The 57,671-nt window shown below is 43.9% G+C and carries 30 protein-coding genes and 1 tRNA gene (2 of these 31 running past the window's edge); 3 read left to right on the forward strand and 28 right to left on the reverse strand.

All coding sequences use genetic code 11. The features are described 5' to 3' along the window. The 3 genes in view from ACK8HY_RS09025 to ACK8HY_RS09035 are tightly spaced (at most 34 nt apart) and all read right to left on the reverse strand, a layout consistent with a single transcriptional unit that may run on beyond the window. A protein-coding gene (locus ACK8HY_RS09025) for a hypothetical protein (protein ID WP_416133398.1) crosses the window boundary here: on the reverse strand, positions 1-1,571 show its 5' portion. 124 nt of this gene lie to the left of the window's left edge; 1,571 of the gene's 1,695 nt are visible here — the first part of the coding sequence; it begins with the start codon at positions 1,569-1,571; its stop codon lies off the left edge, out of view. 34 nt (positions 1,572-1,605) lie between these two features. Then, on the reverse strand, positions 1,606-2,733 hold the full coding sequence (locus ACK8HY_RS09030) for a FecR domain-containing protein (protein WP_416133399.1): 1,128 nt from the start codon (positions 2,731-2,733) through the stop codon (positions 1,606-1,608). Beyond that, positions 2,730-3,263 carry an RNA polymerase sigma-70 factor gene (locus ACK8HY_RS09035; RefSeq protein WP_077438403.1) on the reverse strand — a complete coding sequence of 178 codons (534 nt, stop codon included), beginning with the start codon at positions 3,261-3,263 and terminating at the stop codon, positions 2,730-2,732. The genes ACK8HY_RS09030 and ACK8HY_RS09035 overlap by 4 nt, the downstream gene beginning before the upstream one ends. 322 nt (positions 3,264-3,585) lie before the next feature. Here ACK8HY_RS09035 and ACK8HY_RS09040 point away from each other — a divergent pair, with 322 nt between their 5' ends. Next, a complete protein-coding gene (locus ACK8HY_RS09040; protein WP_077438404.1) occupies positions 3,586-4,149 on the forward strand; it encodes a porin family protein in 564 nt (187 codons plus the stop codon). A gap of 262 nt (positions 4,150-4,411) precedes the next feature. Beyond that, a tRNA-Pro gene (locus tag ACK8HY_RS09045) sits at positions 4,412-4,485 on the forward strand. Positions 4,486-4,570: 85 nt separating this feature from the next. Here ACK8HY_RS09045 and ACK8HY_RS09050 read toward each other — a convergent pair. From ACK8HY_RS09050 to ACK8HY_RS09095, 10 genes are all read right to left on the reverse strand, one after another. After that, positions 4,571-6,442, reverse strand: coding sequence for a hypothetical protein (locus ACK8HY_RS09050; RefSeq protein ID WP_416133400.1), 1,872 nt, complete (start codon positions 6,440-6,442; stop codon positions 4,571-4,573). Positions 6,443-6,544: 102 nt separating this feature from the next. Then, positions 6,545-9,607 carry a DUF5107 domain-containing protein gene (locus ACK8HY_RS09055; protein ID WP_416133401.1) on the reverse strand — a complete coding sequence of 1,021 codons (3,063 nt, stop codon included), beginning with the start codon at positions 9,605-9,607 and terminating at the stop codon, positions 6,545-6,547. Positions 9,608-9,745: 138 nt separating this feature from the next. After that, the gene (locus ACK8HY_RS09060; protein ID WP_416133402.1) at positions 9,746-12,754 is read right to left on the reverse strand and encodes a glycoside hydrolase domain-containing protein; all 3,009 of its coding nucleotides are present in this window, start codon (positions 12,752-12,754) and stop codon (positions 9,746-9,748) included. 133 nt (positions 12,755-12,887) lie between these two features. Further along, positions 12,888-14,369, reverse strand: coding sequence for an aryl-sulfate sulfotransferase (locus ACK8HY_RS09065; protein ID WP_416133403.1), 1,482 nt, complete (start codon positions 14,367-14,369; stop codon positions 12,888-12,890). A 27-nt stretch (positions 14,370-14,396) separates the two neighbouring features. Beyond that, positions 14,397-15,959, reverse strand: coding sequence for a RagB/SusD family nutrient uptake outer membrane protein (locus ACK8HY_RS09070; protein ID WP_416133404.1), 1,563 nt, complete (start codon positions 15,957-15,959; stop codon positions 14,397-14,399). Between the two features lie 26 nt (positions 15,960-15,985). After that, the gene (locus tag ACK8HY_RS09075) at positions 15,986-19,084 is read right to left on the reverse strand and encodes a SusC/RagA family TonB-linked outer membrane protein (RefSeq protein WP_077438409.1); all 3,099 of its coding nucleotides are present in this window, start codon (positions 19,082-19,084) and stop codon (positions 15,986-15,988) included. Positions 19,085-19,088: 4 nt separating this feature from the next. Then, a complete protein-coding gene (locus ACK8HY_RS09080; RefSeq protein ID WP_416133406.1) occupies positions 19,089-20,120 on the reverse strand; it encodes a FecR family protein in 1,032 nt (343 codons plus the stop codon). Positions 20,121-20,184: 64 nt separating this feature from the next. Next, complete coding sequence (locus tag ACK8HY_RS09085) at positions 20,185-20,712, reverse strand: RNA polymerase sigma factor (RefSeq protein WP_077438411.1); 528 nt, start codon at positions 20,710-20,712, stop codon at positions 20,185-20,187. Between the two features lie 792 nt (positions 20,713-21,504). Next, positions 21,505-23,070 carry a RagB/SusD family nutrient uptake outer membrane protein gene (locus ACK8HY_RS09090; protein ID WP_416133407.1) on the reverse strand — a complete coding sequence of 522 codons (1,566 nt, stop codon included), beginning with the start codon at positions 23,068-23,070 and terminating at the stop codon, positions 21,505-21,507. Between the two features lie 42 nt (positions 23,071-23,112). After that, on the reverse strand, positions 23,113-26,097 hold the full coding sequence (locus tag ACK8HY_RS09095) for a SusC/RagA family TonB-linked outer membrane protein (RefSeq protein ID WP_416133408.1): 2,985 nt from the start codon (positions 26,095-26,097) through the stop codon (positions 23,113-23,115). Between the two features lie 422 nt (positions 26,098-26,519). Here ACK8HY_RS09095 and ACK8HY_RS09100 point away from each other — a divergent pair, with 422 nt between their 5' ends. Then, entirely contained in the window at positions 26,520-30,479 is a 3,960-nt protein-coding gene (locus ACK8HY_RS09100) for a two-component regulator propeller domain-containing protein (protein WP_416133409.1), read from the forward strand. A 210-nt stretch (positions 30,480-30,689) separates the two neighbouring features. Here ACK8HY_RS09100 and ACK8HY_RS09105 read toward each other — a convergent pair whose 3' ends face one another. The 15 genes from ACK8HY_RS09105 to ACK8HY_RS09175 all read right to left on the reverse strand — a co-directional run. Then, the gene (locus ACK8HY_RS09105) at positions 30,690-32,015 is read right to left on the reverse strand and encodes an MFS transporter (RefSeq protein ID WP_416133410.1); all 1,326 of its coding nucleotides are present in this window, start codon (positions 32,013-32,015) and stop codon (positions 30,690-30,692) included. 92 nt (positions 32,016-32,107) lie between these two features. Continuing rightward, the gene (locus tag ACK8HY_RS09110; RefSeq protein ID WP_416133411.1) at positions 32,108-34,417 is read right to left on the reverse strand and encodes a family 65 glycosyl hydrolase domain-containing protein; all 2,310 of its coding nucleotides are present in this window, start codon (positions 34,415-34,417) and stop codon (positions 32,108-32,110) included. A 20-nt stretch (positions 34,418-34,437) separates the two neighbouring features. Beyond that, a complete protein-coding gene (gene pgmB / locus ACK8HY_RS09115) occupies positions 34,438-35,085 on the reverse strand; it encodes a beta-phosphoglucomutase (RefSeq protein WP_416133412.1) in 648 nt (215 codons plus the stop codon). 32 nt (positions 35,086-35,117) lie between these two features. Beyond that, complete coding sequence (locus ACK8HY_RS09120; RefSeq protein ID WP_416133413.1) at positions 35,118-36,986, reverse strand: glycoside hydrolase family 13 protein; 1,869 nt, start codon at positions 36,984-36,986, stop codon at positions 35,118-35,120. Continuing rightward, the gene (locus ACK8HY_RS09125; RefSeq protein WP_416133414.1) at positions 36,986-38,005 is read right to left on the reverse strand and encodes a SusE domain-containing protein; all 1,020 of its coding nucleotides are present in this window, start codon (positions 38,003-38,005) and stop codon (positions 36,986-36,988) included. Before ACK8HY_RS09125 ends, ACK8HY_RS09120 begins: the two co-directional genes overlap by 1 nt. A 105-nt stretch (positions 38,006-38,110) precedes the next feature. Further along, the gene (locus ACK8HY_RS09130) at positions 38,111-39,706 is read right to left on the reverse strand and encodes a RagB/SusD family nutrient uptake outer membrane protein (protein ID WP_416133415.1); all 1,596 of its coding nucleotides are present in this window, start codon (positions 39,704-39,706) and stop codon (positions 38,111-38,113) included. 10 nt (positions 39,707-39,716) lie between these two features. Next, complete coding sequence (locus ACK8HY_RS09135) at positions 39,717-42,692, reverse strand: SusC/RagA family TonB-linked outer membrane protein (protein ID WP_416133416.1); 2,976 nt, start codon at positions 42,690-42,692, stop codon at positions 39,717-39,719. A gap of 11 nt (positions 42,693-42,703) precedes the next feature. Next, entirely contained in the window at positions 42,704-45,286 is a 2,583-nt protein-coding gene (locus tag ACK8HY_RS09140; protein WP_416133417.1) for an alpha-amylase family glycosyl hydrolase, read from the reverse strand. Positions 45,287-45,479: 193 nt separating this feature from the next. After that, on the reverse strand, positions 45,480-46,490 hold the full coding sequence (locus ACK8HY_RS09145; protein WP_077438421.1) for a LacI family DNA-binding transcriptional regulator: 1,011 nt from the start codon (positions 46,488-46,490) through the stop codon (positions 45,480-45,482). Positions 46,491-46,763: 273 nt separating this feature from the next. After that, positions 46,764-48,047, reverse strand: a complete 1,284-nt coding sequence (locus ACK8HY_RS09150; protein WP_416133418.1) for a Gfo/Idh/MocA family protein — start codon at positions 48,045-48,047, stop codon at positions 46,764-46,766. Between the two features lie 127 nt (positions 48,048-48,174). Beyond that, positions 48,175-50,013 carry an alpha-L-fucosidase gene (locus ACK8HY_RS09155; protein ID WP_416133419.1) on the reverse strand — a complete coding sequence of 613 codons (1,839 nt, stop codon included), beginning with the start codon at positions 50,011-50,013 and terminating at the stop codon, positions 48,175-48,177. A gap of 25 nt (positions 50,014-50,038) precedes the next feature. Beyond that, positions 50,039-51,001, reverse strand: coding sequence for an SGNH/GDSL hydrolase family protein (locus ACK8HY_RS09160; RefSeq protein WP_416133420.1), 963 nt, complete (start codon positions 50,999-51,001; stop codon positions 50,039-50,041). Between the two features lie 15 nt (positions 51,002-51,016). Next, positions 51,017-53,668, reverse strand: coding sequence for an alpha-L-fucosidase (locus ACK8HY_RS09165; protein WP_416133421.1), 2,652 nt, complete (start codon positions 53,666-53,668; stop codon positions 51,017-51,019). A gap of 80 nt (positions 53,669-53,748) precedes the next feature. Continuing rightward, positions 53,749-55,506 carry a RagB/SusD family nutrient uptake outer membrane protein gene (locus ACK8HY_RS09170; protein ID WP_077438426.1) on the reverse strand — a complete coding sequence of 586 codons (1,758 nt, stop codon included), beginning with the start codon at positions 55,504-55,506 and terminating at the stop codon, positions 53,749-53,751. 11 nt (positions 55,507-55,517) lie between these two features. Then, on the reverse strand, positions 55,518-57,671 hold the 3' portion of the coding sequence (locus ACK8HY_RS09175; RefSeq protein ID WP_416133422.1) for a SusC/RagA family TonB-linked outer membrane protein. The gene runs 1,377 nt beyond the window's last position; the window shows 2,154 of its 3,531 coding nt (coding positions 1,378-3,531); its start codon lies off the right edge, out of view; the stop codon is at positions 55,518-55,520.

Here is a 57,671-nt window from a genome sequence, read left to right on the forward strand (position 1 = left end):
TTGAAACTGGGCGCCACAAATATAGACAAGGCATCCGTCAACTTATACGAAGGAATGACACGAAAAGAAGATCGGTGATTGTCCAACAATTTAAAATTGTCCGTTAAATGATTACGTGACGCAATTTCCGTACGGAGTGCAAATTTGGACCTATTCAATAGCACAGCCCCCAGACCTGCTTCAAAGAAATATTTCGAAGGTCCATCATCCGATAGAGCCGCACCTACCGATAGGACACTATAGAGCACACGGCCTCCGGAACGAAACTGTAGCGAAAGATAACGATCCGCGTCTATGGCCAATGCAAGGCTTTTTTCTCCGTTTTTGATTAAATTTAATAGCCCGATCGGGTAATCACTACTATCGGCAATGTTAACTATTCCTGCAAGCTGAAATCCCTTTACTTTTTTTGCCTTATTAGCAATACCTGCTATTTGGATGCCCACATTGCCACTGCTGTTGTTTATTACCCCCGCTATTTGGGTTGTTCCTCCGGCTTCCCGCACTGTATTGGCAACTCCGGCAAGCTGAACGCCCCGTACCGTATCGGCCTTATTCAATACGCCACCAATCTGGACTCCCTTAACGGTTCCAAAAACCCGATTGCCTACCCCAGCTAACTGTACACCACCTACATGGCCACCTACGGTATTAAACACGCCTGCCACCTGAAAGCCCTGCATATTATATTGGTTGATATTGAATACCCCGCCAAGTTCAACGCCTTTCACTCCCGCGGTTGCACCGCCGATGATATTTAATGAAAACTTATTGACAATCTGTGACCGTATAAATCCATGTGAGCTTAGCCCCGGTGTCATGGATATCTGATAAGGACTATACAAGAACATTCCGCCGAGATTCATGTTCTGTATCTGTTGGGCAGGTGACAGGAATATCCGACCAAAAAAAGATTTATAAAGGCCATGATCTTCTTCATAGCCTTCGAAATAACCATATTCACGTTTCTTTTTGTCACCCGTCTGTGCTTCAATAGGAAAAATAACCATCACACTGGTATCCCGAAACATCTCTTTACTCACATTCACCGCAATCAGATTACTTCTTTTCTTGACATCCAGTTCAAAATAACCATTTTTGTCCGTCAATGTAGATAATAAAGCGCTACGGTCGAAAATACTGGCATTGGAAATTGGGTTATTCGTTCGGACATTTTTGATATATCCGGTAATGACAACCTTATCTTTCCTCGGTGTCTGTACCTCAAAATCAACCGACATTCTTTGCGGTGTATATTGAACGATAATATGTTTGCCTAATTCCTTAAAGCTATACTCCTTGCCCAAAATCCCATCGAGATAATCATATAAATTCCCCTTATAAGCCCGGGGATAAATAACGCTATCCATCTGTAAAATATTTCCATTGAAAGAAAACAATACATCCTGCCGTTCCTTTAATAGCTGAAAGACTTCACCGACCGTTATTTTTGAGAAAGCGGGCATCTGAACTTCCGCCGCGAGCTTTTGCTGTGCTAGCCCCCAATGAAAGGAGCATAGCAGGGAGAATAGGAGATAAAACCTGATTCGCTTTATAAAAAATAGTATCATGATGCTATCTGTACAATTTTGCTTCGAAAACATGTTATCGCTTTTGATTATTTGTTAAGTGAATTTCTTTGCCCTGAACCTCGACCTTTAAGTCCAGGCTCTTTGCCATCACCTTGAGTATTTCGGTCAGGCTATTTCTTTCAAATTCGGCTGTATACGGTATTTGTTGAAGGCTGGGATCATCTATAATAACTTTATAGTCATACGCACGGGTAAGCAGCTCAGCGACATCCTTCAAGGGTGTATTCACAAAATTAAACTTACTGTCTACATAGTATTTATAGAATTTATCCTGGACAGGCTTTTTTTGTACAGTTGCAGTATCGGCATCCCTTATCGTAAGCATCTGATCCGGCCGTAGAAAAATCTCCTTGTCGGCATAGGCTACTTTGACCAGTCCGGTGGCGACGATGACCTCTGTTGCTTTGGGAATGCGACGCACATTAAAACTCGTCCCCAGTACCGTAATTTTCGAATTCCCTGTCTCGATCACAAAAGGATGCTTTTTATCCTTTTTCACCTGAAAAAACACCTCTCCCTTTTTCAATTTGACATTTCTGTTTTTATTACTCCAGGTACTCGCATAAGCCAGCTCCGTATTTCTATTGAGTGTTACCGTAGACCCATCTGGCAATGAATCCCTAAGCACAGCTTCTTGGCTCACAAGATGCATTTCCTCGCGCTGCGAACGGTCGAATACGTAGAATCCTACCATACAGACCAGCAGAATGCTCGCCGCAGCCCACCAGTTCCATTGAATCACTTTTGTTTTCATTGTGGGGATTCCGGTAAGCTCCGATGCTCTCCTGTCCCTAACAATTTTAAAATTCATCCAAGCCTTATCCACATCCACTTCTGGAACTTCCAGAGGCTTAGGCAAGCTATCCCATAACTTTTTCATTTGCAAATATGCCTCCCTATTATTAGCGTCTTTTTCCAACCATTCCTCTACGATCGTACGTTCGGCTTCATTCGTTTCCCCGACCATATATCTTTCTAGTAGTTCCTTGTTCATCGCATATAGATAAGATAGAAATACGTTCTTCACTTTTAAGTATTCCGCTCTGTTGGCAGGATCCTGTTCCAACCAGCTTTGCACCAAATTATTCTCCGATTCATTGGTTTCCCCAACGATATATCTTTCCAGTAATTCCTTATTCATAACATATAGATAAGATAGAAAATAATCAATGTTAAATAATCCATAAGCTCAATACGTAGGTGACGCAATGCTTTGCTCATATGCCCCTCGACTGTTTTTATCGAAAGATCCAACGTAGTTGCAATATCCTTGTATTTCATCTCCTGAAAGCGGCTCAGTTCAAACACCGTCCTACTTTTTTCGGGCAATTCGGCCAGAGCCACCCTGAGTTTCTTATCCAGGTCCTTGCTGCTTTCGTCTACAGCTGGTTCCCATTCCTGTCTGTGCTGTTCATAAGACTGATATTTGAGCTTACGTTGCTCCTTCTTAAGAACATTCATGCTTTCATTATAGATCGCACGATAGAGGTAAGCTTTCAGCGAAGTGTGGATCTGCTCCTCCCAATCTTTCTCCCATAACCGCAGAAATACTTGCTGTACGACCTCCTCGGCCCCATCGCTATCCCCCAGATACCTAAAAGCATAACGATGCAATTCCTTGTAATGCGCCCGAAAAAGCTGCTCGAAATTCTTTTCTTTATTTTCCGACATTGGTTAAATCTACCATTTGATTAAACAATCTACTTTATACTAAGACAACGCAAGTAATCATTACCCTTATTTATTTTTTACTTTTTTTTCCTGCCGATAATAATATCCCATCAACTTACTAATAAACTGCCAGCCCAAGTTCATCAAGTATATACAGCCCGCTGGAATTAAAGTACGACAATGATCGATCAGCTATCCAAGATTGGCACTAAAGGTAATTATCTAAAAATAGAAAAATGTTTTTTTTCTAAGGGTATACTGATTTTCCGTTGTCATAGTATAAAGCGACACGAAAAACTAGATAATAAAAAATAGTATTAAAATGAAAACAACAATTAAAGCGGCCTTAGTGGCATTCACATTACTAGGAATAACAGGAACGGGACAAGCTCAGGAGGTCACCTATGGTGTACACGTAGGAAGCAACTATCACATGACCTCATTTGGAAACAAGTCCGTTAAAGACAATAACGGTAAAGTAGGAGTTTCTGTTGCCGCATTCGCGCGGATCGGAGATCGTATCTTCTTTCAACCGGGCATCGGAGCTAGTCTTTTGCGAAAAGAGTATACTTTTGAAGGTAGCCAAAAGACCCCTAAGTTCTATCAGGTCAATCTTCCACTTCAAGTTGGGTATACATTTTTACAAAATGGTGATTTCAGTTTCCGTGGCCTATTGGGGCCGCAATTGAATTATGATCTGAAGACTGTCAAATCCGGTCCTACTACAGAGTATAAGAAATTCTCCTTTGACGGTAGAGCTGGAATCGGCATTGATGTCAGTAGCTTTACAGTAGATGCCTATTATAGCCATGGGTTCACCAGCGTGGATAAAACACTGGATGCCAAGAATAAAACCGTCGGTATTATGGTTGGCTATAAATTCTAATAGCGGTTTATTAAAAAAAAACAGCTATTAGAAAAACCACAAAAAACACAAATGCCCCTTGACGATTGAAAATAGCGTGCAAAGCTAGAAAGGGGTAGAAGTCATAAGAGAATGTCCGAAATTTAGTACCTTAAAATTTCAGGCATTCTCTTTTTTTCAATTAGATTTTATTTTTTGTCAATAATTACTATTTTAGCGCTACCAAAAATTTTTCCTAAAAAAAGAGCTTAGGATCATCCTATCTCAGGTTATTGGAATAATTCGGGATGTAGCGTAGCCCGGTATCGCGCCAGCATGGGGTGCTGGAGGTCGTCGGTTCAAATCCGGCCATCCCGACAGAAAAAGAAAGACCACTTCATTTTAAGAATGAAGTGGTCTTTCTTTTTTATAACTTGAGATTCAAGCAAACCCTTTGGATAAATCAAATTTCGGCCACCACCAGCTTCTGTTCCAACATAAAAGTTACTATCCATTTACTCCCGATTTTAAAAGCGTTTAAATTATTGGGTGTATTATCACTGGATTCCGTTTCCAATGGTACATAAGAATAAACAAGCTCAGCTTCTCCCTCTTGTTTAAATGTAGAGCCATTGATTAAAACCGTCTTTATGCCATGCGTGAATGTGTCTCCATATTCATAAAAGAAACGAAAATTATCCCCATCTGGAAGCATGATATACCGATCAAAAAGATGATCCTTTAGTTTGATCGATGGTATGGACTTTTTTTGAGTGATCGGATAAAACCAAAGTTCATTATCGGCTTTATCAAAATAAAACGCCTGTTTATCAGCAGACAGATAACGGGGATGCCATGGTAAATTAGGAGGCAGCTTCACTGTTTCAACAGGTTCCAATTTAGCATTGAGCGATAGGTGATAGATGACCTCGTTTAATTTAAACAGCAATGGAAAGTCCGGCGAAATGGTATTCATTGCTGCTGAGGGTAGATACTCGATTTTTCCTTTGGCAATATGTGCTTCTGTTAACAACCTGTCTACATTTTTTTGCGCTATTATCGCCCCTGTCTTACTGTTGATACATAACATTTCATAATTTACGGTCCGATCCTTATGATAAAGGATATAACTATGCTCCGGAGTCATATAAGTATGATCGATGATCATATCCCGTACCAACGACAACAACTTTTTGGAAGCCCGTTGTTTATAAAATGTAGTCTTTTCATTGCTTGGTTCCGCACTGTATTGCCCCCATTGGAATAGCTTATTGATGGTGAATAGCGTTCCATTTTCAACCCTAAAATCAACGAATTCCGCTGCATTTGGTTGTTGTGGAGAAGCAATTTTACCGACCTGTATACTACTGTCAGCAGGATTTATACACAATAGTTGCTGATCCTTAAAATTCAGGTAATTTGGCTGTGGGTGTAAGCGGATGATTTTGTCCTTTGCTTCATCTAAAGCAAATAGTCCGTTCGTGTTTTCTTGAAATGTCTTCGTCCATACTTTCGCTCCCCTTTTTTTGAACTGATCTTTGGGATTAAGACTGATTACCTTATCTAACCAGGTTTTCCATTCATGCTGTGAAGCCTCGGCCGCCGGTACGCCCAAAGATTCCATCTGGTTACTGACATCATTCAACCTTTTTCTCGCAAGATCAGCCACCGTAGTAGGTCTGTAATCATGTATGGCATATCCTCCATCAGTTGTTTCAGCACAGCCCACATAGTGAACCATAACCTGTTGATTATTGTCTAAATGATCTATCCACTGTGGCACATGGCGCAGGTCGCGATAATCAGAGAAAATAGACCATTCGATGGTATCTTTTAATGTAGGTTGGTTAAAAATAGTGACTGGATAACGGTCATTTTCTGAAGCAATCTTGTCTTTATTATGTGCATTGAAAAACGTAACATTCTTTGTATAATAACAGTTTTCCATACCCGGAACAGCAACTATCTCAAACGTAAAATCCCGGTCATAGGTAAAAAATAAGTTTTCCCTATCCGGAAAAAGAGGGATCAATAAAATATATGCTGTCCCCAGCCTTTTGGCATCCGCTTGACTTAAATGTAGGAAAAAACCATTTTCAGGAAGATAGATATCACCTTTATTAAGTACAAAAAGTAACTTTTCCATTGCAGCACTTAATTGAATAACCTGGTTATTCGACTTGAACTGCCCCCTAACTGACTGCACTTTTTCCGACGTATCCACTCTTGACTGAAGTTTTCCCTGATTTTCCACCGATTTGCTATTACCGTGGCATTGGCAAAATGCTATGATCAATAATACCAAATAGAGCTGCCTAAAGATCATTCTTACCATTTATTTCATCTCTTGTATAATTAATTCAATTTACATCTTTTTTATTGAATACAAAATACCATAAAACTATTGTGGTTTTACAGCTATCAACGACAAAGAGAATTAAAACATACGTTGGTCTTGCTCAAAATAAATGTGCCTGATCAACTCCGGCCAATAGGCTGTTAAGTTTCCTTTTTGAAGCTGATCAAAAAAAACAGCATCTGACTGATTGATCCCTCGGACAGCTTGACCTCCACGAACAATAATACCTTTATTCGTCAATTGCTGTACGGCGGCCTGTTGAAGTAGGAGTTCGAATTTATTATTAGGCTGCTTACGCTGGCTTATCTGCTGTAGAAAGTCGGTTTCACCATGACTGTTACCCATTTTCTTTTGTAGATAAGCTGCGAGCCAGTCCGCCAGAATTTCATTTTTACCTTCCGGATAGGGTTCTCCTACCCCCAGTTGCACCGGCCAGGCTCTTGATTCTTCCACCTTCAGATTTGCTTCTTTATATTTTTTTTGTTGTAGGTAGTTATAAGCCAGCATTAATTTGGTCTGTACATAGTAGTTATGTCCTTCTGTCGCTCCTTCAAAAGGAAGGATTTCGACCTTTTGCAATTCACGTTCAGCGAGCAGATATTCTTTATTTAACAACAAAGTCCGTACATGGGCTAAGGTCAGGATATAGTTTTTGGGAAATGCCAGATGATACTTCCCACTAACCTCGAGTGCCTGATCGTAATATTTCCCTTTATTTAACAATTCGACCAAACGCAGGCCATAGCGCCATTCATGTGGTTCCGCTGTTGTCGCTTGTCTCATCGCTGTAATGGACTGATCGATCTGCTGATCTTCTTCAAGGCTAGATTTCACGGCAAAGTAAGCTCCAAAATCCGATGGTTCAGTACTTACCGCATCCAATAGCCGCTTCGCTTTCCCCCCCTGATTTCGGAAACGATAAAGTAATGCCTGCAAATAAGCAACTTTCCAATTTTTCAACTGCTCGCCTGCCCATTCAAACACCGGTCCACTTTCTTCACGAAATGGAAACACAAAGGTTGGATTGGAAGCTGCCGCTCTTGCCAAATATTCCTGACTCACTGTAGGATTAGTTTTGGTCAGCCAGGCCAGCCACAATAACATCTCTGTATTTGGCTTATTTTTATTGAGTACAGTAGCCGCACGTTTATATTCATGTAGATCGGCATACCAAATGGCCAGTTCAAAACATTTTTCCGAAGCAAATTCCTGCCTGGATAGCACTTCATTTTTCTCTTCAAATTGAATAAAGGCATTGAATGGATCGTTGCGAACAATCCGCTCATAGGATGCCGTATCCAATGCTGTTCCTTGCCGCTTTTGAATGAGCAGCCGCAATTGCAATGCGTCTATATTTAGTCCGTTCGCCACTAATGCTTTCTCCACATAGGCCAAAGCCGGTTCATCCTGTTTGATCCGGTAATGGCACTTGGCAAGCTGTAAATAAGCCGCACTGCGCCAATTTGGATCCAGCGAAGCTACTTCAAAGCCATCCAGAGCATCATGCGTTCTTTCGAGCTTGACTGCGGCCAAACCATAATAGTAATTGGCTGCAGCATCGTACGTATCAATCGCCAATGCTTGACGCGCATAATCGTAACATTGCCTATAATCCATCCTGAACCAGGCAAGTTTGGCCTTCTCCAACAACAAATCCAATTGGGGTACTTGCTTTTCGGTCAACCTGTTTAGCAAAGTTTCTGCTACCCCATATTGTCGAAACCGGAGCAAATCTCGTACTTCGAGTAGCTTGGTTTGATTGCTATCGATCATCGTTTCACGGCTTGGTTCAGTAGGTCGATCCAATGTGCTAGCAATATCATGCTGTCGTAAATCAAAATAATCCCCTCCTAGTTTGAGATAATAGGGGCTGTCATCGCTTTTTAATTCCACAACAAGCTGTTTCACTTCCCCCACTCGAGCGGTTAGATAATTAGCTCCGAGCGGCAAGCCATTCTTGTCGAGTGCAAAAATGCTATCTTGTAATGGTCGTTTGGGATCAACGGTCAACAGGAGCTTTTTGGCTTCTTGTTTTACCTGTAGCGCAGCCGATAACTGAAAATCTTTCGGTTGACCTATTCCGGCAAAAGGCATCCAATACTCCGTCCATGAATCGCTCTGATAAGGTGCGAATCCAATTTGCTTGAATGGCGTTAAACTACTTGACGGCACGTTCTGATTGAATAATCGACCGCTTTGGATCTCCACATATTGACCACTCCGGTCGGTCAGCAACTTCTCCCAGATCTGCCCATCTCCGGCCTGTGACCACAGAAATATTTTCTTACCCAATTTATCTTCACGCAGTGCATATCGGGCCATCCCATGATCGTGTTCCTTATAATATACCCCAAAGGCCTTGCTATGTGCTCCCAGCACATGATACGATTTCGAACTCCCAAATGCATTCTCCCGATAGTTGGACAGATCACGGCCTTCGCCATCAATGGGCCATGAATGCGCTTCCCCGTCGTGGCCGATATACCGGTTGCCCGGATATAGGAACTTCAAGTCCTCGCCGGCCGCGACCCCCAGATTCATCCAGGTATAATAAGGTTGCTCAATGGCATTGCCATTCGACCAGAAAGAACGTGTCGAAAAATAACCCTTGTCTTTTTCCAAGCGAATTTCCAACGTCCAGTTGCTGCGGCTCAAAAGATCGAAAGCATGTATAAAACAACTTGCACTTCCATCCGCATGCTCCTGCAGTAAATAATCCACCGCTGTAGACGTGTTGGGGGTATGACCTATAATTCCATAATTCGCTTCAATACCACCACTGGTCCAAGGCCCTCGCATCGCGATATCTCTGAATTTTACGACTCCATTGTTATAGATATAATCCCGCTTTCCTATTTTATCATAAGCAGACCAGATCTTTCCCCCTATTTCCGGCATAATCTGAACCCGGATATAATCGTTTTCTAAGATCACAGTCTTCCACTCCTTTTCAATGGCGGTATTTGTAAAACCATCAAATCGAAAATAAGGATACAATTTCTGTGCTGAAGCGATTGGGTCCGGATCCGAAAAAGGATAGGTTGTATACCGTTTTTTTACCTCAGCGATCTTTGTAGGGTTCTGCGCCAATACAGTTAATATCGCATGCCCCAATAGCGCTAACACGAGCCATTTTTTCATTGAAATATGTATTTATTCATTAATCAACTAGTTGCCCGGAAGCTTTCAGATAAATGTGCCAACTCCAGCAATACGAGCATTCCACATCTTCTCCAAAGAACCCGGATTAACTCCCTAGGATATATAGGCTACTAGCTATTATTCTATTAGCAAAATGATCCCTTTATTCTTGGCAATAGAAATCTTATCGTTCATCTTATAAGCTGTACCAGATTGGAAATCGGCTATTGCAGGAATCGATAGTTTGGCCTTGTGGGAATCAATACCCAGTTTTTCCCAATCAATAACTAGCTGTACATCGACATCTGTATCAGCCCAGCTGGCTATCGCAACCATCGCTTTTCCGGGTTTGGTATAAACCGTTGCCAGTACTTTCTCGTTATCCGTTTTTACTGGAACGTTTGGTGACCAATAACCGATCATATTGCTCCCCTTGATACCGAAGTTATCCCAGGTCTTCCACAAGTCCTTCGGTGTCAGTTTTTGGTAGGGCATCCGATTGGTCATCCCATAGATCATTCCGCGCCATGGATTACCACCATCCTGAAGCATTTCGCCCATCAATCCAAACGGGATGCCACTCACTTCTGTTAAAAAGAAATCAGGTTGGTTATTTTCATAGTCAAAATATTCTCCAAACCATAATCTATTGAGATAAGGAAAATGTTCGAGGTAGAGATTCGCACTGTTGTTAAAGCCGTCGTTTTTATTATATTGATTCGCTGAGTGCAAATCAATCAGGCCCGATTTTCCATTTTTGGTCAACACGCGTTTGATACGCTTCATTGTCACCCGGTCAAAAGCAACATCATCCAAATAAATCCCATCAATACCAATATGGTCAACCAGCCAGTTCATACCCTCCACATAATAGTTGTGCCATCTGTTCATACCACTGTTGATTATCGCGGCATCTTTAAATTCTGGCACATACCAAGCCGCAATGTAATTTTTCCCCACATGTTCCTGCAACCAGGAATAACCACCGCCTTTGCCCGGTGAAAATACCTCGGTACCTAAACTTCGTAGTGGATAAAGTTCATAAACTCTATTGGAGACTTCCCGCACCGTATTGTAAATCTTCACTTTTAGTCCAGCTTGATGCGCCTGATCAATATATTGCTTCATCTCTTTGGTCGCGATAAATGGATAATTGATATAAGGATTGATCACATTGGCATGGTGGATATTAATGACGTTTGATCCACTTGCCACGACCGAATCGACTGGTTTATAAGCGTGATAATAGCGCTCGTTCCATTGCGCTTCGGTATTTATCGGATGGAATGGGGTAATTAGTAGGTTAAAATTATAATAGAGTACTGTTCCTTTTTTAAGCTGACGTTCACCACTATAGCTATTGACCAATACCGATTTACCTTTGAGGCCGATATCTATTCCACCTTTATTCTCATTGCCCCAGGAGCTTGGTAGCACCAGTGGTTTTTGAAGATAGAAGTTTGTGTTAAGTGGTCGTGAATAATGTTCATCGCGTAGTGAAAACTGAAGTCCTGCATTTACAGCACCAATCCAGCCACCATCCTGATTCTTATTCGCCACATCCCATTTCCAGGCAAGCTGTTCGGGACGCTTTCCTCCCTTGTATCCCAGTCCCATAAAATAGTTTGCTTTGTCAGGCATAACCGGGATATGCATATTGACATCTTTTAAACTGATATCATTTAATGCGGTTAGCTTAACCACATAATGTAAATAACCATCAAATTCCAGTTTACCTTCCACTTCCATAGTAAGGTCGGCCGATTCATTTTTGGCTATCCAACTGTACTCACCCTCATTTTTTTCTTTAAATTGTACACCCGCGGCTTTCAAGAGTATTTCCTTACCATCGGAGGTGCGATAAAAATGAAAATGCACCGGTTCATACAACAATTCATTTGGTTTTGTCGAGATCGATGTCATTTCAGGCGTAAAAAATGTACTGATCTGTTTGGGCAGACCACTTGCGCTCAGCTTAACTTCACGCCCCAGTAGCTGTAAGGTCGAGTCAGCCGTCAACACAATTGGCGTATAGGGTGCAATGACTGTATTTTTTTGTGCCAAAGTTGAGTTAAGCCAAGGCAGCCGCGTCATTTTCCAGGGCTGGTCAACACTAGCAAGTCCACTGCCATTGTCCGAAACATGAAATATAAGCTGCACCTTCTTCGCTATCGCATTCTTTGGTTTGACGGTCACGGTGCCGGTATAAGTGCCCACCGGAATATTTTCCGGTACCTGCATACCGCACCATAGCGCTTGTACCCTATTCGAAGGTACATTTACGGTCAGGTGCATGGGCTCTCCGGTATAAGCTGTACCCTCAGTATTCAAACAGTTCAAACTATTAGCGGCAATTATTGTCCCATCGCTGGACTTAAAATCCGAAAATGATACCTGAATCGCTTGAAGATCTTGCTTCGGCGACCAAAGGCCCAATTGAAACGCGTAATACTCGCCTTTTTCGGCATTCCCTTCAAGCTGAGACGGGGTTTTAGTTTTTGTCATCCACAATTGCGGGAGGTTATTTTCCATTTTTATGGGCGACTCCCTTCGTTCAGGGAAAACAAAATAATCTTCTTTTGCATTGCGGTTTAAGAAACTTTTGATTTCCGCCCCAGTAGCCAACACTTCCATAGGATCATTGCTATTGTACTGATCCACGGCATCAAAGCGTTCAACACGAACACCTTTGGTGCTTATGCTTCTACTTTTTGCTGCTTGCGCCGGTGCCGATGTTGAATTTTTCAGATAGATTGCGTCCGGATAATTGCGGCTCCGCCCGCCCATTTTATACGGTAAATAATAGACATAATATATTCCCTTGCCTGAAGTCGGATGAAAACGCAAGCCCCCCGATTCGGCATTCATCCAGAGATAATTAATCGACCCGATCTGTTTATTGCTCGCACTGTCCACGATAATCACCTGTTGGTTGGCCTCCACCCATCGGTTACGCCAGGGAATAGCTACCTGCACTTCTTTTTGGTCTGAATTTACTTTCAATACCGCACGGTGGTTACCAAGCTGATCTGCATCCCATTTTTGCTTTTCAGGCGGATAAGCCAGCTGCGCATGGACAGCGTTTACTAAAAATGATACGGCAAGGATTGTTGCCAACTTAGGGTAGGCTGTTCTTTTCTTCATCATACAAGGTGTTAGGTGTACACAAATGCCTGTACACGTCGATATGTCACTATATTTATTAATCGTCCTAAAAATCATCTTGAGCTAATATGGTATACGCACTTTCACTCAAGATGACCTGATCTATTTTTATGCCTTAGTTTTTTCGATATTTACTCCAAATTTCTTCTGGAACATACACGGCCCGATAAGGTATAAAATAGGCGTTTAACTCCCAGAGCACCTTACCTTTTTTATCCGTTATCAGTACCGATCCCGTCTTTGAACTTGTTTGCAGCAGATTACCATTCGCTAGTTCATAAGCACTTCCCATCCGCGCCGTGAATTGTTTTTTGGGGATAGGGGCCGCATAAGCCAATGTTGCCGTTTTGTTTTTTTGGTCTAGGTTGAAAGCAATGGCGCGGGATTGTTTGTTAGCCGTTGTACTATCGCGGGGGGAGAAATCACCATTGTCAAACAGCAGGAGTTCACCGGTTTTCGTGATATGTGGTGCATGCTGAAAATAGAACAGGTCGCTTTCCTTCAATTTAAAGTCACCGTCCTTTCCTAATTTCCAGAGAATATCGCCCGTTTTCGCATCAATTTTCCAAACCTGATTTTCAATTGGCGACGAAGTGAGGTAATTGCTGTCCCGATCAAAAGAAATCGTATTAAAGTGGAATCTATCGTGCTTCAAGCTATCCAGTTTTTTGTCCTTGAGAATATCCCATTTTTCCCAGGGGGACCATTTTTTTAAGACATTTCCTTTGGTATCCATGGTTAAGATAGCATCTCCCCAAAGCGTATCTTTGGGATGACCAGGTCGGTCATCTATTCTAAAATCCCTGACAATACCGACAATATTATTCCGCTTGTCCATCTGTACATCGTGGTGCATCACGATCCCTTTTTTGTCCAGGTCAATTCGGTTAATTTCCTTCCCTGTCAGATCAATCTCCACCAAGACGGTCCCCCCTACAAACCCGGTCCTTCCGCTGCGGAGATAATAACTGGCATTGGTGGACTTTTTACTCGGTTGATTGGGCTTATTGAACTCATCTTTGCTGGCAGGAGCCAGTAAGGCTAAAACTGTTCCCCTTGGGGTTAATGAAGCTAGGCGAACACCCAATTTCTCGTCCTGCCAGTACCAACGGATCGTTCCCTTACCATCGACCATGGCCATATAGCCGGGATAGCCACGATAGCACAATAATACAAGACCATTCCCAAGTGCTTTTTCATCGTGTGGATGGTCGGATTTGATCCAATCATGTACCATCCATGGGGATTGCGGTCTTGTCTTAAACGACTGTTCACTGGATTTGATTGGGATGGCCCGGTCAATGACCACCCGAAATTTGTAACTGCTATTCGGTTCCAGCGTCAACAAGTGAAAGGTATGATGCTGCACCGATTTTGATGTCACCGTCCGCTGCACATCCCCATTCCCCTCTTTCCAGTATTCGATATACACATCCGCGGGTTTATTGAGACGCACATGAATGTCTTCATCCAGCGGTAGGTTATTGGGCGACGTCAGTTCAATTGTGTCAATTTCGACCTGATTCGTATAATAATAGTAACCAGCAGAAGCAGCCGCAATAACAGCTAGTACAATAATTGCTTTGAATAGTTTCATCTGCATATTTTTTATTCGCTTTCCTGATTATTTCGGTAATCGTGATGGATTTGCTGCTGTCATTTCCTGATGCAGGCGGGCTTCTTCCAATGGATAAGGGAAATAACGCATCGCTCCGGTCACATTTTCTTTCAGTCCACGGCCTTTCAGATAGGCATTGCTTACTTTTTCATATCTGCCCAATCGAATCAGATCCTGACGCCTTTTATATTCAAACACCAGCTCGAAACCACGTTCATCGACCAATGCATCGATCATACTTTCTTTGCTCGTCGGAACTGGAAAATTAGGATGCTCTCCATACGCTGGCGCACCGGCCCGTTTACGTATTTCGTTGAGGTAAGGCAATGCTGCCGCAGGTCCATTCAAGGCATTTTCGATTTCTGCTTTGCACAGAATAACATCCGCTAAACGAAACACCTGAATGGTCCGTCCATCGAGATAAGAGTTATTGATCATGCCATAGGAGTATTTTTTTGTAGCGACATTTTGCAAAAATTTGACCGTATCGATAGGTGGCGTTGTTTGTCCTTTGGCAGGTAACATATAAAAGAACCCATGCTTTGTATTCTTATCCCTTGCTGCCTTGCCCTCATAATTGTAGTAAAAAAACTGCTTACGTGGATCTAGGTCACTATATTTTCGCCAGAAATCAAGTGAAACGCCGTAGTATTGCCAACGGTCAGGTACCTCAGGATTATCGGTGGGTCCAAAGTGATTTGTAATCTCCCCGCCATTGAGTGTTGGTTCATGTAGAACACCAAAGATCAGGCCCATATCCATTTTATTATCATCAGACCACTCGTTCTTGAAGTCAGGATTTAATTTATATATACCCTTTTTTCGCAGCTCCAATACCTGATCAATATAGGTCTTTGCCTTATCATAGCTATGCGAACGCATATACATCTTACCCATCAGCGTAAGCGCAGCTCCTTTCGTAGCACGTCCTATATCAGCGGACCACCGTTCAGGAAGGTTATCAATGGCATATTGACAATCTGCCGCAATCTGCGCGTCGATTTTTTCCACCGCAGCCAAAGGCTCATTATAGCTTTCCGTCGGATTTTTCACAGTCGTAATAAGCGGCACAGGCCCCCAGGCGTCCGTTAGATCCATATACGATAATGCTCTCAGAAATCTTGCCTGCGCAATAATTTCTTTTTTTCGATCCTCCGGGATCGTTACATTGTCAATGCGGTCAATCAGCATATTGGCATTGCTGATGACCTGGTACATATTTTGGTAGTTAAATTTAAAATAGCGGTTATTGTCATCATAGGTAAAATTGCTCATCCGGGTAGGATCTCCGGCAGCAGTCGAAAATCCCATATCGGTGGCATAATCCGTAATCATCACCAGATATCCCGCATAATATAAATAAGCATCACCGGGATAAGGCGACAAACTGGTATAGATACCGGTCAAAGCCGCATTGATGTCACTTTCTGTCGAATAGGCATTTTTGGTAGTCAGATCGCTGTACAATTTCGGTTCAAGCTTGGTACAGCTCTGCAAACTTCCGGTAAGAATGGACGCTAATCCGGCTAGCCCTAGGATATATTTAAAATTACTTTTAATCGTCTTCATGTCATTTAAAATTAAGGTATTACCTGTTAAAATGTGGCACTTACGCCAAAAGTGAAAGAACGCATGGACGGATAGGAATTAAAATCCAGTCCCACACCGGCATTGGCACTTTGGTTGTTTCCAGCTCTATTTTTGACCAAGGCATCATTTTCATAACCCTTTGTGTCAACTTCTGGATCCCAGCCCGAATAATTGCTAATGGTAAACAGGTTTTCCGCCATGCCATAAACACGTATCGATTGAATTGCTTTCGTTTTCAATGGAAATGTATAACCCAAGGTCAAATTCCGCAAACGTAGGAATGAAGCATTTTCAATAAAGTGATCGTTAATATAGCCGCCATAGTTCATATAATAGAACCCATTTCGTGGAATATCCGTATTGGTATTGTTCGGCGTCCAGCGATTTAATGCCTCAATTCCGCGCTTCCATTCGATGTTCATACGCGTCATGTTGAGCAGGTCATTGCCGATATTTCCGTAGACAAAGGCCGTCAGATCAAAATGTTTATAGGTAAATGAATTGGTCATACCAAAATTCAGTTTCGGATAGCCGCGTCCGATAATTGTGCGGTCGGCTGAGTTGATCGTACCGTCCCCATTGACATCGGCAAATTTCGGATCTCCAGGTTTCGAATTGGGCTGAGGCGCATATTTTTCTCCCTGCTGAATGACACCAAGGTATTTATAACCAAACAAAGAACCCAACGATTCGCCGACACGAATTACAGAGTAGGCTTCTTCGGAGACATTACCCATCGGTTTTGAAGATGTGAGTAGCTGCTCAGGTTCACCACCAAGACTGGACACCTTATTACGGTTCATGGCAAGATTTAATTTTGTCTCCCAGGTGAATTCCCCGGTCATATTCTTGCTCGTTACGGAAAACTCGAGCCCTTTATTGTTCATAGAACCCAAATTACGCTGTCCGGAAGTATATCCCGTATAGTAAGGTAGAATACTTCTGATCAGCAAATCATTTGTCTTCTTGTAATAGGCATCCAAGGTAAACGCCAATCTATTTTTAAAGAACGAAAAATCAATCCCGGCATTATACTGGGTAGTCGACTCCCATTTCAGTTTGTCATTTTCAGGATAGGTCGGATTTTGCTTTACCCCACCCGCATTATTGATACCGTCAAAAGTATAATGTCCATTGTCCATTAATCCATAAGAAGCATAATCGGCCACCCTATCATTTCCGGTCTGTCCATACCCCAATCTAAACTTGAGGTCCGAAAACAACTGCTGTCCCTGCATGAAATCCTCGTTGTTTATTTTCCATGCAAAAGCTGCTGAAGGAAAAGTTCCCCAACGATGATTCGGGCTAAAACGGGAAGAGCCGTCCCGACGTAAAGTTGCTGTCAACAGGTATTTATCGTCGTAACTGTAATTCACACGACCAAAAAAAGAGATCACCAGGTTTTCCGATTTGGCAGAATTCACTCCGGTAATACTTGAGGCCATTCCCAGATTATTATATTCCAATAAGTCGGTCGAGAAACCTTTGACATTGATGCCCTTGTTGTTACGCACATATTTCTCATAGGAATATCCCCCCATCACATTCAGATTATGCTTTTCATTAAAGACCTTGGCATAGGTAGCATAAAAATCAATCAGATTATGTGTTTCATTATAATCTGCCTGGCTGGCGACCCCGCCATCAATCCCCCCCTGATAAGAATCCCGGGTCAGATAACTACCCAATTGGTCATGGGTAATTTCCGTTCCGGCATTCATACGTAAAGTCAATTCTTTGATCGGGTTGACTTCAACAAAGATATTCCCGTTTAACTTATCCCTTTGCACATCGTTGATTCGCGAAATCAGGTTGGCCAAAGGATTGTCTCCCTGTCCACCCGGAGGTCTTCCAAAACTACCATCCGCATTATAAACCGGAATAGTGGGATCATAAGTCAATATACTATACAATACGTTCGAATTCAGAATATTGCCATCATAAAGCTGCATATTGGATTTCTCCCGTTGAGCAGATATGGTTGCACCTGTCCGGATATAATCATTGACCTTTTGATCCACATTGATACGACCGGATATCCGATTAAAATCGGTGGTCTTCAAAATACCTTTTTGATCAAAATAGCCTAAGCTTGTCAATACTTTCGTTTTCTCACCACCGCCCGAAAACTGTAGATTGTGATTTTGCAAAACACTGTTACGCATGGTCTCCTTTACCCAATCGGTATTGACATCCGATTCGAGCTGCGATTTGGTGTACACCGCGTACTCCTGATTTTCCTGTCCTTCGATCTCCTTATATAGCGCGTTTGCCAGGTTCATATATTGCTTACCATCCAAAAAAGTGAAGGGATTGATCGGGTTTTGTGTCCCTACGTAACCACTGTAGGTGATGTTATTCTGATCAGTCTTACCACGTTTCGTTGTAATAATGATCACCCCATTTGCTCCTCTTGACCCATAGATCGCCGTGGCAGAGGCATCTTTGAGAATATCCATAGAAGCGATATCTTCTGGATTAATGTTTATCCCGTTATTTGTAGGGAATCCATCGATCACATAGAGGGGATCATTACTGCCACTAATGGAGTTCGTCCCCCGGATCCGAATGGATGTGCTGCCTCCTGGTGCTTTGGAATTCTGTGTGACCACTACCCCGGATGCTTTACCCTGCAATGCCTGTCCGACATTACTCACTGCGCCGCCTTTTGTCAGCTCATTGCTGGAAAGCGAGGCAATGGCCCCCGTCAGGTCGCTTTTTTTCTGTTTACCATATCCAATGACGACTACATCTTCCAATTGATTGACCTGATCTTCCAAAATAATGGATAAAGTCGTTGTTCCCGCGGCGGATACCTGCACATTTTTTTCTACATAAGTTTGATAACCAATATAGGAGAACGTCAATTCGTAGCCCTTGGCATTAGGGACATCCGCAAAACGGAAACTTCCGTCGGCCGCACTGGAACCGCTTGTCGAAAAATTGCTTCCTGCATTTTTCAACATAATGCTGACTCCAGCTAGCCGCTGCCCGGCGGCATTCTTGATGACACCATTGATCGTTCCAGCCAGACCATGAATAGATATCAGTGTCAGGAGCAGCAAAACAAAAAATGGTTTCTTGGTTAAGTTGAATTTTACCATAATTCTATTTTTTAGGTTTGAGTATGTATGTGTTCTGTTGTTTTTCCAGTTTAAAGGGGTTCACTTCAACGATCAATTGCAGGATAGATTCAGCCAACTGGGTTTTGTCCTTTAAATCCATCAACCTATTCTTCCGGAAACGTCCTTTTAAACGATAGTTCCTCACCAGCAGCGAGTCATATGACACCGGCATATCTAATTCATGATTGATATATTGAATGATTTCCGAGACGGATGTTTCGTCTAATTGCAACCAGTCATCCGATTGATGCATTGTTGTCGGATAGGTATATGCATTCGCATTCCTCACAACGCCGCCGCTACGCTCAATCGTATGAGGAGCACTTGCATGAGCATACTGGCTAAAATCTGAAAGAATAAGTTGTGAAAATGCAGCATAAACCTGCTGTCCAGGTTTTAAAATTTTGGCAATTGTTTCATCAATAGAAGCCACACGTACCTTCCCTTCATATAATTGAACGGTGACCTGGGCGGAGCGACTGTTATAGTCTACTGTAAACTGCGTCCCAAGTGCGGTCGTCATCACCTGGTTGCTTTGTACAACAAATGGTTTCGATGGATCTTTGGCGACGTGAAAGCGGACCTTTCCTTCCAATACCCGGACCTGTCGGAGATCCAAGTTTGGTTTGATGTAAACCGCAATGAAAGCCCCGGGCTCAAGAAAAATATGGGACTCATCCGCTGTAATGATTTCTTTGGTCCGTAGCGATGGGTTATAATAAATTTCTTTGATTCGATTTGCTGATGTTATCGTCCGTTCGTTAGCGGTATCCTGAAGCAGGTTTGAACAAACAAATAATAGTCCAAATACAAAAAATACGAGCAGGCTCTTTAACAGGAAATCGCCGCCACGTTTGTTGCTTTTTTCCCGCGCGATATAAGCTGACCAATCATCTTCCGAAATCAGGTCATCCAACAATTTCGGATCCTCGTTAAGCCAGGAGAATACAAGCTTAGCCTCCTCCGCTGAACATTGGTTTGCCAGGAATTTATTTAATAATTGCTTACGATTCATAACAGTTGCTACCCGATTGCGAACGGGTATTTAACTGTAATACGAACAAAGGCCACTGTATCCCCTAAAGCAATTTGAAAAATTTTTTAATGAATTTTAGACCGATGCTGATGTGGTTCTCTACGGTCTTAGGCGAAATGGATAACTTGACGGCTATTTCTTTGTAGCTCAGCTCTTCAAACTTATGCAGATAAAAGACCTGCTGCCGCATAAAGGGCATTTGAGCGATTAGTCCCTTAACATATTCCAGTTCGTTTTTGTAGGCTATCCTGCGTTCCATATCCTCGTACTGGCTCAGCACAAAAGGCTTTTCAAAATCAATATACTTTCTGTTCAAGGCCCGGCGCCGAAGCTCATCAATCAATTTGGTACGTGCAATCTGAAAGAGCTGTGTACTAAATAACAATTGTTGATTCGATTCATTTTTCCGTTCCCAAACGATCAGAAATGTCTGTTGGACAACATCTTCAGCAAGATCCGAACACTGTGTTTTCTGATATAAAAAATAATATAATTTTCTATACCAATAACGATAAGCTAAAAAAAACTCTTTTTCGTTTGTCGGTGCCCGTTGTAGGATTTCGTTAATCATAATCTACATTTAGATAGTCTTGCTTCCCTGCAATCATTGTTTACAACCATTACATCGGAACTTGGCCTTTGAGAGACGTCTAAGTTTCGCCCATCAAACCACCAATCTTTTTTGGCTAGTTATCCACAACTAAAGTGACTATTTTTTATCAAAAAAACAAGATAATATTTTCATCTTCAAGAAGTCACATCAAAAAACTTTAAAAACGATATTCCATTTCTCTATTTGGGCAATCATTTTGAAAGTCAGCCTATCGTTTTCTATCCAAGAGTAAAAATCATTATCGATATTCTTTACATATTTATTGATAAAACCAAATAATTAGCTTTTATCATATCTATTTTCTACCCAAATAGACACAATAACAAAACATTTAAATCATTTTAAAATACAAATAAATAGCTTATATAAACAGAGTCCGTGTCAAACGCATTATTACAATTCATTCGAGTCCGCTTCGTACCTGCTATGGCCCTTTTTCGAGGCATAGAGGGGGTGCGAGTAGGGTAAGACCAGTTTCGTTACGTGGTGAATCCGTGTCTAACTCGGACTCACCACGGACTCAGCATGGATTCATGACGCAGACATAGCGAAGCAGATAGGTAGCTGATCCGAAGGAGACCTAGCCCTGCCCCGATGAATTAGTGAGCAATACGATGATCATCCATGTACCCGCTTAGCCAAAGAAAAGGTCTTTAGCATAGGGGGAAATCCCCCCATGCTAAAGACCTTTTATACGTACCAAACCAGCTAGGAGACATTTTTTCGCTGTCACCGCTGGTCGGTTCTTTATCAATAACCTGGATTTTGTTTCAGGTTAGGGTTAACCGCAATCTGTTGGCTAGGCAATGGATAGACCAGTGTTTTTGGATCCGGATCCGCTGCTTTTTCCTGCCAAGCTTGCAAGAACTTGCCGAATCGGATCAAATCTTGTCTCCGCCAGCCTTCCCAATACAATTCACGTGCGCGTTCATCCAATAGATTGTCCAATGTCAAGGCCGTAAAGTTGGTAGCACCCCGATTTGCCCGAATACTATTGACCAAAGCCAGCGCCTCACCTGCCCCGCCAGTACCGCCTCTCAAAATTGCTTCTGCCTGCATCAGTAGCACATCCGAATAACGGAACACCACCCAATCATTGTTCCGCTGTCCAGAAACCGCATAGTCAAATGCATACTTCATTGGGCGAATTCCTGCCGTTTCTAAGGTGGCTCCTGATGTGCGGATGGTCACCTCCCGGGTAAATGACAAGGGGGCACTTGATGGATTTCTGGCCATCAACGGTTTATTTGTGCTCCAATTATATTGTTGCCCAGCAAAAAAGCCCACATTTTGGCGTTTATATCCTTTTTTTCTATTGGAAGTCGTATCTGCAGCATACTCATAATAGATTCCTCTACGTTCATCGGTAGGACTAAATTTATCGTAATAATCCGACAATGTACACCAGCCATTCCAGCCACCCGGATTCATATTATAATGCGCAATAGTATTCCAGGTCCGGTCCACATTTCCGCCCCGTTCTCCATTTTTGTTAAACAATGTAAAAATATTTTCGGTAGACTTCACATCATTGTCCGGCGCAAAATTGTCAAAATATTTACCTTTGGCCGATATTGCATATTTACCCGTCATCGTAATTTCCTTTGCCAAAGCGATGACCTTATTCATGTCCTCGGCGGCAAAAGTAGGTGCTTGTCTATTCAAAAATGCTCCTTTATTTAGGTAAATTTTCATAAGCAGGGTCTTCGCGGCATTCCTATTTGCTACATAAGCGGCCCCGTCTGCTGGAAGACTGCTTAGAATATCATTCAGGTCTTTGACGATATAATCAATGGCTGCCTGTGGTTGCAAAACTTCTGGAGCGATCCTAAAGTCCTCCATTGCTTCACCTTCGCGAATAGGTACTACCCCATAAAGATCTAAAATATCAAACATGGCTAATGCCCGGATAAATTTAGCCTCGGCAGTTTGTTGCGGATTGGGCTTATAGCGCAGGACATTGCTGGCATTATAGATGGCTGTGCCCAGACTGACAAAGGTATTGTTCATATAAGCATTGTCAGCATTCCAGGTATGCAAGTGAATGGCCCGGTGCATTCCGTTGTCGTCCCAGTCTCCACCGCGCGTAGGTGCCATTGCTGCATCGGTAGAAATCTCCTGCATCACCCAGCGCTGTTCCTGCTGATAGGGCGTGTTTAGCGAAGAGTAAGCTGTAGTTAACAAGCCCCCGGGTTCGACATTAGAGGTTCCCTCCTCTAATTCACCCTTAAACTCCTCTTTCAGTTTGGTGCAAGATGATGTACTTGCCACAACCGAAGCCATTAATCCGATATATAATAAAGTTCTTAATTTCATCTGTCTCATATTTTTGTTTATCCAATGACAATATCTCTTAGTCTAAAGTGAAAAATTAACACCCAATAAGATATTTCTCGCAGGCGGGTAAGGTAAATATTCAATACCCAAAGAAGGGATTCCATTCGTAGAACCGTCTGTATTCACTTCGGGATCAAATCCAGTATATTTTGTTATAATAAAAAGATTCTGTCCTGTTAGTGACACATTTAAATTCTTCAATGTTTTACCTACGTTTCCAACGCGATAGCTTAATGTCAAATTGGCCAATTTTAAATAATCTCCTTTTTCCAAGAAACGTGAAGATGGTGCTGCCGAATTCGAGGTTGACTCTTTGACCGAGGTGTCAAAAAATTTGGATCCAATGTTTCGTGAAGACAAATTGGTCAATCCCAAGCCTGTCGCGGCAGTATTGTTAAACAAGTAATGGCCCAAAGCACCGTTCATATTGGCGGCCAAAGAAAAGCTCTTATAATTTACATTTGTAGAAATACCTAGTAAAGTGGTGGGATTTGGGCTATGCATATAGTATTTATTGACAGCAGGGTCATTTTTGGTACTGATGCTACCGTCCAAGCCCAGGTACATGCTCGTACCTGTCTGCGGATCAATCCCTTGATAATCGGCCAAATACCAGACATTCAATGGTTGACCATTCACCATGCGTTGTCCCAATACGCCTGAAAAGCCCTGTCCTCTTAACGCTCCCGTCTCATAGTAGCCTACCAGGCCACTCACACTATTTTTAAGGAAGGTTGCGTTACCGGTCAGATCCCAGGTCCAATTGTCGTTTTTCACAATAGTACCTGTCAAGGCAATTTCGACACCTTTATTGACGATTTCACCGTCCAAATTCACCCAGATACGGCCGGCTGGTGCTGGTTGAGCGAGTGTTTGCTCAAATAAAGCGTCCGTTGTCTTTTTATTGAAATAGTCTATCGAACCATATAAGCGGTTGCCGAGTATCCCAAAATCTATCCCCGCATTTAGGGTAGTAGAGGTCTCCCATTTTAGGTCCGGATTACCATAGTTCGCCTGACTGATGCTTTGGTTACCAAAAACAAGCCGGTTCAATGAAGCGCCGGAAGGAAACTCCTGGTTTCCTGTTTTACCCCAGCCCAAACGTACTTTCAGCTGATCGAAAATGCCACTTGATTTTAGGAAATCTTCCTCCGCGGCATTCCATGCGACTGCCAGTGAGGGAAACATGGCGTATTTGTTGTTTGAACCAAATTTTGTTGATCCGTCCCGTCTTACCGTTGCAGTTAATAAGTAACGATTTAAATAATTAAATCCACCACGCAAAAAAAGCGACTGCAATTGGTTCTTCGGACTCCGATAGGATGCGATCTCCCGAGTTGCAACCGGAGAATATTGAATATAATCAAAGTAATCCAGGCCCATATAACTAAACCCTTTACCAAAAGAGATATTGTTATTAAAATTATAATCCAAATATTCATAGCCAGCGACAGCATTCACACTCCAATCCTCATTGATCTGTTTGTTATAGGAAAGCATATGCGTCATCTGCAGATTAGTCTCGCCATTATTGGAAATAAAAGCTTCCTCATCATTGGATTTTGATGGATCAATCAGGCCGGCACGGTACATTCCCTGACGATTACCGGTCTGACGCATCGCACTATAGATAAACCGGTATTCTAAATCATCGGTAATTTTATAATAAGGTGCCAAATTGACGACCAGGGTATTGGTAGTCGCCAGATCCCTGAATGCCTCGATGCTGGTTAGCGGATTTCGGGTCGTTGTACTGACGAAAGTCAGGTTACCCTGTGCATCGCGCAATGGTCTGGTTGGATTCCATTGCAGGGCTTGAGAAATGACATTCCCCTCTGAACCCACCGTTGCATTGATCGGCGCATATTTATTGTCCATTTGCGTCAAAAACAAACCGAAATCAAGTCCCAACCGCTTGTTCTCCAAAAAGCGGAAATTACCACTAAGATTGGCAGTATATTTTTTCAGCTGCGAACCGCGGATAATACCGTTCTGATTTAAATAGCCTCCTGATAAGCGATATTTCCCATATTCTGTCCCGCCGGCTACATCGGCATAATAGTTCTGCGTAATAGCTTTTCGTGTGATCGCTTTAAACGCGTCTTCATTCCCGCCAAAATCAGCGTCGTCGACTTCGTCTGGCGTATAGTATTTCAATGCTTCTCTAAACCGCGAAGCATTCAGTACATCCGGATATTCACGCATTGTCGACACCCCAGTTGATGCACCGATTGAGACTTCCGGCGAACCTTCTTTCCCTTTTTTGGTGGTAATAATCACAACACCGTTTGCACCTCGCGAACCGTAGATAGCCGTTGCTGAAGCATCTTTCAAAATGTCCATGCTCGCAATATCACCCGGGTTCAAATAGGTCAGTGGATTCCCTCTGTCTGAAGAAAATCCGCCTCTTCCCTCCGGCAATGGCGAGTTACCGGACATCGGCACCCCATCCAATACAAACAGGGGATTATTGCTCGCACGGATGGAGGAGTTACCACGAATACGTACCGTGGTCGATCCCCCAGGCTGTCCCGTGTTATTAATAACCATGACACCCGGAGTTTTTCCCTGGATCAATTGATCGGGACTTGTCATAATACCCTTGTTGAAGTTTTTGGCTCCGATGGTGACCATAGATCCCGTCAGGTCTTTTTTTCGAGCAGTACCATATCCAATGACAACCACTTCCTCCAGCCCCTGATTGGAGCTCGGTTCAAGTGCAATGGTCATATCATTGCCTGCAATTGGCACTTCCTTCAATGCATAGCCAATATAGGATACCTCAATCGATTTGGCATCATTGGTTATATTCAGTGAAAATGCACCATCAGCATCGGTGGTGGTTGCTGTGGTACTGCCTTTTACTTTAATTGTAGCGCCAGTCAAAGGGCTTTGATGTTCATCCACAACCTTTCCTTTCAGCACCCTGGTCTGGGCTACCGCAATAAAGGTGGTGAACAGTAATGCTGGCATCATTACACATTGCGCAAGTAGTTTGTTTTTCATACGCTTTTAAATTGGTGGTTTAATTGATTCTGTATTTCTGAGCAATTTATCGCTCAAACAAAAATGTTAAGTGATTCGATGTTTTCAGTCCGATAAAGCCTGTGATCTCCGCAGCTCTTTACGCAACTATCGATCAGGCTAACTATAGGTCCATTTACAGAGCCTGAAAACCCTCGCCGCATACGCTTGTATCGCACTATAGACTGATAAGTAACTCGCTTTAAAAAAAATAAGAATGCAGCTATCTGCTGTCATAATTTTAGGGCAAGACATAAGTTTACTTTTTGGTTATTTCGTATTATAAAAATCGCTAAATCCATGTTGCAACCCCAATCATAGCGTCTCAATTTTATATCAAAACGTATCAAGAGATCTCTTTTTTTTCTTTTTTATTGCCTATTTTTAGCAATACATTATCAATTTTGCGCGGAATAACCTTTATACCTATCCTCTATCTCCTACTTGTATGGCCCCACCTACAGGCGCAATCGTTCTATTTTAAAAATTATCAACCCCATGATGGTCTATCCAATAGTTCTGTCAAGTGTATTACGCAAGATACCCAGGGCTTTCTTTGGCTAGGGACAAGGAATGGTCTTAATCGTTTTGATGGCAATCAATTTAAAATATTTAGGCATAATGCCTCAGATTCTACAAGCATCGGAAGCTCGTCAATTTTAAGTATCCTTACCGATAGCAAAGGTGTGCTATGGGTAGGAACAACACGGGGTACCTATTGTTACAATCCGGTTAAAGAAAACTTCAAACCATTTAATAGCATACCGATTGGCGAAGTAAACGCCATCCATGAATATGCCGGTTTTATCTGGCTGCTTTCCAATGGAAAACTTTATCGTTATAATCCTCTTACAACGGAAATCGTTTCTTTTGATCAAAACAAAAATACGCTCGTAGCCATTACCAGCAGCAAAAAAGGGGGACTGTGGACCACAGATATTAACAGTACAATCGAAAGATACCAGGTTAACTCCGGCAAATTTGTTCAAATTGCACTCAAAAAATCAGATCGGAAAGCACTGGCCAACACAAAGACCGTCTACGCTATCAACGACTCCCTGCTCATGGTCGGTACCATCAATTCAGCCTACCTGTTTGATTTTAAAAACGGAACCTTAAAAAACCTATTTGCGAACCATTACCCCAACAAAGTCATCCAGGCAAATTGCATTATCCAACAGACAGAGTCGGTATACTGGATCGGAACAGAGACTGGAATATATACCTATGACATTCATACGGGTCAGAGCCAACACATCAAAAAAGATCTGCTCAATCCATTTGCCATATCGGACAATGCCGTTTTGAATTTCTATCGGGACCGTGAAGATAACATCTGGTTTGGAACATTTTTTGGCGGTTTTAACCAATACAGCAACCAATTCGACAATTTCAAAAAGTACCTATATGGATTTGGAAAATCTGCATTATCCGGGAATATCGTACACGATATAAAAAAAGATAACTATGGAAATTTCTGGATAGGCACAGAAGATGGTGGTCTCAACAAAATAGATGCTCAAACACAACAGATCCAGCATTTCGTTGCCAATGGAAAAAAAGGAAGTATTGCACATAATAATGTCCATGGATTGGCAACCATCGGCGATGAACTTTGGGTAGGCTCCACAACACATGGACTGGATATACTCGACGTAAAGACCGGAAAATTAAAAAAGCACTATGACCGCATCGGCAGAGGCCCCTTACAAAGCAGCTTCGCCGTTTGCCTCTTTAAGTCCAGAGACAACAGCATGTTTGTGGGGACAGACCGCGCACTATATGGCTACAATAAACATAGCGACAGTTTTGACCTCCTCCCCATTAAGGCCTGGATACAAGGGATTTACGAAGATAACGATGGTATACTTTGGGTCAATACCTATGGCAGCGGAGTTTACCAATACAATCGGGGTACGGGCGAGATAAAACATCTACGCTCCGAGCAAGGCAAACAAAATACGCTCGTCAATAATTACGTCAATGGCTTATTCGAAGACAGCAAAAAAAATCTGTGGTTTTGTACCGAAAGTGGCCTTTCAAAGTACCGCCGTGATGGGCATTTCACCAACTATCTAACCGAATCGGGTTTACCTTCCAATCAAGTATTTAAAGTATTGGAAGACGACAACAACAGCATATGGATATCAACAGGTGGTGGCCTGGTCAGACTGGATGGCCATCTTCCCCATAGGGTCATCTATACATCCCGAGACGGGCTACCGGCCGATCAGTTTAATTACAATTCAGCATTTAAAGATGCGGACGGTACATTATATTTTGGTACCATAAAAGGGATGGTAAGTTTTAACCCGACAAAATCCATTAAGAATAACTTTATTCCGCCCATATTCATTAGCGACATTCAGATCAACAACGAAAGCATTCCAGTTCGTGAAGATGGTATACTGAAACAATCCATCTCGCTATCAAAAGAGATTCAGCTCTCCTATAATAGTTCCAATATCAGCTTTAATATCGCAGCCTTGAGCTTTGTTTCGCCAAAAAGCAATCCCTATCGCTATATCATGGAAGGTTATGACAAAGGCTGGACAGATATCACCGGCAGCCAAAAAATTTATTACAATAAGCTTCCTCCCGGAACCTATACCTTTAGATTTAAAGGAGCTAACAACAATGGGATCTGGAACCCGGCGGAAAAACAACTACGTATTGTCGTATCTCCCCCCTGGTGGTCATCCAGCTGGGCGTATACCATTTATTTCGTTACCTTTAGTACAGTTGTTTTATTGATTTTGAGGTATTATTTTTTGCTGATCAAAGCAAATAACGCGCAAAAAATGGATGGCTATGAACGTAAAAAAGAACAAGAAGTCTATAATCTTAAACTTGAGTTTTTCACCAATCTCGCCCACGAAATCCGTACACCGCTGACCTTAATCAAAATGCCCCTGGAGAAACTCATCCGGACACATCAATTTGACGCTAATGACACGGTAAATGACCTTGCCTTGATCGAAAAAAACACAACAAGACTGATTAGGCTAACTAATCAACTTTTGGACTTTAGAAAAGCAGAAACAAATAATATGAGCCTTATCTTTACAAAAACGGACATTAACAACTTATTACTTGACGTATTCAATGATCTGAACAGCCTAGCAAAGGAAAAGATGTTGCAATATGATCTTTCCTTGCCCCGGATTACACTCACTGCCCAAGTCGATGAAGAAGCTTTGCGGAAAATATTCACCAACTTGATTCATAATGCCATAAAATATGCCGCTCATCAGGTACATGTCAAATTGCTTCCGTTCAACAGTGATGATATTATGTTCAATATCGAATTTCGAAATGATGGTGATATCATTCCCTTCGAAAAAAGGGAAAAAATCTTTGAACCCTTTTATCGGCTAAACGAATCGAATAAAGATACCGGAACGGGTATTGGCCTTCCTCTCTCCCGCTCCCTAGTCGAACTCCATCAGGGTTCATTATCGCTGGCTTATACGGAAGAAAACCGAAACATCTTCCTGCTCTCGCTCCCCATCCTGCAGGAACAGACCTTGGACATCAAACCGATCCTCGAAGAGACAGTCGTTCCTCATGAAGACCATCTAAACGCAAAAACAGATCAAAACGCCGAAAGACCTGTCATCCTTATTGTCGAGGACAACAAAGAAATACTGGCCTATCTCAATAAGGAACTGAAAATTGATTATACAATTCTGCGTGCCAGTAACGGAGCTGAAGCGCTTGAAATATTGGATCAGGACAATGTGCAGCTCGTCTTGACAGATATCATGATGCCTATTATGGACGGCATCGCACTTTGCAAACGTATTAAGAGTGACATCCTGTACAGCCATATTCCGGTCATCTTCCTCACGGCCAAAAATGCACTTGATTCTAAAATTAATGGGCTGAAAATTGGTGCCGATGCCTATATCGAAAAACCCTTTTCACTGGAATTCCTTACTGTACAGATCAGAAATATCCTGAACAACCGTAAGATCATCAAAAATTATTTTACAAATTCTTCCGTTTCTAATCTGACGGATATCAATGTATCTGCCCCTGACAAGGATTTTATCAGTCAGCTCAACACCGTGATCTATGATAATATTTCGGATATTGACCTCAATGTGGACGAGCTGGCGCGCCTAATGAATATGAGCCGCCCGACATTATACCGTAAAATCAAAGGTTTATCCGACCTGACACCCAATGAACTGATCAATATCTCCCGCTTAAAGAAAGCAGCCGAATTGCTCGTTCAAAGAAAATATAACATTACCCAGATTTCCACGATGGTAGGTTATACCGTACAATCCAATTTTTCAAGAGATTTCCATAAACACTATGGTATGCCGCCAAGTATTTACATGACCGAAAACAGCTGATTGTCCCAGGGGTAAGCAACGATTAAGGAAAAATATCAGAAGTGATCGTTATCGAGACCGTACAAAGAATGGGGTGAATGAAGAGCTTAAATCAGCCGATCAAATCCTAGAATAGTCTGATCATATCATCCGGCAGGTAAGGATAACTACTGAGAAAGTCAAAAAAAGAACTGCATGTGCTCCAAAGATGGCTCATGCAGTTCCTCAAATTTAATGCTTGCTTTTGGGAACAAAGAATGCGGCCAAGAACATAAATACACCGGCAAGCAATAAGCCATAGATGGATTGGCTCTGGAAGATAAATTTAATGATCATTCCTCCAAAAAATCCACAGACGATCTGCGGCAGCGTGATAAAAAAGTTAAAAAGCCCCATATACACCCCCATTTTTGTGGCGGGTAAATGATCGCTCAAAATAGCGTAGGGCATCGCTAATATGCTGCCCCAGGCGATGCCGATCCCAAGCATGGGTAAAACAAGCATGTTAGCGTCCTTTATGAAGAACAACGATATTAACGAAAGCCCGCCGACGATCAAGCCAAAAGCATGGGTTTTACTGCGCCCATATCGTTTAGCGATCCTAGGAATAAATAACGCATAAATAGCCGAAACACCATTGTAGATCCCAAATAGCACACCGACCCAATTTGCGGCTTCCATATAGAGATCCTGACGGTTTCCAACTTTCGAATAAAACACCGATTCCGCAATAGCCGGTGTTGTATATACCCACATCATGAATAAGGCAAACCAGGAGAAAAACTGTACCCAGCCCAATTTCTTCATCACTGCCGGCATGACTTTGATATCCCGTATAATCGTGCTTAATCCAAAAGCAGCAGCATTATCCACAGGCTCAACGGAATCTTCAGCAAATGATTTTAGTTCCGCCGGACTATATTCTTTTGTTTTGAACACTGACCATAACACCGTTCCCAATAATACAAGCCCCCCAGCATAAAACGAATAAATAACGTTTTGTGGGACATGGCCTTCCGCCGCCGTACCCGCAAAGCCCAGGTAATTGGTAAAAATATAAGGTAACAGGGAGCCAACTACAGCGCCAATGCCAATCAGGAAGGTTTGTACCGAAAAGCCCAGGCTACGCTGGCTGCTGGATAGGTTATCCCCTATTAAAGCACGGAATGGCTCCATCGTCACGTTGATTGAGGCATCCATAAACATCAGTAGTCCCGCGCCGATCCAAAGCGGTGGTAGCAGAGCTGTAAACAAGGCCGCATTGGGCATGAGAAACAAGGTCAATGTGGTCAGTAGTGCACCGATGAGGATATAAGGGCGACGACGTCCCAGACGGGTCCATGTCCGATCGCTATAATGCCCAATAATGGGTTGAACAATCATGCCAGTGATCGGTGCCGCTAGCCAGAATAACGACAGATGCTCCACATCGGCACCAAAAGTTTGAAGGATACGTGAAGCATTACCATTCTGTAAAGCAAAGCCCATTTGAATTCCCAAAAATCCAAAACTCATGTTAACAACCTGGCTTATACTCAATTGAGGTTTATTCCCCATAATTAGCTATCAAAATTTAAGACAAAATACAATTTAATTACCAATTCAGCGATGTGCAAGTGCAGAAGCCCTCCACACTTGCGCATGCGAATTTATCTGGCTTGGGAAACCTCTTTTCGGCTTCCTCCGGCCAACACAAATATGTCGGTCGTAGTCGCTATATCAACACTTGTATCGCTGATGTTGTCGACTGTATACCCATTGCCATTTACTTCAATCAATAGAATAGCACCGCGAAAGCGAACGCGGAACTTATACCCTTTCCATTCCTTAGGTAACATGGGATTTAAATATAGTTTTCCCTCTTTTACACGCATTCCGGCAAATCCTTCTACAATCGTCATCCAGGTACCGGCCATGGAGGTGATATGCAGACCATCTTCGGTGTCGTTATTATAATCATCCAGATCCAGGCGCGATGTCCGTAAATAGAACTCATAAGCCTTGTCAGTTTTACCAAGCTTAGCTGCTAATATGGCGTGTACGCAAGGAGAAAGCGAACTTTCATGTACCGTAAGCGGTTCATAAAATTCGAAATGGCGCCGCAGGGTATCATCATCAAAGCATTCCTCAAGAAAATAAAAGCCCTGGAGCACATCCGCCTGTTTAATATAACAGGAACGTAAGATGCGATCCCAGCTCCATTTCTGATTGATAGGACGCTGTGAAGGATCCAAATCCCCTACTACAATCAGCTCTTTATCCAAGAAACCGTCCTGTTGCAAAAAGATCTGCCGCTTTTCATCATAGGGATAGTAAAGGTTATCGATGATGTGTTGCCAGCTATTGCGTTCCTCACCGCTTACCCCTAGTCGGTCAAACATTGCGTTAAACGATCCCGGTTGAGCACGTTCAGCATCGCTCAAGCAGTTCAGGGTATATTCCAAACACCAGGATGCAATCCGGTTGGTGTACCAGTTGTTATTTACGTTATTCTCATATTCGTTAGGTCCGGTTACGCCCAACATGACATATTGCTGTTTATCCGTGCTCCAATTAACGCGTTGGGCCCAGAACCTGCTGATGGCCACCAAAACATCCAATCCATGCGACCAGATATAATCCGTGTCCCCAGTATAACGGACGTAGTTGTAAATGGCAAAAGCAATGGCACCATTGCGGTGTATTTCCTCAAAAGTTATTTCCCATTCATTGTGGCATTCTTCACCATTGATCGTCACCATCGGGAAGAGGGCCGCGCCATTGCTGAAGCCCAATTTCTCCGCATTTTCAATTGCTTTGCCCAATTGTTGATGGCGATACAATAAGAGATTTCGTGCAATCTCTGGCGATTGTGTTGCCAGATAAAAAGGGATGCAATACGCCTCGGTATCCCAGTAGGTTACCCCCCCGTATTTCTCGCCCGTGAAACCTTTTGGCCCGATATTCAGTCGGGCATCCTCACCGGTATACGTTTGGTTAAGCTGAAAGATATTGTAGCGGATAGCCTGCTGAGCAGCCACATCACCAAAGATCTCGATATCACTTTCAGCCCAGATTGCCTGCCAGGCTTTGGCCTGTTTTTCCTTCAATTGGTCAAACTGCAATGGGGCCAACTCCGCCAGGCGCGCTGTTGCAACTGCCTGCAAGTCTGCGGCCGCATGGTTTTCGGATGTTACGATTGCGACTCTTTTTTCAATGCAGAGTGTTTGTGATCTGGCCAAGCTCGAGCGATAACGCTGGCCTATATAACCATTTTCCGAAATACTGTCTCCTGCGCTAATCATGCCGTCCGCTCCTGTAATCCGCGTTTGGAGCTCCGCGCAGGCTTCAAAGCCCGTTTTCTTTGTCCGTGAGCAGACAAACAGATTGTCTCCCTTTACCCCCTGGGACAAAGGCTCCCAAAACTTCTCATCGTAGTTGCTGTCCCGATTGACGACCTCTGCATCCAAAAACGAAATTAGCTCGATCACAACATCAGCTGTCAGTGCCTGGATAGTATATTGTAAGGAAGCCGTTTCAGAAGCAAAAAGATGATACATACGGCTGGCCTCTACTTTTACTTCTGCTCCATCGGGCATCACCGCAACAAAACTGCGCTGCAAAATCCCCCTTTGCATATCCAAGCGGCGTTCAAATGATTTTACCTTAACCTTTGCCAGATCCAGTGGCTGACCATCGATCATGATTGTCAGTCCGATCCAGTTGAAAGAGTTGATTACCTTGGCAAAATATTCGGGGTAACCGTTTTTCCACCATCCGACACGGGTTTTATCTGGATAGTAAATGCCTGCCAGATAAGAGCCCTGTAACGTTCTTCCACTAAACTGTTCTTCAAAATTGGCCCGTTGTCCCATGCGTCCATTACCAATGGAAAAAATACTTTCCGAAAATTCGTTATGATCAGGTCTAAACTCATTTTCAATAATTTGCCAAGGGTCATGCTTGATATATGTTTTCATTTGTTAATTGCTACTATAATTTAAAATTTATCGACTAATGCAGCTAAATTGGCCACGATGTCATCCGCTCCTTTTAGGTTATCGGCCTCTCCAACACCAATAACCTGCATATTGGCAGCCTTAGCGGCATCAATGCCCGCTTGGGCATCTTCAAGTACCAGACAATACGAAGGTGCCACCCCCAAAGCCGCTGCTCCTTTAAGGAATACTTCAGGATCCGGCTTAGATGCGCTGACGACATTCCCGTCGATCAATGCATCAAAATAATCCACGATCCCAGTTTTCTGAAGGATGTTCAATGCATTTTTGCTGGCCGATCCCAATGCGATCAAAATATGCTTTTCGCGAAGCTTATTGAGCAGGTCGAGGCTGCCCGGAAGCAGCTGCCCAGGGTTGAGCTGTTCGATCAGGGCCAGGTACCACTGATTCTTCTGAATCAACAACTGCTCTTTTTCCTGTTCGGATTTTTCCAATCCGGCCCATTTCAAAATAAGTTCCAGCGATTCCACCCGGCTCACACCTTTCAGTTGCTCATTATCAGCCACAGAAAAAGAATAGCCCAGACTCGTAGCCAGTCTATGCCAAGCTTGAAAGTGGTAGATTGCCGTATCCACCAACACACCGTCCAAATCAAATATTACGGCTTTTACAGTAGTATAATTAATCATTGAAAAAATGAAATTTAAAATATCGCGTTGTATTAAAATTTTAGGTCAAGTACTTTCGTCTCGTAAGCCGCCAACTTGACTTTATGATCACTTGGTTTCAGTACCTGTTGACTGATGACATCCACATAACCTGTTGCTTTTGCGTTCCGTTCAGCGAAGCGGTCGAGCTTCACTTCCTTTTCCTGATCGTTGCAGTTCATCATCACCATTACAGTTTGCTGCTCATTGTAGCGGAAATAGACGTAAACGCCTTCTTCCGGCACATACTGCATGGTTTTTCCCGATTGCAGGACAGGATGCTGCTTGCGGTAGTTGGCCAGGGTACGTACAAAAGACCACATCTCCTGCTCGGCTGCTGTCCGGCCTGCTACGGTAAATTTGTCCTTCTTGTCGCCATCAAAACCACCCTGAAAATCTTCGCGTAACAGACCATCCGGATTGGAAAAGTTCTTCATCAGGATTTCGGCTCCATAGTACAATTGGGGGATTCCCCTTGTCGTCAGCAGCCAGGCCATTGCCGTTTTATACTTTTGGATGTTTTCGCCGACCACTGAAAAGAACCGATCTTTATCGTGGTTATCCAGGAACAACACATTTCGTTCCGGTTGTGGGTATTGGTAGTCTGAGGCCAACGTGGTATAAAGTTTATTTGCTCCCGCTGTCCATTCGCTTTTTTGATTGAGTGCATCGCCAATGGCATAATTCAGCTGAAAATCCGTCACCCCCATCAGCTTCGAATCGACCTCCTGCCCCACACGCTTCCCACCTAGAAAATAAGCTTGGTTTGCGACCCCATGTACCCATGTTTCACCAAAAAAAGTAAAGTTTGGATACTCCTTTTGAATGCGGTCGGTCCATTTTCCCATAAAATCCAGATCGTTGTAAGGATAGGTATCGATACGAAATCCGTCTATGGCTGCCGTCTCTATCCACCAGATATGACTTTGCGTCAAATAGTTCTGTACATAAGGATTCTGCTGGTTCATATCCGGCATCGTCGGCACAAACCAGCCTTTGACCATTTTCTTTTTATCCGCTGCGGAGGCATAAGGATCGAACACAGTCTGATCCTTATAAGAGGTTTGGGTATATTCCGGCCATTCATTGAGCCAATCCGCCATGGGTTTGTCTTTCACCGTCCAATGGTAACTGCCGATATGATTGGGCACGACATCAAAAATCAGTTTCATCCGACGTTTATGCAGCTGCTCCCCCAATTGGACATAGGTATCATTGCTTCCAAAACGCGGGTCAATATGATAAGTCTCGGTATTGGCATAACCATGATAGGAAGCCAAGGGCATATCGTTGGTCAATACGGGTGTCATCCAGAGCGAGGTCACCCCCAGATCCTGGAGATAATCCAGTTTACCGATAATCCCTTCCAGGTCACCTCCATGCCGCAAATACATGGAATCCCGGTTCAAGCTCATATCCAACATCCCCTTTACCTGATCATTTGCCTTATTGCCATTCGCAAAACGGTCGGGCATAATCAGGTAGATTAAGTCCTCGCTGGTTACTCCCTGTGCTTTGACACGTTGATCCCGTTTTTTTAGTTCATAGCGATAGGTCAGTTTCTTCTTTCCCTGACTAAAGGTAAAGGTAGACCAGCCCGGTTGAGCTGCCGCTGTTATCTTAACATCCAAAAACAGGTAATTGGGATTTTCTGTCCGGTTCACCCTAAGGAGTTCGATGCCTTTGTCGTCAACCTGTACCTCACTTTTCCCAATCTGAGGGCCATAGACGACAAGCTGCAAGCTTGGGTTTTCCATTCCTACCCACCAATTCAGAGGTTCTACCCGCTGAATGGATTGCCCCTTTAAGGGGCTCCATCCAAGCGCTGTTAGTGCCACAATTCCTGTGGTAAGTCGTATCGTTGTTTTTAATAGGGTCGGCATTATTTCTTGGTTAAAGTGTATGTATTCGCATTGAGATCAAGGACGATATCGTAAGTTCCCGCATTTGCTACGGCGATATCGGCGCCACCGGCGACAAGATTTCCATTGGCACCGCCAAAATTGGTCCCCCAGTCATGATTCTTGCGGAACTTGATCGCGCCGGCTGTTAGGTTGACCCTGAGTTTCCACAATTGGTTGGCATTATCGTATTTCATGTCTGTGTCTGCATCCCATCCTTTAGGTGTAGCACTTCCGATGATACCCCAACTATGGTCTTTGAATGTGATGGTATTCGCTGTTGTATTGACTTCAATTTCGAGATTGCCTGCGCGCGGTGCTTTGATGTTATCCCCACCGTTGTAGGCAATTTTACCCGTTGCCGTCTGTCCATAGGAATTTGCCCAATTGCGTTCGGTGGTCAGTTTAAACTCCGAATTCGCCTCCGGGAAGGAAATAATGCCCGTGTAGATGCCGTTACTCGTCGGCGAGACAATTGATTCAGCAGTAGCCGGATCCCAGCCTTGGTATGCGCCGGGCACATACAAATAGCTTGTTGATGCATAAGGAACAGCTTTAAGGCTAGCTAAAGCAGAAAACACAGCCGCAATTTTTGTATTGATACTTGACTTAAGCCGAACATCAAATTCAGAAGCCGTTCCAGTAGGAACGCCAAGAGAAAGCAAGTAACTATTCAATTCGTAGCCTGTGAATCCCATTGCGCTGCGTCCATTGGGAATAACTACTTCCTTTACCGTTTTAAAGTTGTCCCCTTTAAGGCCAAACTGAAGCACATTGCTCACTGCAGCCTGAAAACCAAAGTCAGGCTGGATCATACGAAGGTGCAATACCGTATCATTCGCATTTGCTTTGGACAAGGTCAGGTTCGTCTTGTCAAGCGTTAAAGTCGCCGGTTTTACAGCGTCAGTACCAGCCAATCTTGCTTGCGTTTCGTCTTTTTTACAACTTTGGAAAGTCGCCAATAGCAGTAGCACCAATCCTATATAATGTATAATTTTCATTTCTAAACATCTATTTATTAATCACTTAAAACAAACTCTCCTACCCAGATTTTAATCCTTCTATCCTAGCGATAGAAGCCCTGGGATCAAAGTTTGATCCTCCGGTTAATTGTAGCCAGGGTTCTGTACTAGATTCGAATTCGCTATAATATCCGAAGCAGGTAACGGAAACAGCGATCTATACCCCGCAACTGCCTGACCGCCAAGCACGCCCCCTTTAAAAGGCCAGAGGTAACTATCCCCGGTAAACTTGCCATAACGGATCAGATCCGAACGTCTAAATCCTTCCCAGTAGAGTTCCTTCACACGCTCGTTGAGAATATCGTCCAACGAAAGGTTCGTCAAGTTGCCCGTATTGTTACCATAGGCACGTACACGTAATTTGTTAATGTAATCCAATGCCTTTACTAAAGTACCACCAGCACCTCCGCGTAGAGTCGCTTCGGCATAGATCAAATTCATTTCTGCCAGACGGATCAATGGGAAATCTACAGATGCAACGAAGCCCTCGGCAGCCGGAGGAGCAGTCTTCCCATCCTTGTTGACATTGCGGAATTTGGTCACTGCCAATCCCTGTTTATAGACAGCGATATCTTCAATTTTGACACTTGAGTTCAGGTGAAACATTGCCCGCTTATCTGTTGCTCCGGAATAGTCGCCAAAAATAGTTGCGATATTATCACGAGTTCTATTACCGGCCCAACCTCCACCCGGTACACCAAAAGATGTCGGGTTCATTGTTGCATCAATCGCTGCATTGATCAGGTAAGTTGTCCCCCCCTTGCTCTGCGTCTTGGTTCCATCGTAAGGCAGATAGAAAATAAACTCGGGGTTGTTCTTATCGTTATCGGCATAGAAAAGCTCCCGATAATTTGCCCCCAGGCGATAAGCCGAATTCAATACTTTTTCCGAATAGGTGATGGCTTCAGTATATTTTTTATTCCCGGCACCTAGGTACACTTCGGCATTGAGGTATAAACGAGCCAGCAATCCCCACGCTGCTACCTGATCCACCCGGCCATATACATTCTGCTTAGGTCCCTTTAGCTGTCCTGCTACTTCCAACAACTCTTTCTCCACATAAGCGAAAAGCGCTGGTCTTTTAATCTGAGGAGGAGCCACTTTACCTACAGGCGTTTCTTCGGTCACAAATGGCGGATTTCCGAACAAATCAAGTAATACCCAATAATTGTACGCACGTAAAAATCTTGCTTCGGCGCGGTAATAAGCGATTTCAGCTTTATCGGCATCCGAAATTCCGCGGGCGCTTAATTTGGCATCGGTACTTTCTCTTAAAAATTCATTGACCAAGGTCGCGCTATAGATGCAACGGGTGTAGAGACCACGGAGCATGGGATTGCTATCGTCGAAATTGAGATAGTCGAGACCGCTGATACCCGGGTCGTTAAGCCATGCACATGCTGCCTCATCGGTCGTGAGTTCCTGCGCATTCCAAAAAAGGCGTAAAAAATCCGAGGTTCCGGCATCCAGGCCACCTAGATCCGAATTGTTTGGCCCCGAGGTACTCGTCAGCACCAACGAACCATATAATCTGGCAAAGGATGAAGTATAACCCTTAAAATCCTGGTAGGCAACATCTGCTGTAATATCATTGGTCGGTTTTAAATCCAGATCCTTATGGCAGCTGCTCAATGCAATGGCCAGTAAACAGATGCCTATATATTTATTTAAACTTTTCATTGTTATTCATTTAAAAATTCACATTTACACCCAATACATAGGTACGTGGTCTAGGATAGAAACGGTCGTCTATTCCATTCGAAATCTCGGGGTCAACGCCTTTATATTTGCTGATCGTAAATACATTCTGTACGGTTGCTGAAATCGACATAGACGCCTTGCTGTTCCGTATAAATTTTCCTAGATTGTAGCTTAAATTGATATTATCCATCTTTAAGAAAGAAGCATTCTTGATGTAATAATCACTTTGTAGCTGCTTGAGGAGAAAATTGGTATTTAGAAAGTCCACCGGCGCATTGTTAATGACCAAAACTGCCTGATCATTTATGTTGGCACCACTTCCCAGATTAGAGGAAACATTGTCGTACACATAATTATCCAGATTGGCACGCAACACCGTGGATGCGGACCATTTTTTGTAACTGTAGGCTGCCGTAAAACCTAAAAGATATTTAGGCAATGGGGATTTATATAAATACCGATCATTATCGCTAATCACGCCGTCGCCATTACGATCGACGTAAACCCCTTCAACCGGATGCCCCTGCTCGTCATACACCTGCTGGAAAACATTGAAGCTATTGGGCATATAATTCACCTTATGTGCCTGAATATTCCCACCTGTTCCGCCACGGATACCTCCTGTCTCCACGATAAAACCAGGATCATCGCTTTGCGTCAGGTTAGTCACCTTGCTTCTGTTGTAGGTAAAATTGAAACCCAGATCCAACGAAGAATGCTCTGATTTTAAGGGAATATAGTGAAGGTTAAACTCCAAGCCCTGATTTTCCATATTACCGATATTGGTCAATAGGAAATTACTAAAATTAGATCCCACCGGAATCGGGATAGTACTTAACAAGTCTTTGGTCTTTTTGGAATAATAATCTATACTGCCATAGAATCTATTATCCTGAAAACCAAAGTCAATACCTGCATTATAGGTTGTGGTACTTTCCCAACGAATATCGCGGTCGTAAACTAAAGGTGAATTCAAGTAATAGTAGGTATCACCGAACCGGTACATGGATTCATTACCACTGATGGAATAATTAGGCATGTAGGAATAATTCGCAATACCATCTTGCTGTCCGGTTTGCCCATAACTCAGGCGAACCTTCAGATCCGATACGGCATCCAACTGTTTTAAGAAGCTTTCATTTTTAGCACGCCAGGTAAATCCCACAGATGGGAAATAGCCCCAGGCATTGTTATTTTGGCGGTCAAACCGCGAGGAACCATCAATACGTAGGGTTCCGGAAAGGATATAACGGTTGTCAAACGAGTAAATCAAACGTCCATAGTAGGATATCAGCAAATTTTCGGGTTTGTCAAAGGCCCGCGTTGGTTCATTTAAGACCTTATCCCCTTCAGCGTTGGTCCGGTTGAAATTATAGACTTTACTGCTGTTTTTATAATAGCCATATCCCAATGTTGCATCGATATTACTTTTAATTGCAGCAATCTCCTTATCGTATTTTAAGTAAAATTCCAGCGTTTTGTTGTTGATATCGGTTTTATATTCCGTGCGTTCTCCGCCCTCATTAAAATTACGTGCTGCAATGGCCGGTGTAAATGTATTCCCTTTGGATCGCGCGAGATCGTAGCCTACATTTAAATTAGCATGTAGTTCCGGCAAGAAGTGAAAACTATAATCCAACTTTGCGTTACCGATGCTACGGAACACATCCCCTTTATCTTTACGGAGCTCCAGCAAGGCCAGCGGGTTGCGGGGCGCATTGGGGTTGGGTTTTCCCCCTTGTATCCACTCATAATATCCACCAAAGCTATTTTTATCGTCCACATAGACGGGCTGTGTTGGATCGAACTGTATAGCCGAACCGATGGCATCCTGTGTTGCAAATTTGGACTTTGACCAGGTTCCGCGTACATTCACATCCAATGAAAGGTGATTGTCGAGAAATTTCGGTGTCAAGGCCAGCGCCGCTGTTGTACGTTTGAGGTTATCGTTTTTCAGCACGCCGTCCTGATTCATGTATCCAGCCGAAATACGGTAAGGCATGTTTCCTGCTTTGGAAGCAATATTGATGTTGTTATCCGTGGTAAAAGCATTGCCATAGATCACATCCTGCCAATCGGTATTGGCAGTACCCAGCAGCTTTTTCATGACATCGGTTCCATGTGTATTGACATAGTCCCGGATCTGATCAGCAGTCAGCAGATCTACCTTTTTACCTACGGTAGCCAAGGAGTTTTGTGTCGAAAAATTGATTTGCGTACCCGAACGACTCCCTTTTTTTGTGGTGATCAGGATAACACCATTAGACGCACGCGAACCGTAAATGGCTGTCGCATTGGCATCTTTCAGGATGGTGAAAGTCTCGATGTCACTGGGGTTGATCAAGCTTAACGGATTGGCCACACCCGATACCGATCCGCCGGCCAAGGGGATACCGTCCACAACAATCAATGGATCATTGCTGGCATTCAGGGAGGCTCCTGTACGGATGCGGATGGTACTACCTGCACCCGGCTGTCCCCCACTTGTGGTGATCTGTACCCCCGGCACCTTACCCGTAATCAATTGTTCGGGCGAGGAAATCTGCCCTTTTTGAAAGTCTTTGGAAGTAACTGTGCTGATCGAACCGGTAAGTTCACTCTTTTTCTGGGTTCCATAACCGATCACAACCACTTCTTCCAATTGGCTTGCATCCGATTTAAGATATAAGTTTAAAGGCTTATTACCCTCTTGCACCTGGATCAGTGTATCGAGTGTAGCATAACCTACCATACTGACTTTCAGGCGCAATTTGCCCGCTTTCAGTCTATCCAAGCTAAAATCCCCGTTTGCATTGGTAGACAGCGATCGCTGAATATCCTCGAAGCGCAGCGTTGCACCGCTCAAGGAAGTTCCTTTCTGGTCCATTACTTTCCCCTGAAGCGTGGCCTGCTGTGCGAATGCCGAAGCACTCACCCCGAGTAACATGTTCAAGGCCCAAAATGGACGTAATAGCTGTTTGTTCATAAAATAACTGTTTATTTATTTAGTTTAGTTTTGCTGACCAGTAGATACTCTCCCGGCTGAAGACTGACTTTTGTCTGCTTGGTCCAATCCAGGGTATTCCCTGTAAAATTATTTTGCCAAACGGTACGTAAAGCCTGTGGCAGTGCAAAATCAGTGGTTTCCACACCAAAATTGCCAAGTACCCCTACCTGCTGCCCCTCTTTCTCCAACAGAAAATATTTCATGGCCTCTTTCATTCCCGATTCTACGAGTTTTCCATCCCGGAAAATGCTGTTCTTTATTTTGAAACGTGTCAGTGCGGCGTAGACCTCAAAAAGCTGTTTACGCTTATCCTGTTTGAGGTAATCCCAAAGGATTGGTTTCTCCCCGGTACGCCCATTTTCATCGATGGAGATATCATAACCGTATTCGCCAAACTGCCAGATCATCTTGGGACCTGGAGCGGTCAATAAAAACAGGGCAGCCTGCTCCATGCGTGCCAAGGCGATATTTAAATTCTTTACGCTGTAATTTCCTGATGCATTTCCATAATTGAGGCATTTGAACAGCAGGCGTTGTTCGTCGTGACTTTCCATATAGGAAACAAATGCCGGCTGTGACATGCCATGACTGCTGGCAAAGAGACGACCGAGGTCAGATCCGTTGTTGCTGTTCCAACCCATCGCGGCCTCGTTAAAGACCGCATTCATATTATTCCAGAGCAACATGCCGGACTGCGCCAATTCCATTTCCTCCTGCTCGCCACCCAGATGTTCCAAAATCACATAACAAGTTGGATCTAGGTTGTGGATATGCTGCTGGTACTGCTTTAAAATCGCAATACGCGAGGCATCATAGGCATTCCAGGCCGATAGATCGGTCTCCGATGTACCAGAATTTTTCTGAGTAAAACCTTTCGAGAGATCAAAACGAAAACCATCGATCTTATATTCTTTTAACCAATAGCTCAACATATCTTTTACAAAGGTCTGCGTGTAGGCACTCTCATGATTAAAATCAAAGCCCACGTTAAAAGGATGTCTGGCAATGGTATTAAACCAAGGATTATCACTGGAAACATTTGCATTTTCGGCATACAGCTGTACCATTGGCGATTGGCCAAAGGCATGGTTAAATACCACGTCCAGGATAACAGCAATGCCATTTTCGTGACAGGCATCAATGTAAGCCTTAAAGTCATTCTTTGATCCATAGTACTTATCCAGCGCCCGATGAAAAGAGGGATTATAGCCCCAAGTCGAATTGCCCTCAGATTCCTGTACAGGCATCAGTTCAACCGCATTGACCCCTAAGCGTTTTAGATAGGACAGCGAATCCTTGAGTGTCGCATACTGATGTTGCTTGACAAAATCACGTACCAGGAGTTCATAGATCAGCAGATCCCCGGCGGCAGGTTTAACAAAAGAGCTGACCTTCCAGGGATAAGGTTTCGCAACAAGGTCTAGTACCGCAACAATTCCGCGCCCCCCCTGTGGATAAGCGGGCAGACTGGCGATGTTAGTTCCCAATGCAGCATCGTTTTGCGGATCGAGAACCAGTTCGGCATAGGGATCGGCTATATATTGCTGACCATCGATCAGAAATTGATAGGTATATGGTTTTGTAAAGTCCAGATCCGACAGGGTTATCCACCATGTTTTTCCATCTGGTGTCTGGCTCATCGCATATGCCGACGTTGCCTTATAGCTGTTAAAATCGCCTAGTAGGTATACATTCTTTTTTAAGGGTGCGGTGAGCGCAAAACTCAGCTGCTTTTTTGTTCGGTCAATCGTAACCCCATTTGGATTGACCCCGGCTGGCAATGCGGCGATTGCAGGTTTTGCCTGTGCCAGTAACTGCATTTTACTGCTCACAACCTTACCATTACTTTGGAGCCGGGCTTCAATTTCATGCAGGCCATCGACTTGCAGACTTAGCTTTTTTTCCAGCAAAGACACATTGTCTTCTAGGGCAATTTGCACACCGTTATCCCATAAGGTCATTGTCCCGGCCTGACTGCCTTGCACTTTGAGCGTTAACAGGTCGCCAACACGATAGTTATCTTCTGCCAGCAGTGGACTCGTGGGTTGCGCCACCGGAGAAAGAAAGCGGATAGCGCCATGCTCGCCGGCCAGTGGCAGAAATAAATCCGAACCATCACGGTTGCGTTGGACCAACGATCCGTCCGCATTACGCACCAGCAGCGCGATCTGACCAAAACCGGTACCGTTGCTACGCTTAAAAAATGTTGCCGGATTAAACATGAACCGGTATTTACCAGTGGATACAAATTGTAGTTTATAGGCATTATCGTTCCTATTCCAATCGGTCGGCACATGTTGCCAGTCTCCTCCGCTATTCGCAATTAATCCGGCATGCAGGTATAGTTCGGCTGAATTTCCTTTTAAGGCTCCATTACCTTTCGAAAAATCAAATTGCAGCGTAATATCCTTATCCCAAAAGATAAAGGACGGAGAAGTATATACCAGACCGGTAGCATCGAGCTCAGTGATCGGCGGTTGTTCGGGATCAACGATGTCCTTTTTGTTGGCGCAAGAAGACAACAGGATGAGTATCCAAAGATACCCTAGGTAATAAATGATATGCTTGCCCATCGATAATTAGCTTTGCTTGGCCTGTTTTTGGGAACGTTCCCGAAACTAAGGAAAAAAGAAATCGCCTGTTGCGATTTGCCTATTAATTCCCTTCCAATGTTTTTACAAAATTGATTATTTAAATTCTTCGGGAATGTTCCCGAAGTGAATCAAAGCTAAGTATTGGGTATATTAAAAACAAATATTTTTTTACTTATTTCTGGCTGGATTCTTGAAAAATAAGCTGGGAATCAAGATAAACCGAATTAGCAAACTTCTCGTTATCGGGGTCATCCATCTTCTCCAACAGTAGTTTTGTCACTAATTCGCCCATTTCGAAGGCAGGTTGTTTGACGACACTGAGAGCCGGATCGATCAGGTCCGCAATATCGAGACAAGAAAAACAGATTATTTTCAGTTGTTCCGGAATCCGTATATTTAATTGCTTTGCCACCCGGATACTCGAGATTGCCAAACGTTCGACCGCCGCAAATATGGCATCCGGTTTTTCTGTTTCAATGAGCTTTGCAATATCCTTCATATTCTGTTCGGCATCGTTGACGGTATCAAGTATCAATTTGGGATCAATAGGTAATCCGGCTTCCGTCAGGGCTTTCTCGTAGCCTTCCTTGCGCACTTTACCAATAGATATATGGGGATTTATTGCTAGGTATGCTATTCTTTTGCAGTCGTTTTCAATCAGATGTTTCGTCGCCTCGTAAGCCGAATCCTGGTCATTTCCCGTGATATAACCACCCTTCCAATCGTCGTAGGTCCGATCAAAAAACATGACCGGAATCCCCCGCTCCTCAAGCAATTGGATATGGGAATGATCTTTCCCCTCCCCTGATGCCGAGATAATAACCCCATCCACGCGACCATTGACCAAGGAACGGACAATCGATGCTTCATTTTGCACCTGATGATCTGTCACATAGATCAAGGTATGATACCCTTTTGACCTCGCCACGGCTTCGATACCCTTAATGGCCTGGGAGAAAAACTTATTTCCAAATTCGGGAATGATGATAGCAATTGTCAGGCTTTTATTTGCTTTAAGGCTGCTGGCATATACGTTGGGTGAAAAACCGATTTCTTCGGCCATTGCCAGGATACGGGCCTTGGTTGCAGGATTGATATCCACATTGTCCCGAAATGCACGAGAAACGGTTGATTTTGATAAACCTAGTTTTTTGGCCAGATCGACGATTGTTAATTGAGACATAGCGGTTGTTCCCTCTGCTGTTAAGCGCTTAATAATTGCGTTATGCAAATAAAGCAATTATCTTTCCAGAATAACAAATTTTCTTTTTGTTCATCGTCAAATTTCAGTCTCTTTCAGCAGCCCTAATCCTATGAATACACTTGATACTGCATTTTGTCTCTGCGATAAACGAATGACCGCATAATCAAAAACAGCCCCAACTTGCTTCAAGTTGGGGCTGCCGAGCCTGTTATAACGGGTATAAATGATAGAAATAAGTGCCGGACGCCCTGGTTAAAACTTCCTAAAATCCCATTCACCACGATAAGGGCGGCTACGCAGGAGATTGGCATACTCATTATCAAATTCTTCTTTTTTAGGATCCCATTTCAGATCTTTCTGGAGCTCATAAGCGATATTGACCGCATTGCAGACCGTACTGGTCCGATGACCAATTTCCACATCACAGATTGGTTTGCTTCTTTTCTTAATGGCATCCACAAAATCATGGTAATGGTTGTCACTATAATAAAGACGTCGATCAGAAGCAGACAATTTCATATTAGCAAGATTTTCGGGACTGGAACGTATAAATTCGCGGCTCACTTCGATCTTCCCCTTTTCACCTATAAACTGAATCGCATTGTGTACACCCCAGGCGACATGATTGACTTTCACCCCATTGGCATAAATAAACGAGAGCCCGCTACTGCTGTTGGCTTGTTTGGGCGGTAGAAATTGCGTCGGCCCTGAATTATCCATGCCCAATGCCCACTGTACAATATCAAACATATGTGCCCCCCAATCGGTGATATATCCCCCTCCAAAATCACGGTAGCCACGCCACCAGGCCCATTTATCATCTTCGATAGGCGGGCTCAAAATTGGGTTATACCCGCGGTAAGGTGAAGGCCCCACCCACATATCCCAATCCAGATAATCCGGTGCCGGCATGGAAGGCAAGTCACATTGTTTGACGGGTTCACCGACAGAAACATTAATTTCTTTTATTTTTCCAATATAACCATTCGAAACCAATTCCGCCGCCTGTCTAAAATTGTACGATGAACGTTGCATGCTCCCGGTTTGGAATACCCTTTTGAACTTGCGTGTCGCATCCACCATGGCACGTCCTTCGGCGATGGTGAGCGCCAGTGGTTTTTCACAGTAAATATCCTTTCCGGCTTTAGCAGCATCCACAGCAATCTGGGCATGCCAATGATCTGGTGTCGCAATCACCACCGCATCAATATCTTTCCGCTCCAATAGCTCACGGTAATGCGTATAGGCCGTCACCGTACTTTGTGTCTTTCCAAGTTCCAGCTGCTTTTTTGTTGTACCCACAATAAATGCCTGCAATTTTTTACGGTCTACATCGCAGGCTGCCAAACTAGCGATTTCCTTGCAACGGTTGAGCCCGTTCATGAGGGTATAGGATTGTTTTCCGACACCAATAAACCCCAGATTAATGCGGTCACTTGGTGCTAAAAATCCATTTCCCCCCAACACAGCGCGCGGAACAATGGTAAACGCCAGTGAGGAAAGTACACCCTTGGCTATAAATTCTCTTCTTTTCATGTCTTAAACTTTTGGATAAACCTTATCCCTATTTAAAATTCATTCAGCAGAGTCAGCTGGCTATGATTTTAAATAGGGCGGTCCATCAGGTGATTTATAAATTTTGTTTAGGTTTTCCTATCCGGATTTATTCTTTTATCGGAATCAGGGTAATGGATGCAATTTCTGGCAGCGCGTCGCCTTTGATTTCTGTTGCCTGTAAATTAATCCGTGTACTCGGCTCACCGATTACCTGTTGCGACACCTCGAGTGTTCCCAATTCAGCGTCTTTAAACCCGCTTCCGTTTTCAACGCCAAAAACAAATGGGAATTTCTGACCAAGTGCCGAAAGCAGTAGTGTGCCTGTATGTTTAGCATTTGGCAGGTAATTGATCAATACACGGTATTTGCCCGGTTTTTGGATTTTGATATCCCAATAGATCCGGTCATTAGGATCTTTCCATTGCCCTAAAGCATTTGGACGATTGGGATCATGGGTATTGGCACCGATAATCTTCAGTCCTTTGGCCTCTTGCAGGTTCGCATTATTGGCATTCATAATAATGCGTCCATCGGCTTGGGTCTGTGTCAGGTTTTGTTCCACTAGCGGTTTACCCTGGATCTCGACCACGATCACCTTGGGGCCACTTTCAATAGTAAATGCATCCACCGGAATCTGGGGCTTTCCAGCCTTTGTCTCCACTTTCAGCCTGGTCTTGGGAGCAGCCAATCCGTAGGCTGCTAGGACCTTATTTTTAATGGGCAGATCAATGCTTCCGCCTGCTGGCCGATCAAATACATGCAAGTATAATTTACCTTCCTTTTGCGTACAATACCCCCAGTCCAAAGCTTGAAATGGGCTTGCTGTTGTCCCATAAATGGCCTCGCTATTGATCTGCATCCAATCCCCGATACGCTCCATTATCTCCACGGCCGGCGCAGGAATAGCCCCATCTCCATCAGGCCCCACATTTAACAGGAAATTCCCTCCCTTGCTGACCGTTTCCACAAACAATTGCATGATTTTAGGGAAACTTTTCCAATTTTGATCGTGCGCACTGTAACCGTAACTTTCGTTCATGGTATGGCTGACCTCCCAATCCATCCCCGGAAGCCCTGTTGGTGGAATGTATTTTTCAGGTGTTCCGATATCGCCGTTTTTATTTTCCAGCCCCTCCCAAAACCGATTGTTGATAATGATATTCGGCTGCCATTTGATCAAATCTGTCAATATACGTTTTGTTCCCCATGCCTCACCTTGGTGCTGTTTGCTGCTAAAGTCAGGCCACAGCATATCCAGTGGACCGTAATTCTGCGCAAGTTCCTTAATCTGTCCATAGAGATATTCCTTATAGCGGTTATGGTCAGGCTTGTGGTTATCGGGATTCGGATTTAAATTAAAAGCTTCATAGGAATCTGGATGCTGCCAGTCGAGCAATGAATAATAAGCACCTACTTTCAATCCTTCCTGACGAAATGCACTCATGATTTCTTTATATAAATCCCGGCCTTTTGGCGATAAGTTTGCACTGCCAGTAATGTCATTCTTTACAGCGTATGGCTGCTGGCTATTAAATAGGCTAAAACCTTCATGATGTCTGGACGTCAAGACCATATATTTCATTCCAGCTTTTTTGGCCAGACGTGCCCAGGCTTTGGGTTCAAATGAACGCAAGGTAAATTTTGGTTTCAGCACCGCTGCATACTGCTTGCTGGGGATTTTACCCCAGGTCTGGATCCATTCGGCATAGTGCTGTGGATATTGTTTTCCTTCAAAACTTCCACCAGCCGCACTGTACAATCCCCAGTGGATAAAAAGGCCAAAACGTGCTTCTCTAAACCATTCCATCCGTTTGTCCTGGCTTTCGGTCCATCCGGGCACCCCCTCATAGGGCTGTGATTTTGTCTGGGCAAATGATCCCTCGGTCATGCACAGCAGCATTCCCAGTGCCGCTGCACATTTCCATTTTAAAAAGTTAATTTTCATTCTTATTCAGTTTATACATAAAAGTTCAGTTGAGATCGGAGCATAATGCTGCAATTTCCAGTTGCAGCTGTTGATAGATCCGTTGCGCTTCTGCTATAGGGCGACCTTTAACCATACCAGGGCGTTTGTGTCCGATATGAGTCAGCCAGGCATCTTTCATGATCGTCTGCCTTTTGAGCACCAAAGGATATATTTTTTGGAGTTTTGGCAGGCTTTTCAGCTCCTGCTCCCAAGTAGGTGCAAGTGCTGTTCCGGGCAACAGATGTGCAATAATTGTTTTGGCCATCAGCCAATGTCCCAAGGTTTCCGGATGAATACCATCGGATGCTAATTTAAATGTGCTATCCAATTTTAGCTGTTCTTCTAGATAAGCTTTCATCGGAAAATGTAGGTCGACTACTTCCCATTGCTCCTTAGCCGCTTTTGTCTGTAACCAAGAGGCGTAGCTATCCAAGACTTGGTTATAACCTTGAAGGCGTAACTTTGGATCATCATGTACAGGTGGAGTCAGCCAAATGATACGTTTCACACCTGCATGTTGTAATCGGTCATGCAAGCGCATTATACCAGCTTGATAAGCTTCAAATCGGCTGCTATCAAAAGGGAGGTAAATACCATCATTCATCCCATAACACACAAACACCAATCGAGGCTTAACCTTGTCCAGTAGGGTATCCAGGCGATCGAAAAGGCATGGGCGGGGAAACTTTCCATTGGCATGATTTGGTTCACTTAATCCGGATACCGTTTCACTGGGCAATCCCAGGTTGATAAACTGGCTTTTACTTTGGTCTTGCGCCATCAGCAACAAGCTTTCGGTCATCGCTACATATTGGCCCGCGTAAGTGATACTATTTCCCAAAAAAATTACCGGTCGGGCATCGCTTCCTATTGGCTCGACGACATTCGTTTGTCCATTCACCGGAATATTCCCTATACTTAGGCAACAGAGGAAAAGGAAGCAAATTAGTTTTATTCGGTTTAACATGCGTTTATTCAGGTTTTATATTGATTTTTCAATCCTAATTTTAAGTGCATATCCCAACGTGTTTTGTGACATGCCCTTTGGAAGTTGCAGATGCAGACCTTCCTGATCTTGTTGAAAAACTACATTGCCGCCGCCAAGAACTTCCACGGAGCGCACCCGAGCGGTATTTTGGTTGAGGCTGCGCAAGCTGACTTTACCATCAGCCGGAGCTACCATTGCCAGCGCATACAGGGCATCCTGTTTTTGGGTAAACCAAAAATCAGACGCTGTAAAATTGGCTTTAAAACCTTCCTTTTCCCGCTGTTCGGTGTCTGTAATCTGGATTGCTGTAGGTCCTTCGTGCTGTACTATCCAGGGCTTGCTGCCGTATATCGCTTCGCCGTTGGTCTTGAGCCAGTCCCCTAATATACTAAGATTTTGTTTAACCTGTTCGGCAAGTTGCCCCTGGGCATCGGGTCCAATATTGAGCATGTAATTGCCTCCTTTGCTGCAGATTTCCAAGAGCCAATACCGCAATTCGTCGATGGATTTCCAATCCTGATCGTAAGATTTATAGCCCCAGGAATGATTAAATGTACCGATCGCTTCCCAGGGCTTGTCAAAACGTTCATTGGCCGCCGGAATACGGTTGTCACCCGGGATATCATAATCGCCCATGCCATTGCCGATACGCTCGGATACAATAACTTCCGGATTAAGATCATACACGGTCTTGTAAAAACGGAAGCTCTGTTGTGGGGTCATCAATCCCGGCATATCAAACCAGATATATTTTAACTTTTTATAGCGTTGCAGCAGTTCCACTACCTGTGGAATTGCTTTTTCCTGGAGGTAAGCGGCAAAGGAATTTGGACTGGGATCCCAGCGGTTGGCCCCAAAGGCATCTGTCTTTCTATTCAGCTGGGCATTATGCGCTTTGGTCAGAGCATACTGCGCATCGCTGCCATCTTTCCAGTCAATGTTATGGGAATAATATAATCCAAAGTCGAGTCCCTGACGCAGACAAGCATCATACAGTTCCTGAATCACATCTCTTTTTAAGGGTGTCGCTTGCACGATGTTAAAAGCACTGACCTTAGAGTCATACATGGCAAAACCATCGTGGTGCTTGCTGGTAACGACCAGGTATTTCATACCGGCCTGTTTAGCCAGTCTCACAATTTCATCGGCATCAAAGGCGGCCGGATTAAATTGCCTGGCCAAATTTTCGTAGCTAGACCGAGGAATTTTAGCCACGAGCTGGATCCACTCCGCTACTCCCGGACTCCCCATGGCTTCAATTTTCTGTCCATTCCAGATTCCACCAGGGATGGCATAAAGTCCCCAATGGATAAACATGCCAAATTTCTGCTTTTGAAAATCAGCGCAGGCGGCAGCTTTCTTCGCATGCATTGCTTTCCATTCCCGCATGATTTTCTGCTCTGATTCGTTGACCAATTTATTCCAGCGCAACAAGGCTTCCAGATAATAATAATCCGCATAAATTATGGGCACATCGATTTCACCTTTATGCGGAATACTTCCCACATTATGCTTTAAAAGAAGATAACCATTTTCACCTACTTTGCTGGAGTAATGCTCGGATGCCAGCGACTCAAGAATGGTCTGAGCAAGCTGTGAATAAGCCTGCTGCTGTTGGGGCTGTACATATCCCACGAGCTCAAGCAATGCTGAGGCTGTTACTGCGGCTGCCGAAGCATCACGTGGTACCGATGCAAAATCGGTCTTGCGATAGTCCCAGTTTGGCACAAATCCGGGTTGGTCAACGTCAAAATCCCATAGTGGAACCTTATCGTTAGGAAGCCGCGGGTGTTTGCTGTAAAAATCTGCCATTTTTATAGCGGCCTGCAGATATTTCGGGTCCCTGGTTTCACGGTACATCACCGTAAAACCATAGAGTCCCCAGGCCTGGCCCCTAGCCCAGGCCGAGTTGTCGGAAAAGCCCTGCGCCGTTTCCCTGCTCAGAACCTGGCCCGTCTCAGGATCATAGTTGACCACATGATAGGAACTAAAATCCGGGCGGTACTGATTTTTCAAAGTGGTCTCGGCATGCCGGACAGCGACCTCCCGATAGACAGGATTACCAGAAAGCTTTGAGGCCAGGAAAAGCAGTTCCAGATTCATCATATTATCAATAATGACCGGAAAGCTGTAGTTATGCACGCCATCCCAAGAGGCAAAACTATTCCAGGATTTGATCGCACCGACCTTTGGATTGAACCGTGTGAGCAAGGACTTTGCGCTCTGAATCAGAATGGCTTTAAAAGTGGTATCTCCGGTCAGGCGATAGGCATTACCATAACTACAGTTCATAACAAAACCGATATCATGGTGATTGGTATTGAACTGGTTCTCACGCAGGGAATTGGTCCATTTAAGTGCTGCATCACGCCATTTATCGTTAGCAGTATATTCAAAAACATACCAAAGGCATCCCGGCCAGAAACCTCCGGTCCAATCGCTGATGCTTGTAAACGATGTTTTTCCATTCGGATCAGCCGAACGTGGGTACAAGCTCAGATCTTTATGTTCATTAAAAAGCAAATCATACTGTTTTTCCGCAAGCTGAAAGCCTTTTTTCACCAGTGCACTGCTATCAGTGCCTGTCGCCGCAGAGCAGAAAAAAGGTACTATAAGAAGCAGCAACAGATAAGGTATTCGTATCATATATGTTAGGTTTGTCTGATCAGAAGCCAAAGATCATCCACACGATATGGGATAGCTTTGACTTCTGATAATCTGTAAAACTAATCTACCCAACCCGGATTTTGGGTAAGGTTGACATTCATTTGTCTTTCTGATGTCGGGATCGGCCATACATCGAGGAAGTCACCTTTATAACTGTAATTGCTCACATTTGTTCCCCACACCTGTTTTCGGCCATTGCCCGGTTGAAATACTTTTTCTTTCCAGGTGCCCCAGCGCAGTTCGTCAAAATAATTGATGCCTTCATTGGGAAATTCCACCCGGCGTTCATTTTGGATGCGACGGCGTAAATCCTCTTTGCCGGCCACCGCAGTTGCGGCATTGGAATTGAGCAGTGCCACGCCTGCGCGCTGGCGGACTTCATTGACCTTGGCAAGGGCTGCATTGAGCTGACCATCTTCATTCAGGGCCTCAGCCCACATCAGCAATATATCGGCATACCGGAATATCGGGAAATCGATGGGACCATAATTACGGTCTATCAATTCATTGGTTCCTTCGGCCACAAACTTACGGTAGAAGTAAAAGAAATTGATCTGCGTATCGCTTTGGATATCCCCATCCACCTGAGCCTGTCCACGGAAGGGCCAGCGCATCACCTGAGTGCTCTCCACATTTGTAAAGTTGTATGCACCCCGAAAAGTAGCATAAGGTGTCACAATATTGGCCTGCAGGCGTGGGTCTCTATTTTCGTACGCTTTCTTAATTCGTTCTTCATTGCCCTGCGGCAGGTATAAGCTCATCTTAGCGCCCCGCTGAGCCGCTGCAGCCTGTTCTGCTGCTGTCAGATTATTGCGCAGAAAAAATACCTCACGCTCATTCTCTTTTAAACTTGAATAACCCGGAATGACTTTATCCCATTCAAACTTCGAACCGTCCTTGTTTTCGTATAGATCAACGAGATGTGGGGAGGGCATATAATAGTTCCAGCCACGCGAGTAGACCGACGGCCAACCGCAGAACAGCTGCATATTATTACCATAACCGGATTCACCCCTATGCTGAATGGAAAAGATCATTTCTGGACATTGTTCATTTGCCTCTTTAAACAGGGCTTTATAATCTCCGAAAAGGCTGTGTCCGGCATCTTTTACTTTCTGAAAGTCTGCAGTAGCCTTTGCCCATTCCTTACGGTAAAGAAATACTTTACCACGCAGGGCATAGGCCGCGGCTTTCGTTGCGTGCCCATAATTCGCATTGCCCGCAGGATAGCGATCTGGAAAATTGGGTTCGGCGATACAGTCATTGAGATCTTTCAGGATCTGATCCCAGACTTCAGCCTCCGAATTACGTGCCTTGATGGCTTCGCTTGCTGTAAATGGTTCAAGGTAAATTGGTACGCCTTTGTACAATTGATTGAGCCTGAAGTAAAAGTAGGCGCGCAAAAATTTCGCCTCAGCTAAGTATCTGGCTTTCTTTTCTGCTGTTGAAGGTGACTTGAGCGGTATATTTTTCAAGGCATCGTTGGCCCGCTGGATTCCTTCATACTGGATCTGCCACACTTTTAAAAATAAAGGATCACCAGCAGTGATGGTTCCCGTTAGTAGCGGTTCGTCAAAACGTCCCTGTCCGGTAAACGAAAAACGGTCAAACTGGTACAGCTCATAGGGTGAAATCAAACCGCTATGCCCCATGAGTAGTCTGAAGGAACCATATATCCCAGCTACCCCCAGGTCAGTCAGATTATCCGTTGTCCACATCGTTGCCGTGGATACGGATGAATAGGGTGAAGTATCCAACAGATCCCGCTTACATCCAAGTAATCCCGAGATCAATAAAATCGCTATAATTTTTTTCATGTTCGTTCAAATTAAAAAGTAAGGTTAAGTCCCAACGAATACTGGCGCATAGTCGGATAATTGACAGTGGAAGCGTTGATTAATGAAGGATCATTGCTAGCAGGTCCGATTTCGGGATCCAGTCCGGGGAATTTTGTCCAGGTCAGCAAGTTTTCACCCGCCAAAAAGATGCGCAGCTTAGCGATTGAAAACCGGCTGGCCAAACGCTCGGGAAGGCTATATCCTATCTGCAAATTGCGCAACTTGACAAAAGAAGCGTTGTACAGATAGAAATTGCTGGTGCGTCCGTTCTGCGCATCGGTCACTCCCTTCAAGCGTGGATAATAGCCGTCGATCCGATTGTTGGGATCAGCGGGATTGGCGGCATTGTAATAATAGTGATCATTGGCCACCAAAGCTGGAACGGACTTGCCCTGTGCCACGATAGAAGAATTGAGGTACAGTTCGTTCCAATAATAAGAAACACCTGAAGAAGCTGACCAAATCATCGCCGCATCGAAGTTTTTATAGGTCAGGTTGACACTTAAGCCATAATTGAATGCCGGCGTTGCGCGTTTGCCCATAAATTTTTGGTCATAGACATTACCGTAAATGCCATCCCCGTTCAGATCCGAATAGATCAGGTCACCATACCAGATTTTCGTTGGATCTATACCATCTGCTGGCTGAAAGGAGTAGCCGGCGGCTGCCATGGCCTTTAGCCATTCCATATCCTGCTCGGTGCGGATCATCCCATCGCGGGGTCCACCATTTTTATCTACCGAACCATCTGCCAAAAAGTGGCTGCCCGAACCACGATAGGTATTATATAAATAATACTCATTGATTTCATGCCCTTCGATCACACGTTGATTGGCGCCGGCGGACACCAGACCGATATTGGACTGGTACACCCGATTGCCGGCAGCGTCAGTCACATAGCCCTCCGAAAGCAGGCCCTTGTATTTCTCCACCCGGTTGGTATTGTAGGCAAAATTTCCCGATAGGCTATATTTGAAATCATTGACACGTCCCTGATAGCCGAGACTGAGCTCCAGCCCCCGCTTGCTCACTTCAGCGATATTCATCGTTGCCGGCTGGGCTGTCCCCACCGTCGCCGGAATATTCGGAACATATAAGATACCATCGGTGTAAGCACGGTAGACATCAAATTCCAGGCTCAACTTACCCTGTAATGCAGTACCGGTAAAACCTAGATTGGTTGTGGTGGTAGTTTCCCAATGCAGGCGATCATTACCTAATTTGGTTTGGGCCAGACCACGGATAGCCTGATTGTTGAACGAATAATTAACCGAACCATAAGAAGGTAGGTGATCATAGTTGCCCGAGGCATTGTTTCCGGTCTTCCCCCAGGAAGCCCTGATTCGCAAGTCATCCACAACGGGCTTTATAGCTTCCATAAAGGATTCTTCCGAAATGCGCCAGCCTGCTGAAAATGCCGGAAAGAAACCCCAGCGTTTGGCGGCACCGAAACGGGACGAACCATCGTAACGCAATACCGCTTCGGCGAGATATTTATTTGCATAGGCATAATTGGCCCGGCCAAAGAACGAACGCAGTCCATAGTCAAATTCGTCGCCGTTAATCGAACTCATGGTCGTCGCAGAATTAAAGGTTGTCAGATCGGGATGTACGAGCCCCAGTTTGGCTGCCCCTGTATTGTATTGATTGAAGTATTGCTCGTTATAGCCTACAATACCGCCAACATCATGTTTTCCAAAAGAGCCGTTGTAGCGTAGCACATTGTCTACGATGACATTGTAACTCTTGGTCATATTATATTGTGTAGTCAGCTGTCCTGGGGACAAGGCTGCCGTACTTAATTTGTTCGTCGCAAAATTCCATTTTTCATAAGGCACCAGATACCAATTGTTTTCAGAATAAGCCTGATTGTAATTGATCTTGGACTCAAACTCCAGTCCCTTCATCAGGTTTAATTTCGCAAAAACCGTTGTATTGAAGCGGTTCACCTGGTTTTTACCATCCATGCTGTTTAAAAAAGCCAGCGCATTGTTGGCCGTAGCCGATTCTTCGGCTGCAGCCGGGAATCCGTAAACCCCATTGTAATAAGGGTACACGCCGGGGACAGTCTGGGTGAGGTAGGCATAGGCGGTACCGACATCCGCTACACTTAAATTTTGCATGTCCCCAAAGGTCTGTGTTCC

Origin of the sequence: Sphingobacterium sp. NGMCC 1.201703, from assembly GCF_047784615.1 — a bacterium.
Taxonomy (GTDB): domain Bacteria; phylum Bacteroidota; class Bacteroidia; order Sphingobacteriales; family Sphingobacteriaceae; genus Sphingobacterium.

Excerpts from the sequence above, each read along its gene's own strand:
- ACK8HY_RS09120 (WP_416133413.1), bottom strand. The coding sequence starts at position 36,986 with ATGCCGACCCTATTAAAAACAACGATACGACTTACCACAGGAATTGTG.
- ACK8HY_RS09105 (WP_416133410.1), bottom strand. The coding sequence starts at position 32,015 with ATGGGGAATAAACCTCAATTGAGTATAAGCCAGGTTGTTAACATGAGT.
- ACK8HY_RS09065 (WP_416133403.1), bottom strand. The coding sequence starts at position 14,369 with ATGAAACTATTCAAAGCAATTATTGTACTAGCTGTTATTGCGGCTGCT.
- ACK8HY_RS09095 (WP_416133408.1), bottom strand. The coding sequence starts at position 26,097 with ATGAAAAACAAACTACTTGCGCAATGTGTAATGATGCCAGCATTACTG.
- ACK8HY_RS09050 (WP_416133400.1), bottom strand. The coding sequence starts at position 6,442 with ATGGTAAGAATGATCTTTAGGCAGCTCTATTTGGTATTATTGATCATA.
- ACK8HY_RS09130 (WP_416133415.1), bottom strand. The coding sequence starts at position 39,706 with ATGAAAAGTTTAAATAAATATATAGGCATCTGTTTACTGGCCATTGCA.
- ACK8HY_RS09085 (WP_077438411.1), bottom strand. The coding sequence starts at position 20,712 with ATGATTAACGAAATCCTACAACGGGCACCGACAAACGAAAAAGAGTTT.
- ACK8HY_RS09160 (WP_416133420.1), bottom strand. The coding sequence starts at position 51,001 with ATGTTAAACCGAATAAAACTAATTTGCTTCCTTTTCCTCTGTTGCCTA.
- ACK8HY_RS09110 (WP_416133411.1), bottom strand. The coding sequence starts at position 34,417 with ATGAAAACATATATCAAGCATGACCCTTGGCAAATTATTGAAAATGAG.
- ACK8HY_RS09060 (WP_416133402.1), bottom strand. The coding sequence starts at position 12,754 with ATGATGAAGAAAAGAACAGCCTACCCTAAGTTGGCAACAATCCTTGCC.
- ACK8HY_RS09155 (WP_416133419.1), bottom strand. The coding sequence starts at position 50,013 with ATGAAAATTAACTTTTTAAAATGGAAATGTGCAGCGGCACTGGGAATG.
- ACK8HY_RS09030 (WP_416133399.1), bottom strand. The coding sequence starts at position 2,733 with ATGAATAAGGAATTACTGGAAAGATATATCGTTGGGGAAACCAATGAA.
- ACK8HY_RS09170 (WP_077438426.1), bottom strand. The coding sequence starts at position 55,506 with ATGAAAAAAATTATAGCGATTTTATTGATCTCGGGATTACTTGGATGT.
- ACK8HY_RS09080 (WP_416133406.1), bottom strand. The coding sequence starts at position 20,120 with ATGAATCGTAAGCAATTATTAAATAAATTCCTGGCAAACCAATGTTCA.
- ACK8HY_RS09055 (WP_416133401.1), bottom strand. The coding sequence starts at position 9,607 with ATGAAAAAATGGCTCGTGTTAGCGCTATTGGGGCATGCGATATTAACT.
- ACK8HY_RS09035 (WP_077438403.1), bottom strand. The coding sequence starts at position 3,263 with ATGTCGGAAAATAAAGAAAAGAATTTCGAGCAGCTTTTTCGGGCGCAT.
- ACK8HY_RS09140 (WP_416133417.1), bottom strand. The coding sequence starts at position 45,286 with ATGGGCAAGCATATCATTTATTACCTAGGGTATCTTTGGATACTCATC.
- ACK8HY_RS09040 (WP_077438404.1), top strand. The coding sequence starts at position 3,586 with ATGAAAACAACAATTAAAGCGGCCTTAGTGGCATTCACATTACTAGGA.
- ACK8HY_RS09165 (WP_416133421.1), bottom strand. The coding sequence starts at position 53,668 with ATGATACGAATACCTTATCTGTTGCTGCTTCTTATAGTACCTTTTTTC.
- ACK8HY_RS09090 (WP_416133407.1), bottom strand. The coding sequence starts at position 23,070 with ATGAAATTAAGAACTTTATTATATATCGGATTAATGGCTTCGGTTGTG.
- ACK8HY_RS09150 (WP_416133418.1), bottom strand. The coding sequence starts at position 48,047 with ATGAAAAGAAGAGAATTTATAGCCAAGGGTGTACTTTCCTCACTGGCG.
- ACK8HY_RS09135 (WP_416133416.1), bottom strand. The coding sequence starts at position 42,692 with ATGAACAAACAGCTATTACGTCCATTTTGGGCCTTGAACATGTTACTC.
- pgmB (WP_416133412.1), bottom strand. The coding sequence starts at position 35,085 with ATGATTAATTATACTACTGTAAAAGCCGTAATATTTGATTTGGACGGT.
- ACK8HY_RS09070 (WP_416133404.1), bottom strand. The coding sequence starts at position 15,959 with ATGAAGACGATTAAAAGTAATTTTAAATATATCCTAGGGCTAGCCGGA.
- ACK8HY_RS09075 (WP_077438409.1), bottom strand. The coding sequence starts at position 19,084 with ATGGTAAAATTCAACTTAACCAAGAAACCATTTTTTGTTTTGCTGCTC.
- ACK8HY_RS09125 (WP_416133414.1), bottom strand. The coding sequence starts at position 38,005 with ATGAAAATTATACATTATATAGGATTGGTGCTACTGCTATTGGCGACT.
- ACK8HY_RS09145 (WP_077438421.1), bottom strand. The coding sequence starts at position 46,490 with ATGTCTCAATTAACAATCGTCGATCTGGCCAAAAAACTAGGTTTATCA.